Annotated in this window: 54 protein-coding genes and 2 pseudogenes (2 of these 56 cut by a window edge); 26 read left to right on the forward strand and 30 right to left on the reverse strand. The window is 62.0% G+C overall.

The genetic code is table 11. The features are described from left to right. A protein-coding gene (locus A7317_RS14180; protein ID WP_024075478.1) for a sugar phosphate isomerase/epimerase family protein crosses the window boundary here: on the reverse strand, positions 1–4 show its 5' end (the start). It extends 848 nt beyond the left edge of the window; the window shows 4 of its 852 coding nt (coding positions 1–4); it begins with the start codon at positions 2–4; its stop codon lies beyond the left edge, outside the window. Between the two features lie 297 nt (positions 5–301). Between A7317_RS14180 and A7317_RS14185 the strand changes: the two genes are divergently transcribed. From A7317_RS14185 to flgG, 3 genes are all read left to right on the forward strand, one after another. After that, on the forward strand, positions 302–928 hold the full coding sequence (locus A7317_RS14185) for a dTMP kinase (protein WP_024075477.1): 627 nt from the start codon (positions 302–304) through the stop codon (positions 926–928). A gap of 169 nt (positions 929–1097) precedes the next feature. Further along, positions 1098–2414, forward strand: a complete 1317-nt coding sequence (gene flgE, locus A7317_RS14190) for a flagellar hook protein FlgE (protein ID WP_069076104.1) — start codon at positions 1098–1100, stop codon at positions 2412–2414. Between the two features lie 80 nt (positions 2415–2494). Continuing rightward, positions 2495–3280, forward strand: coding sequence for a flagellar basal-body rod protein FlgG (gene flgG, locus A7317_RS14195; RefSeq protein WP_024075475.1), 786 nt, complete (start codon positions 2495–2497; stop codon positions 3278–3280). A 112-nt stretch (positions 3281–3392) separates the two neighbouring features. Here the strand turns inward: flgG and A7317_RS14200 are convergent, their stop codons facing one another. From A7317_RS14200 to A7317_RS14255, 12 genes are all read right to left on the reverse strand, one after another. Further along, positions 3393–4217, reverse strand: coding sequence for a DUF4198 domain-containing protein (locus A7317_RS14200; protein WP_069077404.1), 825 nt, complete (start codon positions 4215–4217; stop codon positions 3393–3395). An 8-nt stretch (positions 4218–4225) separates the two neighbouring features. Continuing rightward, on the reverse strand, positions 4226–4549 hold the full coding sequence (locus A7317_RS14205) for a hypothetical protein (RefSeq protein ID WP_069076105.1): 324 nt from the start codon (positions 4547–4549) through the stop codon (positions 4226–4228). Between the two features lie 29 nt (positions 4550–4578). Then, a complete protein-coding gene (locus A7317_RS14210; protein WP_237141792.1) occupies positions 4579–5574 on the reverse strand; it encodes a metal ABC transporter solute-binding protein, Zn/Mn family in 996 nt (331 codons plus the stop codon). Further along, the gene (locus tag A7317_RS14215) at positions 5571–6476 is read right to left on the reverse strand and encodes a metal ABC transporter permease (protein WP_069076106.1); all 906 of its coding nucleotides are present in this window, start codon (positions 6474–6476) and stop codon (positions 5571–5573) included. Before A7317_RS14215 ends, A7317_RS14210 begins: the two co-directional genes overlap by 4 nt. Beyond that, the gene (locus tag A7317_RS14220) at positions 6473–7153 is read right to left on the reverse strand and encodes a metal ABC transporter ATP-binding protein (protein WP_223817865.1); all 681 of its coding nucleotides are present in this window, start codon (positions 7151–7153) and stop codon (positions 6473–6475) included. Before A7317_RS14220 ends, A7317_RS14215 begins: the two co-directional genes overlap by 4 nt. 23 nt (positions 7154–7176) lie before the next feature. Further along, positions 7177–8109: a metal ABC transporter solute-binding protein, Zn/Mn family gene (locus A7317_RS14225; protein WP_069076108.1), complete on the reverse strand. Its 933-nt coding sequence runs from the start codon at positions 8107–8109 to the stop codon at positions 7177–7179. Beyond that, positions 8106–8810: a DUF6162 family protein gene (locus A7317_RS14230; RefSeq protein WP_069076109.1), complete on the reverse strand. Its 705-nt coding sequence runs from the start codon at positions 8808–8810 to the stop codon at positions 8106–8108. The genes A7317_RS14225 and A7317_RS14230 overlap by 4 nt, the downstream gene beginning before the upstream one ends. After that, a complete protein-coding gene (locus tag A7317_RS14235) occupies positions 8810–9298 on the reverse strand; it encodes a DUF6644 family protein (RefSeq protein ID WP_069076110.1) in 489 nt (162 codons plus the stop codon). The genes A7317_RS14230 and A7317_RS14235 overlap by 1 nt, the downstream gene beginning before the upstream one ends. 32 nt (positions 9299–9330) lie before the next feature. Further along, a complete protein-coding gene (locus A7317_RS14240) occupies positions 9331–9822 on the reverse strand; it encodes a DUF6644 family protein (RefSeq protein WP_069076111.1) in 492 nt (163 codons plus the stop codon). 21 nt (positions 9823–9843) lie between these two features. Then, positions 9844–11334, reverse strand: a complete 1491-nt coding sequence (locus A7317_RS14245) for an alpha/beta hydrolase domain-containing protein (RefSeq protein WP_081329199.1) — start codon at positions 11332–11334, stop codon at positions 9844–9846. 35 nt (positions 11335–11369) lie between these two features. After that, on the reverse strand, positions 11370–12152 hold the full coding sequence (locus A7317_RS14250) for a hypothetical protein (RefSeq protein WP_069076112.1): 783 nt from the start codon (positions 12150–12152) through the stop codon (positions 11370–11372). A gap of 64 nt (positions 12153–12216) precedes the next feature. Continuing rightward, positions 12217–12609, reverse strand: coding sequence for a DUF6152 family protein (locus A7317_RS14255; RefSeq protein WP_069076113.1), 393 nt, complete (start codon positions 12607–12609; stop codon positions 12217–12219). Positions 12610–12846: 237 nt separating this feature from the next. Here A7317_RS14255 and A7317_RS14260 point away from each other — a divergent pair, with 237 nt between their 5' ends. After that, entirely contained in the window at positions 12847–14184 is a 1338-nt protein-coding gene (locus A7317_RS14260; protein WP_069076114.1) for a hypothetical protein, read from the forward strand. A 65-nt stretch (positions 14185–14249) separates the two neighbouring features. On the opposite strand, the gene A7317_RS14265 is transcribed toward A7317_RS14260, so the two are convergent. From A7317_RS14265 to A7317_RS14275, 3 genes are all read right to left on the reverse strand, one after another. Next, positions 14250–14813: a cytochrome b gene (locus A7317_RS14265; RefSeq protein ID WP_024075471.1), complete on the reverse strand. Its 564-nt coding sequence runs from the start codon at positions 14811–14813 to the stop codon at positions 14250–14252. Positions 14814–14895: 82 nt separating this feature from the next. Next, on the reverse strand, positions 14896–16350 hold the full coding sequence (locus tag A7317_RS14270; protein WP_069076115.1) for an aldehyde dehydrogenase family protein: 1455 nt from the start codon (positions 16348–16350) through the stop codon (positions 14896–14898). Between the two features lie 27 nt (positions 16351–16377). Then, on the reverse strand, positions 16378–17754 hold the full coding sequence (locus A7317_RS14275) for an aspartate aminotransferase family protein (protein WP_069076116.1): 1377 nt from the start codon (positions 17752–17754) through the stop codon (positions 16378–16380). 192 nt (positions 17755–17946) lie between these two features. On the opposite strand from A7317_RS14275, the gene A7317_RS14280 reads away from it, so the two are divergent. Both A7317_RS14280 and A7317_RS14285 read left to right on the forward strand, forming a co-directional pair. Next, the gene (locus A7317_RS14280; RefSeq protein WP_024075468.1) at positions 17947–18921 is read left to right on the forward strand and encodes a helix-turn-helix domain-containing protein; all 975 of its coding nucleotides are present in this window, start codon (positions 17947–17949) and stop codon (positions 18919–18921) included. A 450-nt stretch (positions 18922–19371) separates the two neighbouring features. Further along, positions 19372–21270: pseudogene (locus A7317_RS14285) on the forward strand (peptidase U32 family protein); the annotation flags it as partial. On the opposite strand, the gene A7317_RS14290 reads toward A7317_RS14285, so the two are convergent. Next, positions 21248–22150 carry a DMT family transporter gene (locus A7317_RS14290; RefSeq protein ID WP_024075538.1) on the reverse strand — a complete coding sequence of 301 codons (903 nt, stop codon included), beginning with the start codon at positions 22148–22150 and terminating at the stop codon, positions 21248–21250. The pseudogene A7317_RS14285 and the gene A7317_RS14290 sit on opposite strands and share 23 nt — an antisense overlap. A gap of 109 nt (positions 22151–22259) precedes the next feature. Here A7317_RS14290 and A7317_RS14295 point away from each other — a divergent pair, with 109 nt between their 5' ends. Further along, positions 22260–22703 (forward strand): Lrp/AsnC family transcriptional regulator, encoded by a 444-nt coding sequence (locus tag A7317_RS14295; RefSeq protein WP_069076117.1) that lies wholly within the window; start codon positions 22260–22262, stop codon positions 22701–22703. 254 nt (positions 22704–22957) lie between these two features. Beyond that, positions 22958–23956 carry a succinylglutamate desuccinylase/aspartoacylase domain-containing protein gene (locus A7317_RS14300; RefSeq protein WP_024075560.1) on the forward strand — a complete coding sequence of 333 codons (999 nt, stop codon included), beginning with the start codon at positions 22958–22960 and terminating at the stop codon, positions 23954–23956. A 71-nt stretch (positions 23957–24027) separates the two neighbouring features. Here A7317_RS14300 and A7317_RS14305 read toward each other — a convergent pair whose 3' ends face one another. The 3 genes from A7317_RS14305 to A7317_RS14315 form a co-directional block, all read right to left on the reverse strand. Next, entirely contained in the window at positions 24028–24594 is a 567-nt protein-coding gene (locus A7317_RS14305) for a GNAT family N-acetyltransferase (RefSeq protein ID WP_069077408.1), read from the reverse strand. 99 nt (positions 24595–24693) lie between these two features. Beyond that, positions 24694–25443 carry a fumarate/nitrate reduction transcriptional regulator Fnr gene (gene fnr, locus A7317_RS14310; protein WP_069076118.1) on the reverse strand — a complete coding sequence of 250 codons (750 nt, stop codon included), beginning with the start codon at positions 25441–25443 and terminating at the stop codon, positions 24694–24696. Between the two features lie 205 nt (positions 25444–25648). Next, positions 25649–26572: a universal stress protein gene (locus tag A7317_RS14315; RefSeq protein ID WP_069076119.1), complete on the reverse strand. Its 924-nt coding sequence runs from the start codon at positions 26570–26572 to the stop codon at positions 25649–25651. 242 nt (positions 26573–26814) lie between these two features. On the opposite strand from A7317_RS14315, the gene A7317_RS14320 reads away from it, so the two are divergent. From A7317_RS14320 to A7317_RS14330, 3 genes are read left to right on the forward strand one after another with little or no spacing between them, the layout of a single operon-like run. Beyond that, positions 26815–27888 carry an NAD(P)-dependent alcohol dehydrogenase gene (locus A7317_RS14320; RefSeq protein ID WP_024075556.1) on the forward strand — a complete coding sequence of 358 codons (1074 nt, stop codon included), beginning with the start codon at positions 26815–26817 and terminating at the stop codon, positions 27886–27888. 31 nt (positions 27889–27919) lie between these two features. Next, positions 27920–28135 (forward strand): hypothetical protein, encoded by a 216-nt coding sequence (locus A7317_RS14325; RefSeq protein ID WP_069076120.1) that lies wholly within the window; start codon positions 27920–27922, stop codon positions 28133–28135. After that, the gene (locus tag A7317_RS14330) at positions 28132–29370 is read left to right on the forward strand and encodes an MgtC/SapB family protein (RefSeq protein WP_024075554.1); all 1239 of its coding nucleotides are present in this window, start codon (positions 28132–28134) and stop codon (positions 29368–29370) included. Before A7317_RS14325 ends, A7317_RS14330 begins: the two co-directional genes overlap by 4 nt. On the opposite strand, the gene A7317_RS14335 is transcribed toward A7317_RS14330, so the two are convergent. Genes A7317_RS14335 through A7317_RS14365 form a run of 7 tightly spaced genes read right to left on the reverse strand, consistent with a single transcriptional unit; the run spans position 29363 to position 35666 of the window. Beyond that, entirely contained in the window at positions 29363–30742 is a 1380-nt protein-coding gene (locus A7317_RS14335; protein ID WP_069076121.1) for an ATP-binding protein, read from the reverse strand. The two genes, A7317_RS14330 and A7317_RS14335, sit on opposite strands and share 8 nt — an antisense overlap. Next, positions 30739–31401 (reverse strand): response regulator, encoded by a 663-nt coding sequence (locus A7317_RS14340; protein ID WP_024075552.1) that lies wholly within the window; start codon positions 31399–31401, stop codon positions 30739–30741. Before A7317_RS14340 ends, A7317_RS14335 begins: the two co-directional genes overlap by 4 nt. 11 nt (positions 31402–31412) lie before the next feature. Next, complete coding sequence (locus tag A7317_RS14345; RefSeq protein WP_069076122.1) at positions 31413–32057, reverse strand: tetratricopeptide repeat protein; 645 nt, start codon at positions 32055–32057, stop codon at positions 31413–31415. Beyond that, positions 32054–32863, reverse strand: a complete 810-nt coding sequence (locus tag A7317_RS14350; RefSeq protein WP_069076123.1) for an SDR family oxidoreductase — start codon at positions 32861–32863, stop codon at positions 32054–32056. The genes A7317_RS14345 and A7317_RS14350 overlap by 4 nt, the downstream gene beginning before the upstream one ends. Next, entirely contained in the window at positions 32850–33524 is a 675-nt protein-coding gene (locus A7317_RS14355; RefSeq protein WP_024075549.1) for a TenA family transcriptional regulator, read from the reverse strand. The genes A7317_RS14350 and A7317_RS14355 overlap by 14 nt, the downstream gene beginning before the upstream one ends. Continuing rightward, positions 33521–34999, reverse strand: coding sequence for an AMP-binding protein (locus A7317_RS14360; protein WP_069076124.1), 1479 nt, complete (start codon positions 34997–34999; stop codon positions 33521–33523). The genes A7317_RS14355 and A7317_RS14360 overlap by 4 nt, the downstream gene beginning before the upstream one ends. Continuing rightward, on the reverse strand, positions 34989–35666 hold the full coding sequence (locus A7317_RS14365) for a thermostable hemolysin (RefSeq protein WP_069076125.1): 678 nt from the start codon (positions 35664–35666) through the stop codon (positions 34989–34991). Before A7317_RS14365 ends, A7317_RS14360 begins: the two co-directional genes overlap by 11 nt. A gap of 181 nt (positions 35667–35847) precedes the next feature. Here A7317_RS14365 and A7317_RS14370 point away from each other — a divergent pair, with 181 nt between their 5' ends. From A7317_RS14370 to A7317_RS14425, 13 genes are all read left to right on the forward strand, one after another. Next, complete coding sequence (locus A7317_RS14370) at positions 35848–36399, forward strand: cytochrome b (protein ID WP_069076126.1); 552 nt, start codon at positions 35848–35850, stop codon at positions 36397–36399. A gap of 154 nt (positions 36400–36553) precedes the next feature. After that, a complete protein-coding gene (locus A7317_RS14375) occupies positions 36554–38086 on the forward strand; it encodes a sugar ABC transporter ATP-binding protein (RefSeq protein WP_069076127.1) in 1533 nt (510 codons plus the stop codon). Positions 38087–38099: 13 nt separating this feature from the next. Further along, a complete protein-coding gene (locus tag A7317_RS14380; protein ID WP_093235470.1) occupies positions 38100–39068 on the forward strand; it encodes an ABC transporter permease subunit in 969 nt (322 codons plus the stop codon). 34 nt (positions 39069–39102) lie between these two features. Continuing rightward, on the forward strand, positions 39103–40035 hold the full coding sequence (locus A7317_RS14385; protein WP_024075543.1) for an ABC transporter substrate-binding protein: 933 nt from the start codon (positions 39103–39105) through the stop codon (positions 40033–40035). 21 nt (positions 40036–40056) lie between these two features. Continuing rightward, entirely contained in the window at positions 40057–41049 is a 993-nt protein-coding gene (locus A7317_RS14390; RefSeq protein ID WP_069076128.1) for a LacI family DNA-binding transcriptional regulator, read from the forward strand. 16 nt (positions 41050–41065) lie between these two features. Continuing rightward, positions 41066–42526 (forward strand): xylulokinase, encoded by a 1461-nt coding sequence (gene xylB, locus A7317_RS14395; RefSeq protein ID WP_069076129.1) that lies wholly within the window; start codon positions 41066–41068, stop codon positions 42524–42526. A 315-nt stretch (positions 42527–42841) separates the two neighbouring features. After that, positions 42842–43387, forward strand: a complete 546-nt coding sequence (locus tag A7317_RS14400; protein ID WP_069076130.1) for a hypothetical protein — start codon at positions 42842–42844, stop codon at positions 43385–43387. A gap of 134 nt (positions 43388–43521) precedes the next feature. Continuing rightward, entirely contained in the window at positions 43522–43662 is a 141-nt protein-coding gene (locus A7317_RS30870) for a hypothetical protein (RefSeq protein ID WP_024075567.1), read from the forward strand. Between the two features lie 268 nt (positions 43663–43930). Then, on the forward strand, positions 43931–45925 hold the full coding sequence (locus A7317_RS31320; RefSeq protein WP_069076131.1) for an aminotransferase class I/II-fold pyridoxal phosphate-dependent enzyme: 1995 nt from the start codon (positions 43931–43933) through the stop codon (positions 45923–45925). Positions 45926–45962: 37 nt separating this feature from the next. Next, positions 45963–46802, forward strand: a complete 840-nt coding sequence (locus A7317_RS14410; protein ID WP_081329285.1) for a transporter substrate-binding domain-containing protein — start codon at positions 45963–45965, stop codon at positions 46800–46802. Continuing rightward, the gene (locus A7317_RS14415; protein ID WP_024075564.1) at positions 46802–47506 is read left to right on the forward strand and encodes an ABC transporter permease; all 705 of its coding nucleotides are present in this window, start codon (positions 46802–46804) and stop codon (positions 47504–47506) included. The genes A7317_RS14410 and A7317_RS14415 overlap by 1 nt, the downstream gene beginning before the upstream one ends. Positions 47507–47513: 7 nt before the next feature. Then, a complete protein-coding gene (locus tag A7317_RS14420) occupies positions 47514–48212 on the forward strand; it encodes an ABC transporter permease (protein ID WP_024075563.1) in 699 nt (232 codons plus the stop codon). Then, the gene (locus tag A7317_RS14425) at positions 48209–49207 is read left to right on the forward strand and encodes a DMT family transporter (protein WP_069076132.1); all 999 of its coding nucleotides are present in this window, start codon (positions 48209–48211) and stop codon (positions 49205–49207) included. The genes A7317_RS14420 and A7317_RS14425 overlap by 4 nt, the downstream gene beginning before the upstream one ends. On the opposite strand, the pseudogene A7317_RS31095 reads toward A7317_RS14425, so the two are convergent. Continuing rightward, a pseudogene (locus tag A7317_RS31095) lies at positions 49163–49702 on the reverse strand (TetR/AcrR family transcriptional regulator); the annotation flags it as partial. The gene A7317_RS14425 and the pseudogene A7317_RS31095 overlap by 45 nt on opposite strands. 521 nt (positions 49703–50223) lie before the next feature. After that, on the reverse strand, positions 50224–50448 hold the full coding sequence (locus tag A7317_RS14435) for a YgdI/YgdR family lipoprotein (protein WP_024075578.1): 225 nt from the start codon (positions 50446–50448) through the stop codon (positions 50224–50226). Between the two features lie 187 nt (positions 50449–50635). Here A7317_RS14435 and A7317_RS14440 point away from each other — a divergent pair, with 187 nt between their 5' ends. Then, positions 50636–52285: a VRR-NUC domain-containing protein gene (locus A7317_RS14440; protein ID WP_069076133.1), complete on the forward strand. Its 1650-nt coding sequence runs from the start codon at positions 50636–50638 to the stop codon at positions 52283–52285. Further along, entirely contained in the window at positions 52282–54534 is a 2253-nt protein-coding gene (locus A7317_RS14445; protein WP_069076134.1) for an ATP-dependent DNA helicase, read from the forward strand. The genes A7317_RS14440 and A7317_RS14445 overlap by 4 nt, the downstream gene beginning before the upstream one ends. Before the next feature lie 139 nt (positions 54535–54673). On the opposite strand, the gene A7317_RS14450 is transcribed toward A7317_RS14445, so the two are convergent. Then, on the reverse strand, positions 54674–56059 hold the 3' portion of the coding sequence (locus tag A7317_RS14450; RefSeq protein ID WP_069076135.1) for a hypothetical protein. The gene runs 126 nt beyond the window's last position; the window shows 1386 of its 1512 coding nt (coding positions 127–1512); the start codon falls outside the window, past its right edge — the gene reads right to left on this strand; the stop codon is at positions 54674–54676.

The following is a 56059-nucleotide window of genomic DNA, read 5'->3' on the forward strand; positions in this document are numbered from 1 at the left end:
TCATCGATGTGCCCCAAAGAATCCTTCGTGTGATTGACACAGCGGCGTTGCGGCGCAAACCGAAACGCACGACAAACGGCAGTGACTATCAGAAAAGGCAAACTTCGGGCCGCATCTCTAGGGGAGGGCTCCTTTATTGGCGTCGATGATAGGGAAGGGCGAGGAGCGAAAAGAATAGGGCAGCGCAAAAAGATAGTTCAGAGATTTCTAAACTATTGCGCGCAGCTCCAGCTTGATTTGAGACCCCTTCGCCGGAAACAAGGTTAGAGTGGTCATCCATGCCGCTATCGATATGTGAAGAATGAATCGTCCGCTGTTTGTTTCTCTCGATGGCCCCAAGGGCGCCGGCAAAACCACGTTGCTGGAGGCCGTGACGAAAGTACTGAGGGCAGACAACCAAAAGGTCATCCGCCTGTGCGAGAAAAAAAGCGATCCCTCCAGGGGTGAAACAATGGCCCTCGTCAACCAACTCGTCAGGGACCCCAACCGGGATCTGGAATGGGAGGTGTGTGAGCGCTTTGCTGATAGCCGTGCCTGGATCTCCCGGCACGTGCTGGATAAACAGCCGCCAGGCAGCATCATTTTGATAGACCGCTGGTACCCCTCCGATGCCGCGTTTCGCCGGATAATCCCGTTTGCACATATCCTGCAATTGAACATCGATCGAAACGTGCGAGTGCCAGACCTGCATGTCGGCGTTGTCACCGCCCCCGAGATTTCATGGGGCAGGGCAGCCGCGCGACGGCGTGGGCTGGGCAGTACAGTGACCCAGACACTGGAAGAACATAGTGCCTGTACCCAGGCGTTTGAACGCGCGATGGCCGATAACGACTGGGTTTTATGCCGCAATGAAGGAACGATCGAAGAGGCCACGAGGCGGGTGATTTCCAGGATTTACCCTTTGATAGGGCTGGGGCCAGGCGGATAACGGCGTGCAGACCTACACCGCACACCTGCACATCGTGCCTTGGGCAAAGGCGGTCGCTGGCTTCTGGATGATCTGGCTCGGCGTCTGATCTCCACCGTTCCTCCACACGCACTCAGCTGAGTCTCCACACCCCATCCGTACAATCGCTCCTTACACAGAGGAGTGGCTCATGTCTTTCACTAACGGTCTTAGCGGTATTAACGCAGCCAATAAGCAACTGGACGTGGCTGGCAACAACATCGCGAACGTGGCAACCACGGGGTTCAAATCGTCCCGTGCTGAATTCGCCGATGTCTATTCAACAACACTGCTGGGGACGGTCAGCAGTGCGATAGGCCGGGGCGTGCGCCTGGCGAATGTCTCCCAGCAGTTCAACCAAGGCGACCTCAAAAATACCGGTAACGCCCTTGATCTCAGCATTCGAGGGAGCGGCTTTTTTGTGCTGGGCGACAATGGATCACTGAGTTACTCACGGGCGGGTGCGTTCAAAGTCAATGCCGAGAACGTTGTGGTCGACAACACCGGCCACCGTCTTCAAGGCTATGGCGCGGATCTCAACGGCAATATCGCCAAGGGTGCGCTGGCTGATCTGAAGATCGACAAGTCCCACCTTGCACCTCACGCCACCACGCGTATCGAACAGACCGTGAATCTGAACTCAGCGCAACGCCTCCCCAGCGTGGCGACATTTAATCCCGCAGATCCCAACAGTTACAACCACATGGTCGCCACGCCTGTCTATGACTCACAAGGCAACAGGCACGCCATGGAACAGTATTACGTCAAACTTCCGCTCGCCAACTCATGGACGGTACACACCTTCATCGACGGGCGCAGCCCGGCAGATCCTGTTCAGCAACCCCCCGTGGGCCTCAAAGCCGACCTCACGTTCAACGCCAATGGCACCCTTAGCTCGCTGACGGCGGGAACAGGCTGGAGCAAAACCGGAAACACGCTGACGTTGACGGGGTGGCGACCCGGCGTGATGAACAACGCCAGCGGTCATCCACCGAGCTGGAGCCTTAACGGCGCTCGCGGGGCCGTGCCGGGCATAGCGCTTGATTTTGGCAAGACCACTTCGTTCGCGGCCGCGTCTACTCATACGGCGCCGGCGCAGGACGGTTATCCCAGCGGGCAGATCAGCGGCCTGACGATCGACGCCACCGGCATCATGAATGCGAATTTCAGCAACGGGCAAACCAAGACGATTGGCCAAGTGGCACTGGCCAGTTTCACCAATGAGCAGGGCTTGCAACCTGCGGGTGGAACGCGATGGAAGGAGACATTCGCTTCGGGCCTTCCCGGAATCGACGCGCCTGGGGCGGGCTCTGCGGGGGTAATCGTGTCCAACTCGCTGGAGGCGTCCAACGTCGATTTGACCAATGAATTGGTCAACCTGATCCAAGCGCAACGCAATTATCAGGCGAATGCAAAGACCCTGACGACCCAGAACAAATTGCTCCAGACCGTTATCCAGATGAAGTAACTCGCTCACCCGTCGTGCCGTTCTCAATCCCCATCAATCAGCCAGGTAGTGTGCGCTGAGTCGCGCGCTCAGGAGTCAACATGCTTCCAGCCCTTTACGTAGCCAAGACGGGTCTGTCCGCCCAAGACACCAACCTCACTACAATTTCCAATAACCTTGCGAATGTCTCGACAACAGGCTTCAAGCGTGACCGCGCTGAGTTTCAGGACCTGCTGTACCAGACTCATCGACAGCCCGGTGCAGCGTCCACACAAAACAGCGAATTGCCCTCCGGCCTGCAAACGGGCACCGGCGTACGCATTGTGGGCACGCAGAAAAACTTCTCGGCGGGCGGTCTGCAGGCCACCGGGCAACCCTTGGATATGGCGATCAACGGTCGCGGTTTTTTCCAGATCCAGCAACCGGATGGCACGACTTCCTATACGCGCGACGGCACGTTTCACCTGGACGCCAATGGCCGCATCGTGAATGCGAACGGCTTTGCGCTTGAGCCTGCCATTGTGGTTCCAGCCAACGCCCAGACCTTCACGGTTGGCCGCGATGGCACGGTCTCCATCAGTGTGGCCGGGAACCCGGCGACCCAGGTCATCGGCAATATTCAAACGGCTGACTTCATCAATCCGGCGGGGCTGCAGGCGATCGGCGGCAATCTGTTTCTCGAAACAGCGGCCAGCTCGGCCCCGCAGGTCGGTACGCCTGGCCTGGCGGGGTTGGGCACCCTTTTGCAAAACAGCCTGGAAACGTCCAACGTCAGCACGGTTGAAGAAATGGTCAACATGATCACGACGCAGCGTGCATACGAAATGAACGCCAAGGTGATCAAGGCGGCTGACGGGATGCTGAGCAACCTTACCCAGAAGCTCTGATGGTGGTTGGATTTGAATACGGTTGCAGCGCAATACGAGGGGCGATGCTGGAGGTGCATCACGGGCGGCAGGCAGGACAGGGCGCCGTCAAGGAGCCCCGCCCTGGAGCAGGTTATTTCATATCCTTGGCCTGCACCCACAGCACCGCGTCCTGGGAGAGGTGCTTGCCTTTATAGGTTTTAGTCTTACCAATGTTCAGCGCTGCAATTCCCCACCAGCCGGCACGGGGAAGGCCGATGGTGACGACGCCCTGGGCATCCGAATAGGTACTCAGGGATTTGAACGAGGCTTGGGGGGCCGTGACATAGTCCTGCTGGCCGAAGGCGTTGCCTTTGATATCGACCGCATGGTTGAGGTATTCGATTTCGATCTCGGCGAACGGCACGGGCTCGCCGTCGGCCAGCACCAAGGCGCGGAACACGCCGCCGGTCCAGTTGGCATAGGGCTTGTTCAAGGGTTGGATTTCAACCGGCAGGCCTTGCGGTTCCGACCAGTTGCCGGGTACGCCACCGACGTTCACGATCAGCTTGGTGAACTGCTGGATATACACGTCTTCGGCGGTTTCCAGGTAGGGCTCGGGTTCAAGTACAAAGACATGGTCCCCCAGGGAGCGCACCAATTCCCGTGGAATCGATGCACGATAGGCGTTCGCCTGATTATCGCGGCTCTGCCACTGCACGGGTCGCAGGTATTTACGCAGGTCGATTTTCTCCCCGCCGTGAGCGCTGACCTGGCTGAAGACGAGGGGCTGCCCCATGTTCATCGTCGGCCCGGCAGAGAACGGGTGGGTGAATACGATGGCGAATTCCAGGTTGTCCGCGCGCGGCAGCGCCGTTTCGTCCACGTACAGCATCTGGAAATGGGCTTGTGCGGCACCGGCCATGCAACCGAGGGTCGCGGCGGCGAGGGTGTGAAGCAGGAGTCGTTTGATGGGCATGGTGGTTTTCACTTGGTTATGTCAGAGGATTGGATCGTGGCGCCATGGTTCTCCCCCCCGAGAAACTCCACGGAGTAGACGCCGGTGGGGGCCTGGAACGTAAAGCTGTTGTCGTTACCGACAGTGCCTTCTATCAACACCTTGTTGCTGGTGTCCTGGACATGGATTTTGCGGCCCACGGCGGAACTGCCGTCGGTGTAGCCGGCTTCACACTTCACCCAGTCGTCGTGCTCGATATAGCAGTCGAAAACGGGGCCGTGGGCCAAGGCGGCCTGGCAGAACAGCAGGGCACCTGCCAGCAGTAGCGGGTGGGCCAGATCTCGGGTTTTCATCAGGCTTGAGTCTCCAGGGTCGACGTTGATCACTGCGGCGTCGCGGCTTGAACGCCAGCCGCGGGAGCGCCGGCCGGCGCGAAGGCCGCCAGCAAGGCATCCAGGTTGGAACTCAGCAGCGCTTCGTAGCCGTTGGCTGCGTTGGCAAGCATGCCCGGGTTGCCGATATCCAGGATCAGCAGGCGTGCGCCGCCGTCCTTGATGGCCTGGGCAATCCTGGCGTCAGGCGCCCACTTATGGACCACCACGTGGATATCCCGCTCGCGCAGGTAGCGGGTCAGGGCCGCAAGGTCGGCGTCGGTCCAGTCGATGTCCTGGCGCACGAACCAGCCGTCCACATACACGCCAAACTCGCCGAACAGGTAGACCGGCTCGCTGGCCAGCGACAGCACGCGCAGGTCCGGCACCTTCAACAGGCGGTCACCGTAGTCGGCCTTCAGCTGGCGCAAGCGGTCGTCGAGTGCGGCGAGGTTGCGCTCGATCTGCGGCGCATCAGGGGGGGAAAGGCGCGCCAGGTCGGCCGCAATCAACGCCGACATGCGCATGGCATTGACCGGGCCCAGCCAGGCGTAGGGTGACGGGCCGCCGTCGCCATCGCGGGCTCCCGCCCAGGGCACATCGTTCGAAGGCATGCGGGTCACGGCCACGCCGGGCTTGAAGCTGTCCCATGAGTGCGACGCATCGATCTCGACGATGCGCAGGTTGTGGCGCCGGGCCGTCGCATACAGCGGATCAGCACGCCACAGGCTGCTCAGGGTGACCACGGCGACGGCCTTCTCGAAGACGGCCGGCTCCAGGCGTGACAGCGCGTTGGCCTGGCTTTCCATGGGCACGGCGGCGTCCATCGGCACACGCACGACCTCGATGTGTGTGCCTTGACCGAGTGCAGCGGTGAGCGCATACACCGCCGGCAGGGCGACCAGCACTTGTTGCTGGCCGACCTGCGCAAACGCCGACGGCGCGCCGCCCAACAGCAATGCCAGCAGCGCCAGCCCACGGCGCATGGATGAGTTGAACCGTGTCATACGCTGGCCCCTTTGAACTGCGGCGCGGTGCCTCGGATGAGGGTGGTGAACGCAAACACCAAGGCCGCGACGATCACAATGGCGCCGCCCGTGGGTACGGGGATATGGAACTGCATCGGTGCCAGAATGCCGACCACACAGGAAAAGGTCGCAATGACCACGGTCCAGCTGACCAGGCCTGGCAGTGAGTGGCTGATGTTGCGGGCCGCTGCTGCCGGTATCAGCAGCAAGGCCTCTACCAGTACGGCGCCGATGATCTTCAAGCAGGCGACCGTTACCAGGGTGACCAGCACCACGAACAGGTATTCGACGCTGCGCACCTTTACGCCGCGTGCGTGGGCCAGGCTCGGATTCAGGCTGGAGAGCAACATGCCGTTGTACAGCGGCAGGCCGATCAGCGTGCAAATCACTGTCACGCCCAGCAGTACGTTCATGTCGGTGTGGTCGACGGCCAGGATCGAGCCGAACAGCACACCTTCCATGACGTGTGTGTTGATTTTTGCCGACACGAACAGCAGCAATGAAGCGCCGACCGCCAGGGAGATGGAGAGGAACACACCGATCAGCGTGTCATTCGCCAGGGTGGTGCGGTGTTGGGTGTACTTGAGGGTCAGCGCGAACAGCAGGCAGAAGCCGAACATCGAGAAGTAGGGCGAGGTATAGGACTCACCGATCAGCACGCCAATGGCCACGCCGGTCATCGCCGCATTGCCCACGGACTGACTGAAGAACGCCATCCGCTTGATCATCACCATCGAGCCCAGCACACCCAGCAACGGTCCGATCAGCACTGAGCACATCAACGCATTGATCACGAACTCGTATTCGAACGGCTGCGGCAACACGTGAGTCGCGGCGAGCGCCTGGAGATGGTCGCGAATGAAATCGTAAAAGGCATTCATCGAATGGCCTCCAGTCGGCTGTCGATCTGATCGGCGGGGCCGTGAAACAGCACCCGCTGGTTGATAAGGGTGACGGACTGCGCGATACGCTTGACCTGTTCGAGGTCGTGGTTGATCCACAGGATGGTCACCCCACGGCTGTTCAGCTCCGCTACCAGTGTCTCCACCAGGCGCACGCCGGCCTCGTCGATCCCGGCGGTGGGTTCATCGAGGATCAACAGCCAGGGCATCGGGCTTATGGCCTGGGCCAGCAGCACGCGCTGACGCTGGCCGCCGGACAGGCTGCCAAACGGCTTTTTCCCCATCCCCGCCATACCGGTACGCGCCAGGGCCTCGACATGGGCCGCCTTGGCGGCGCGGCTTGCGCCGAAGAAGGCGGGCCGACGTTGGCCCAACAGGGCCATGAGATCGTTGACCGTCATCGGCACGTTGCGGTCGAAGTCCGGCAGTTGCGGGACATACCCTAGGGGCGTGACGCATTCACCCTCGAAGCGGATCGTCCCCGAATGCGGCATCTGGCCCAGCAGCGCACGCACCAGTGAGGTCTTGCCTCCGCCGTTGGGGCCTACCAGGCAATGCAAGGCGCCGGCTTCTATGCGCAAGCTCACCTGATCGAGCACCTGTGTACCTCCCAGTTGCAGGGAGACGTTGTCGAACACAATGGCGGGGCCGCGCATCGCGTATTCCTCCTTTAGCGTATTCATTGCTTCGTAAACTCGACGGCTTGCGCCAGGGTTTCGAGGTTTTCGCGCATCGCCACCTCAAACTCGTCCGCGCTGTAGGTATCGCCGGTGATGTGGGACAGGGCGAACACCTTCACGCCGGTGGCGGCTTCGATGGGTTTGGCCAAGTCGAGGGAGAAGTTTTTCTCGGCGAACAGCACTTTGACGTTGGCCTTCTTGATCGCCTCGATGGTGTTGGCCAACTGGCGTGCCGTCGGCGCGACGCCGTGGCGCGGCTCGATCACGGCGCTTACGAACAGGCCGAACTCCTGCATCATGTAGTCGTAGCCCGCATGGGTCGTCGCACAGCGGAACGAAGACAGGTCCAGCGCGGCGAAGCGCGTCATGAAGCCTGCGCGTAGCTCGCGGATACGGCCCGCATACGCCAGGGCATTTTTTCGATACACCGCAGCGTTGTCCGGGTCCAGCTCTCCCAGCCGGCGAGCGATCTCGAACACCTGCTGTATCGCTGCCGTGGTGGACACGAAGGTGTGCGGGTTGACCACCTTGACCCCTTCCTGGTCGCCACCGATGGGAATCAGCGCCACCGTGGCATTCGCCTGGATAATCGGCAGCGTTTGCGTGCGGCCGGCAGCCTTGATGATCTGGAAGGCCCATTCATCGTGACCGATGCCGTTGACCACCAGCACATCGATATTCATCGCGCGGGTAATGTCGTCGGGCTGCGGCTGGTAGTTGTGCGGGTTAGCCTCTGCGGGGATCAGCGCAACGACCTCGGCCCGATCACCGACGATATTGCTCACGAAGCTGTAGTAGGGATGCAGGGTGATGCCGATCTTGAGCTTCTTTGCCGAGGCGAAGGCAGGGCCGGCAAGCGCGATGGCGGGTATCAACACCAGCAGCGCGATACAACGGCGCCACAAGGCGCGGTGTTTCGTAGAAACAGTCATGGCTGGGTTCCTTTTACGCGTTCGATTTCACTGGCACCGTCGTACGGGATGACTTGGCGCCAATCCTCGCCGACCAGGGATTCGGGCTTGACGATGGCGGGGTAGGGCGCGTTCGGGTCACGGTGGACCCAGATCGTCGCTTGGTTGGCCCACATCACCCCCGCATGGGCGTGACCGATGACCAGCAGGTAGGCGCTCTGGCCCGGTGCATGGCCGCCAGAGCCGTAGTACACCGTTGCACCTTGCCCCAGGGTGGCCTGGGACACAGCGTTGACGGGCGGGTTCGCCTCAGCGGCATCATCGTCATGGCCACCTGTATGGGCCAGGTGGGAGCCAGGCAGGATCAATTGCCAGTGCACCTCGCCATTGGTTTTCCAGAAGGCATCCCGGTAGAAGGGCGGCAGCAACAGCGTCTGCGCCTGCTCCAGGGTGACCCAGCCGCCGGTATCGTTGTTGTTCCAGATGATTTCTTCACCGGCCGGTAACAACGCGCTGTGTATGGCCTGATCGACCGCGCCCAAGCCATCGAAGGAGCGCACCTGCCAGCTCAACGGGGTGGGCGGGCCAACTCTTTCGGGGCGCAGCAGCACATAGCCTGCCACGCCGGCGATGACGGCCAGGGTCGCCAGCACCAACGCCAGCGACTCCCATCCGCTGGAGCGTGGGCGCACCTGCGTGATTGCAGCGTCGCGGCGCGCCATCAGAGGAACGCGATCCAGCGGCCCAGGAAGACCACGCCCGCCCACAACAGCAACGAGCTGAAGCCGGCCACGCGCGCCTGGCGGGGAGGCGGCAGTGTCGTGTCCCATTCGGCAATTCGGCGAAAGGCCCCGAGATGGAAGACTGCCATGTTGATCCCCGCCAGTATCAACAGGCCCATTTTGAAAAGGAACGCGGTGTTCTGCACATAGGTCGTGCCATTGGCGCAGAACATCAGCAGGCCAGTGATCACACAGGTCATGAACGCGACCCAGGTGTACGGCAGCAGATCCTGGATCAGTTTCAGCGCGCCGCGCCGGTGGGCGGTCACGCCAAGCAGGCGTAAGTCCACGACAGCGATGGTGCCGTAGACGATGGCGATGCCGATCACATGCACCGATTCCAGCATCGGGAACACCGAGCCTGACTCGCGAATGAACGTCGCGAGCTGAGTGTCCTGGACGGCTTGCAGCAGAGGTTGAATATCCATGGAGAATACCTGAGAACTTTGGTTGAAAACGCTTAGATCGTGTAGGCGATCCAGCGGCCGCAGATGATCACGACGCACCACAAACCGATCGACAGCCACGCACAGGCCTTGACGGAACCCGGCGCGTCGTCACTGTCTACGTTGCCGGCGGGGCGCCGCAGCAGCGGGCGACGAAGCAGCCAGGTCAAGCTGAACGCGGCCACCACGAGGACCATCTTCAGCCAGAACGTCGAGTTGACGAGCACCCGATCAGGCTCGGCGATGATCATCACCAGCCCGGTGCACAACAGGACGATCAGTGCATTGCGCATCCAGGGGTAGTAACGGCGGACGATGCCGCGCAAGGGCTCATCGCTGGCGAACACGCCCGCCAGGCGCAGATCGGAAATCAGCGCCGAGCCGAAGAGCACGGTGATGGCGATGATATGAATGCTCTGCACCGTGGGGATGACCCACAGGATGTCGCGGATGGCGGTGCTTAAGGGAGACCCGTAGATCCAGGCAATGATGAGTGAAGAGGACATCGGCTTTTCTCCTGCAATGGGTTAGAAGTCTTGAGGGTTTGCGATCGGATGCAGACCCGCCGCATCCTCCGGTAGCAAGTACCCTTGCTGGATCGAAACGGCTTTGGCGTCTTCGAACTTCTGTGCATAGCGGCTGAAGTTTCCATAACGCCGGCCGAGCACTTCCTTCGAGTAAGGCACCTTGGTGTCGTAGATCAGCCCGCAGCCGGTCTCTTGGTCGGTGAGGTAGGTGGCGCTTGGCACTTGGATCCACGGCGGGCGCACGCCGCCTTGCAGGTTGCCGGTGGCGGGCGCACGGGCAGCGGCCTTGCCGTCGCGTATCACCCGCGGGGCGTTGGGCATCGGCTTGCCGTCGCGTACCCACTGGTCCATGCCATCCAGCAGCGCCGAGACCACCAGTTCCACCGGTTCGTCATACAGCGTCTGGCAGCGCGGGTCGTCGCCCTTGCCGACATCGGCCGCGAGCTTCTCGGTGTGCTCCGTGCCGAGGTCGGCCAGACGCAGGTGGGGCATGCCGGTGACTTCGTAGTAGCGCACCTGCGGGGAGTCGGTGTCCGGGGGCAGGGGGATGCCTTCGATCACGTCATGCATCAATTCGGACTGGCTGTAGACGGTGACGAACGGCACGCCTTCGGGCATCTGCCGGGGCACGCGGATCACGTCGCCACCCACTTCCCCGTAGGCCATGCGGCCGGTCATGTAGGCGTCGATCAGCGGTGTTTCGTCGGGCATGCGCCATTGCTGGTGACGGCCCTGGTCGAGATAGTCCATCCAGACTTGCGCGGTGACGGCCCAGCTATTCACATAGACGCGCTGCACATCCAGGCCCGCCAAAGGGCTCTGTGCCCCTTTGGTTTTAAGCAGCAGCGCCAGTTGCGCACCGATGCCCTGGGACTGGGGCGCAAACGGATCGGGCGCGGCGCCCCGCGTGAAGTGTGCCGGGTCGTAATAGGTGCCCAGCGGCGCGTAGCGGGCAAAGTCGAAGCGGCGCATGAACTCAAAGTTCACGATCGGTCCGTACTGGGCGATCTGTTCGGCTTCGGCCTCTGGGGTGTCGGAGATGAACTTGGGGTCCACCGCCGGCTTGTTCACATTCAGCGTGTACCCGACGTATGCGTAGCCGCGGCGCAGCAGATAGTCGCGGGTCAGGATCCAACCGGCGGCACGTTCGCCGAACCAACTGAATGGTTCGATCACTACCGTGCCATTGAAACGTGCCGGGTCCGCCGGTTTGCGCACCAGAATGCGCGTGGTGTAAGGCGCTTCCAACAGGGTTTTGCCAGCGGCGGTGATGGCCGGGGCGACGCCTTGCAGGTAGTACTCTTGCTCGATGTAGCCGTAGTGGTTGAGGTCGCTGTATTCGGTGCCAGGGCGCGTCGCCGACGACAGCGGCGCCTTGTCGGAAGGCGGCACCGCGATCGCCGTGGGCATGCGGGGCACCTCAGCGAACGTGTTCGCCGCGATGCACAGCCATAGCACGACGCTGATGCTGATAGGGGTCAGGCGTTCCATTCGTAAAGCTCCAGCAGGGGGTTGGATAGGCGTCATCACTCAAGGCTCAGAGATGCTTTGCCCTCGCTGTCGATCACGATCTGGTTGTTCTCGCACACGTACTCTTGAATGGCGTAGTTGGAGCGCTTGTACTCAAACGTAAAGCGATACGGGGTGTTGAGTACTTGCGGGTCTTCGATCAGGACCTGGTTTTCCAAGCGATCCGGCCCGCGCAGCCGGATGCGTTCGGTGATCTTCATGGCCGGCCCGTGGGGCACGTCATAGAAGCGCACGTCGGTGCGTACGCTTTGTGTCTCGACCACCAGCGTGTCGCCCTCCCAGTGGCCGCGCGAATGGCCTTGGTACAGGGGGTCGAGCTTGTCTGTTGGCGGCATGGCCTGGTTCAAGAGAATCCGTCGCACTTGCTGGAGGTACTCGCCGAGGATGATCACTTGCTTGTCATCGCGAATGATCTGGATCGGGAAGAGCGCCGCCATCATGGTCGGCATACCCTCGGGCAGGCACCTTGAACTGGTGGTGGCGATCGGCTTCCCGGCTGCGTTGGCCACGGCTTGTTTCTTCTTGAGCTCGACGTACTCGGCGTCATAGGGTGCCTTGAGGTCCATCGGACCGCCGGGGTGTACCGGATCGTCCGGGTTTTCGCCGAACCAGTCGTCCGGGGTTCTTTCCCAAGTACCGCTGATGTCAGGCCGGGCGGCCGAGCTGTGCTTGTCGGCTTGGGTTTTCGAGGCTGTCGCGGCGCTGCTCATCCCGGAGAGCGTCATGAGGACCACCCCCAGAACGATCATGGCTGTGTTGGAAGAACGTGCTCGTTTCATTGAAATGTCTCCGCGTTGCTGGTTTGCCCAGTTCTGGTGTTGCCGCATTCGCAAAGGGCTGCGTTCAGCCGCCGCCCGAGAGCACCACGTCACCCATCTTGATCTCCACCAGCAACCCGCCCGGCTCGCCGCTTTTCAACGGCTTGAACGACACCTCGGCGCTTTCGCCAGCCTTGACCGAGCTGGACGTCCAGCCCGTGCGTTGCAGCGCGTTGACGCTGCCCGTCTCGATCTTGTAGCGCTGTGCCGGCGGGCCGGGAACGTCGAGGTAAATCGTGATGTGGGGGTTGGTCCAGGCGAAGCGCTCGACGACACCCTTAATCGTGATCGTCTGGGTCTGGTCGAACAGCGCAAATGAATGGTGGGCACTGGCAACAGGCGGTAAGGCACTGCAGCCGATCAGGGTTAGAAGACAAAGCCCCTGACGGAGCAACGGGAAGCGTGACAAAGGGGACATGGCGGGGGGCCTCGTTTTTTATGGTTCTTATGAACCGAGCATAGGGAGCTCGCGTTCAGAGGCGTATCCCAAAACGGCAACCGTTGAAGGTTTTCAGGCGCTTGGCGCGGATGAGGTATCCCGTAACGACAGATCGGCGCGCAGGCCCTTGCAGATGCTGATTTGGGTTACCGCGTTGGCGGCCCAAGCCGAAACACTTGGGCTTTACCTCAGAACTATAAAAACAGGAGAGACGTTATGCGCATTCCCCCCTACGCACCCTTATTGTCGATGGTTGCACTCTGTGCGGTCGGCGTGCAGGCACATGCCTACACGCTCTACACCGAAGATGATGGTGCAACCGTCTTGAACGCCGACCTGGGCGCCGCATTTGGTTGGTTTGGTAGTACTCGTAACTACATCGGTGACCCGGAGAAAGAGCCCGGCAGCATGCGCTGGCAGGAGGGCTACGCCAAATATGGTCTCAACGGCACGACCGACAAGATCATCGCGGGCTCCGTCTATGGCGGTTTCAGCCTGCTCAGCAGCGGCACCTGGGGCGACGGGGACGCAGGGGCGATCACCGCGGGCAATGAGCGCCGTACCGACGTGGAAGATGCTTTCCTCGGCTGGAGATCAGGCGACCTGCTGCCCGCCCTGGGCAAGGACGGTGTGGATTTCTCTTTCGGTCGCCAGTTGGTGACGGTGGACGGTTTCCTGATCACCGATGATGGCTACAACCCAGGCAAGGCGTTCAACCCCATCGAGGGCGTGCGCGATGGCCGATTCGACAGGGGGGGCGCCTTTTACCTTGGCCAACGCCTGGCGTTTGGCAACACGGCGGTGCTGAAGCTGGGCGGCAAGGAAGGGCTGCACGGCAGCTTGATATGGTTGAAATCCGATAACCCTGGGCAGTCCAAGACCGAACTGGCAGTGGGCACTATCGACTACACCACGGCCATCGGTTCGATCGGTTCGACCTACATACACGGCCTGGATGTGGATGAGAAATATGCCTTCGCAGATCGGCTTGAACGCAAGGGCATGAATGTCTACAGCATTCGCGGGCAGGGCAACGCCGGGATTGAGAACGCCGACTTCGCATTCGAGGTGGCGCGCCAGGAAAAACGTTCCGGTTCACAGCGGGCGATGTTCTTCGACGCGGGCTACACCTTCACCGATGTGCGATGGCAGCCGACGGTCAGTTATCGCTATTCGCGCTATTCCGAAGGGTGGGACTTCCTGTTCCAGGGCGGCTTTCGCAAACGCTACCAGGGTGAAGTCGCGTCCAACTACGCCGGTTCAGTGACGTCGAATATGCAGATCAACGACGTGCTGCTCTCTGTCCGGCCCACCGAGAAATTGACCCTGAACGCGATGGCCTTCGACTACCACCAACTGTCCCGTCGCAATGAACGGGACTTCGCGGCGCGGGAGGTCGACCTGTTTCTGGATTGGATGGTCACGGATAACATCACGCTTTCGCCGTTGATCGGCCTCTATAAGCCTGAGAAGTGGTTAGGCAACGGGGGCGGGCAGAGCGGCAGCGCGTCGACCAACACGTACATGCAGTTCATTGTGTGGGCGACGTTCTGAGTTGTCATTGAGGGCTGTTGCGGGGCCAGGCAGGCGTTGACGTTTTGCGTCAACGCCTCATCCATTCAGAGCATGCGGCGCAGCACGTCGTTGCGCGGGTCGCGGTCGTAGAAGCGATGCTTGAGGGCGCCCGCCACATGCAGCACGATCAGGACAAGCAAGCTATAGGCGAGGACTTTGTGCAGCCATTGGAACACGACGAACCAATCGTCATTCTTTGGCAACAGCTCGGGCAGGTTAACCCCAAAAAAGAACACGCCGTCGCTCATGGTGAACGTGCTCGACATGGAGTACCCCATCAACGGCACGATCACCAACAGCACATACATGGCGCGCTGAATCAGGCGTGACAGGAACCGTTCATACCCCGCCAGGGTTTCCAGCGGCTGCGGCAAATTGGGGGTGCGAAAGCGCACGGCGAGCTGAGTCAGGACCACCAGGAACGTCAACACCCCGAAGGACTTGTGCCAGGGGTAATACAGCTCGAATTTGCTCGCCACCTCATCATTCATTCCGGTCATATGCCAGCCGGCCCAGAGCAGGCCCAGCACGAGCACGGCACGCACCCAGTGCAACACGCGCAGGGAGGTCGGGTACCGATCGATTGTCGGTTGATCTATTGGGTTCATGTCAGGTTCTCCACGGATCGATGCACGGTTGAATGGCCACCCTCAACGTTGGAGGGTGGCTCGGTCAGGACAACGAATAGGCTCAGGCGGGCAGGAGGACGGTGATGACTTTCTCCTCGGTGTAGGCCAGCGCGCCGCTGAACCCACCTTCACGTCCGATACCGCTGGTCTTGACGCCGCCCCAAGGCAGGTTGGCGTCCAATGGGCTCCAGCAGTTGATGCCCACGGCGCCAGCTTTCACTGCCGCAGCAACGCGGTGCGCTCGTACCAGGTCGCTGGTCCAGACCGTGGCCGCCAGGCCGTAGCTGCTGTCGTTGGCCAGGGCGACCGCTTCGTCTTCGCTGTCGAACGTAATCAGCGTGCCGACGGGGCCGAAGATCTCATCCCGGGCGATTTCCATGTCGTTGCGGGCGTTGGCGAAGATCGTCGGACGCACGAACCAGCCCTGCTTGGGTGCCGAGACGCCGCCGGCCAGCAGCGTGGCGCCTTGGTCGATGCCCAGTTGGATGTAGCGGTTGACGCGATCGAATTGAGCCTTCTTGGCCACCGGCCCCATCTGTACGCCGGGCTCGCGAGGGTCGCCCACGCTCACTGCCTGTGCGGCTTCGGCCAGCGCTGCACCAAAACGGTCGGCGAGGCTGCGTTGCACCAGGATCCGCGAACCGGCCGCACACACCTGGCCCTGGTTGGCGAACAGACCGAGGGTACAGCCGCGCAGGGCGTCGTCGAAGGACGCATCATCGAACACAATCTGCGGGCTCTTGCCGCCCAATTCCAAGGCCACGCGCTTGAACAACACACCGGCGGTGCGCTGGATTTCACGCCCAGCCTCGGGGCTGCCGGTGAAGCTGATCTTGGCAATATCCGGGTGTTCGCACAGGGCGCGCCCCACTTCATTGCCGTAGCCGGTGACCACGTTGATCACGCCGTCCGGAAAGCCCGCTTCCTGCGCCAGCCGTGCCAGGTGCAGGGCCGATTGCGGGGTTTCTTCCGATGGCTTGACCACGACGGTACAGCCCGCCGCCAGCAACGCAGCGAGTTTCCACACCGTGATCATCAGCGGCGAGTTCCAGGGCACGATGGCACCCACCACGCCGACCGGCTCGCGCACCGTGTACGACAGGGTTTTGGTGCCGAAGTAACCCCCGGTGGGAATGGTGCGACCTTCAAGCTGGTTGGCCCAGCCCGCGGCGGCGCGCAGGTTGGCGATCGCGTTGGGCAGGTCCATCCGGCGCGGCTCGATGGGGGAGCGGCCGATAGCGTTGGCGTCCAGATCGGCCAGCAGTTCAGTGTCGCGCTCAACCAGGTCGGCCAGTTTCGACAACAGTCGGCCACGCGCGGCGCCGTCGAGTTGGCTCCACTCGCCGCGTTCCAGTTGCTGGCGTGCAGCGGCCACCGCACGGTCGACATCCTCGCGGGTGCCTCGCGCGGAGCTGCCGTACACCTGTTCATTCACGGGGTTGACCAGGTTGATACGACGACGGTCGAAGGCTTCGCAGGACACACCTTCGATGAAATGATTCAAGTGCTCAGTCATATTGCGGTCCTCGAGTAATGGGCAAGGTCATGCTTTGAGAGAAGCCAGGGCGTCGCCGAAGATATCCAGGGCCTTGAAGAACAGCTCGCGAGATATGGTCAGCGAAGGCATGACGCGCATGACGTTGCTGTAGCGGCCACACGGAATCATCAGCACACCGTGGTTGAGCAGGTAGCCCATCAGTTGGCCGATCTTCTCGCCCGCCAGGGGCGCCTTGGTGAGTGGGTCTTCGATCAGTTCGATACCGATCATCAGGCCGCGCCCGCGCACTTCGCCGACCAACGGGCTGTTGAAGGCGCGAATATGCGCCTGTGCCTCCAGGCCCAGGGTGTGGGCGCGGTTGAGGAGGTCAAGGTCCGGGTCCTGGAGGATGCTGATGTTGGTCAGTGCCACCGCGGCCGACAACGAGTTGGCGGCGAACGTGTTGGGCATGGAACCGTCGGGAATCTGCGCCGCCAGGTCCGAGCGCATGATCAGGCCGGCCATGGGCAGGTCGCTGCCGATGCCTTTGCCAAAGGTGAGCATGTCGGGCTTCACGCCGGAATGTTCGACCGCCCACATCTTGCCGGTGCGACCGGCACCCGATTGCACTTCATCGACAATCAGTAATGTGCCGCTGCGGTCGCAGGCCTTGCGCAGCAGTTGCAGGAACTCCGGAGAGGGTGGCACGTAGCCGCCTTCGCCCTGTACCGGCTCCACGATCACGGCAGCCACGTCATCGGCCGCGGTGTAGGGGGTGTTCAGTAGATAGTCGATGTACTCACCGGCGATCTGCTCGGCGCTCTTGTGGGTGGTGTCGAAAGGGAAGCGGTAGGCGTAAGGGTAGGGCGCGTGAATCACCCCACCCATCTGGGCACCAAAGCCCTTGCGGTAGGCCGTGCCGGTGGTCAGCGAACCGGAAGCGTGCCACACGCCGTGGTAGCCGCCGTGGAAGGCGATGATCTGGTGCCGCCCGGTGACGCGCTTGGCGAACTTGATCGCCGCCTCCAACGCATCACTGCCGCTTTGCGTGAAGAAGGTAACGCAGTCGCCACGCAAACCCTCGGGCGCGATTTCGGAAAGCTTGGCAGCCAACTCGGTACGCCGGGTGCTGTTGATTTCCAGGGCATGCATCAGCACTTCGGACTGTTCGCGAATCGCCTGCACCACTTTGGGGTGGCAGCGGCCCACGCTGCTGACACCGACGCCTGCGGACAGGTCGATGTAGGTGTTGCCGTCGGGGTCTTTGAAGGTCGCACCGAAGGCACGGTCCATGGCCACCGGCATACGTCCGCCGCCGCGCGCCATCGACTCGGTGCGCGCCGACAGCGCCAGGGCTTCGCGGGTCTTGGGGCCGGGCAGTTCGCCGGAAATAATCTGCGGGGCATCTGCAAAGTGCAGGGATTGAAATTTGGCTTCACTCATGACGGTCTCTCTGGAATGTCTATTTAAGTGTGCCGATCATCTCCGGCGCGCGTTCCAGGCCGGTATCCCGAATCGGCACATGGTTTGCTTGCATTCCAGCACATAAACAATTTGCAGGACTTTTGCGATGTGCGACTATCAATTGGATCGCCGATCTAAAAAAAACAAAAATATTGGTAGAGGCATGCCCCAATGAAAAACCAAACGATCAGCCATTTTCGCGATATCCATGTCCATGCAGCCACCATCCAGCAGTGGAACCAGGACTACAGCCAGTTAACCTCGGGCTGCGCCGAGAGCACGCTCATGCAACTGACAACCTCGGGTTGCCACCTGTTTCTCGAACAGATCAACCAGCGCGTGGTACAGAACGGCGTGGCGCCTAAAGGCAAGATGTGCTTTGCCGTGCCGATCAACGTCCCGGGATCGATTCGCATGCAGGGGCGCGAGGTAGATGACAGCAGCCTGTTCTTTCTCCATGGCGGCGAGGAATTCATGTTCCATATGCCGATGGGCATGGAGCTGCTTTCCATCACCTTCGAGCGTGAATTATTCGATGAGGCGTTGGAGCAGACCGCTTCGGCCAAGGAACTCAACCGGTTGCTGCGCCAGCCGGTGATCAGGGTTTCTCCCCAGCGATTTGCACAGGCCCGGCGCCGATTGCTGGCGCTTTTCTCCCAGGCACTGGTGTACGAAGATCTCGATAGCACGCTGGATCAAGAGCGCGAGGCGGCGTTGGAGCAGGCGATGCTCAGCGAGTTGTTGCAACTGATGATCGACCCAGCCTGCGACAAGCAACAGCGCAGTCCCAGCTCCACTCGCAGTTTTATCGTAGAGAAATGCCACCGCCTGGCAACCGGCGAAATGATCAATGTGCCCAGCGTGATCGATTTATGCCAACGCCTTCAGGTGAGCCGACGCACGGTGCAGAACAGCTTCCGCTCGGTCGCCGAGACCACTCCACTGAATTACTTGCGCTCCGTGAGGCTTAACGGTGTCCGTCGAGCCTTGATGTCTACCCGCGCCTGCGAGCTGTCGATTGGCGATGCCGCGGCCCAGTGGGGCTTTTATCACCTGAGCCATTTTGCCGCGGAATACCAAGAGCTGTTCGCGGAATTGCCATCCCAGACTGCCCGAGCCGCCATCACGAGTTGTGTGCGGGCCTGACAAACAACGCTAGAAAGACCTGAAATAGCCTGCGTCATCAGCTCTGAATGCGCAGGAGCTTCGCTGTGGGTGCTTGAGTTACCGATTTGGGATATCGGGGCGTTGCAGCGCAGGCATAGGATCAGTGCCAGCGTGCAATAAGAACGACAAGCTGTTTGGTGACGCTGCGTAGCCGGCTGCACCGATCCTAAAGCGACTGCCTCATACAATAAGGTCAACAACATGAGTGTATTTAACCCGGTCAACAGCTCCACGGAGCTCAAGCGTGGTGCCCTGGGTGTGGGCTTCATTATCTTCTTCGTGGTGTCGGCGGCAAGCCCGCTGAGCGTGATCGCCGGCGGCTTCCCCATTGGCATCATGCTGGGCAATGGCGCCGGTACCCCGGCCTTGCTGATCCTCGCCTTGCTGGTGCTGCTGGCGTTCTCGGTGGGTTACACCACCATGTCGCGCGCCGATGTAGATGGCGTCGGCGGGCCCAGCTTCGGCGCCCGCCACAATGCCTGTAACGACGTGAGCGATATCGCTCACTTGGTCGAATTCGCCCGGCGCTACCACGCCCGTGTCTTCACCACCCTCAACACCATCCTGCATGACAACGAACTGGAACCCGCGCGCAAGCTGATCCATCAGCTCTACGACGCCGGCGTCGATGCGTTGATCGTGCAAGACCTGGGCGTGATGGAGCTGGATATTCCGCCCATCGAGCTGCACGCCAGTACCCAGACCGATATCCGTACCCTCGGGCGCGCCAGGTTTCTTGACCAGGCGGGTTTCTCGCAGCTGGTCCTGGCCCGTGAGCTGAACCTGCAGGAAATCCGCGCCATCGCCGATGAAACCGATGCCGCCATCGAGTTCTTTATCCACGGCGCGCTGTGCGTGGCGTTCTCCGGGCAGTGCAATATTTCCCACGCGCAGAATGGCCGCAGTGCCAACCGTGGCGACTGCTCCCAGGCCTGCCGCCTGCCATACACCTTGAAAGACGACCAGGGCCGCGTCGTGGCCTTTGAAAAGCATCTGCTGTCGATGAAAGACAACAACCAGAGCGCCAACCTGCGCGCCTTGGTGGAAGCCGGTGTGCGTTCGTTCAAGATCGAAGGCCGCTACAAGGACATGGGCTACGTGAGGAACATCACGGCCTATTACCGCCAGCGTCTCGACGAGATCCTCGAAGACCGTCCGGACCTGGCCCGCGCGTCCAGCGGCCGTACCGCACACTTCTTTCTGCCCGACCCGGAAAAAACCTTCCACCGTGGCAGCACCGACTACTTTGTCAGCGACCGCAAGATCGACATTGGCGCCTTCGACACCCCGACCTTCACCGGCCTGCCGGTGGGTGTGGTGGAAAAAGCCGGCAAGCGCGACTTGCAAGTGGTCACCCATGAGCCGCTGTCCAACGGCGATGGCCTCAATGTGCTGGTCAAGCGTGAGGTGGTCGGGTTCCGCGCCAATATCGCCGAGCCCAAGGGTGAATTCGAGGAAGACGGCGAGAAGCGCTACCGCTACCGCGTCGAGCCGAATGAAATGCCGGCCGGCCTGCATCAGTTGCGCCCGAACCACCCGTTGAACCGCAACCTGGACCATAACTGGCAGCAGGCGTTGCTCAAGACCTCGGCCGAACGCCGTATCGGCCTGTCATGGGTCGCACGTTTGCGCGAAGAACAGCTGGAAGTCACCGCCACCAGCGAAGAAGGTATCCGTGCCAGCGTCACCCTGCCCGGCCCGTTTGGCGTGGCCAACAAACCGGAACAGGCGCTGGATACCCTGCGCGACCTGCTTGGCCAACTGGGTACCACCGAGTATCACGCCACCCGTATTGAGCTGGATGCACCCCAGGCGTTCTTCATTCCCAACTCGCAGCTCAAGGCATTGCGCCGCGAAGTGATCGAAGCGCTGACCGCCGCCCGTGTTGCCGCACACCCGCGTGGCGGGCGCAAGGCCGAGGTCACGCCGCCGCCGGTGTACCCGGAAGCGCACCTGTCGTTCCTGGCCAACGTGTACAACCAGAAGGCTCGCGACTTCTACCACCGTCACGGCGTGAAGCTGATCGATGCGGCCTTCGAAGCCCATGAAGAGACCGGCGAAGTGCCGGTGATGATCACCAAGCACTGCCTGCGTTTCTCGTTCAACCTGTGCCCTAAACAGGCCAAGGGTGTCACGGGCGTGAAGACCAAGGTTGCGCCGATGCAGTTGATTCATGGCGACGAAGTGCTGACCCTGAAGTTCGACTGCAAACCCTGCGAGATGCACGTGGTGGGCAAAATCAAGGGGCACATCCTTGGGCTGCCGCAACCGGGCAGCGTGGTGGAGCATTTCAACCCGGAAAACCTCATCTATCAGGGCACACACTGACCCTGTGCGAGCGGGGCCACCACCAGCCCCGCTGCAACCCCGCCGCTGCCAGCAGAATGGCCGCTACCCCGAGCCATTGCAGCCAGCCCAGGCGATGCCCGAAGGCAATCCAATCGACGAAGATCGCCGCAATCGGGTAGATAAACGACAGTGCGCCGGTGATGGCGGTGGGCAGTTTCTGGATCGCGCCATACAGCAACACATACATCAACCCGGTGTGCACCACGCCGAGCGTCGCCAGTGCCGCCCAGGCGTTGGTGGTGACCGGCAAGCTATGCCAAGGCACCAGCGGCGCCAGCAGCAGTGCGCCCGTCGTCACCTGGATCAACGCCATCAAATGCGGCGGTACGTCCTTCAAACGCTTGATGATCAGCGCGGCAATCGCGTACAGCAATGCCGCGCCCAGCGCCAAGGCGATGCCTGCCAGGTAATCGTCGCCGGTTGGCTGGTCGCCATGGGCGGTGACAATCGCCAGCATTCCCAGGAACGCCACGCTCAGCCACGCCAGTTTCTGCACGGTGATTTTTTCACCTAGAAACACGGCCGCCAGCATCACCAGCATGAACGGCTGCACGTTGTACACCGCCGTGCTGATGGCGATCGATGCGCGGGAATAGGATTCGAACAACAGCAACCAGTTGCCGACGATGGCCACGCCACTGAGCATCGCCAAGCCCAGCTTGGCCCAACTGAGCAGGTCCAGCCGCAGGTAGCCCAGCAGCGCGCACACCAGCAGCAGCGTCAGCCCGCCGATCAAACAGCGCCAGAACACCACTTCGATGACCGACACGCCCGACACCAGCACAAACCAGCCGATGGTCCCCGAGATCAGCATGGCGGCGACCATTTCCCACGACCCGCGACGGATGGATGTATCCATGATTGAAGCTCCTCAAGTGAGGCTCAATTATGGCAATCTGCTCGTGATCGGCTCCAGCGACTAAAAAAGGCAAAAAACCGAAATTACCTTTTCTTATTAGGCGAACTCCATGATCGACACCATCGACCAGCAACTCATCGCCGCCTTGATGGATGACTCGCGGTTGTCCCTCAAAGCCCTGGCGGGCATCACCGGCCTGTCGTCGCCCAGCGTCGGCGAACGCCTGCGTCGCCTCGAAGAGCGTGGCGTACTGACCCACTACACGGTCGATATCGACCCCAGGCATTTTGGCTACCTGCTGCAAGCCATCGTGCGCATCCGCCCCCTGCCCGGCAAATTGCAGGAGGTGGAGCGCCAGATCCAGGCGATCCCGGAATTCACCGAATGCGATAAGGTCACGGGCGAAGATTGTTTTATTGCCCGCTTGCATGTGCGCACCATGGACCATCTCGACAACCTGCTGGACCGGATCAACGCCTACGCGGAAACCAATACCGCCATCGTCAAGAAAACCCCGGTGAAACGGCGCCTGCCGCCGCTGAGCAACGACTGAACCGTAACAAGCCGATTCCTGCACCTGGGGGGCTGTGGCAAGCGGGCCTGTTGTGGCAAGTGAGCCTGTTATGGCGAGCGGGCTTGTTGTGGCAAGTGAGTCTGTTATGGCGAGCGGGCTTGTTGTGGCGCCACAACAAGCCTGCTGGCCACAGACAAGCCCACTGGCCACAGACAAGCCCACAGGCCACAGACAAGCCCACAGGCCATAAAAATACGGTCGTTTATTTGTGTTGGATAAGAGGAGGGCAAGGCATGGCAATCGATCTTTCGTGGCAGGTGCCCGGCGACGCTGGCAACCTGCTGTCTATCAACGCCTGGCGCTTCGAAGGCGACGGCAGCGGGCCCCGGGTCCACTTGCAAGCCGGCGTCCACGCCGATGAAATCGCCGGGATGCTGGTGCTGCACCACCTGCTGCCGCGCTTGCAACGCTGTCAGCAGCAAGGCCGCCTGAAGGGCTGCGTGACGCTGGTACCGCAGGCCAACCCGTTCGGCATCGGCCAGTTTCGCCAGGGCAAATTATTGGGGCGTTTTCACGAAGCCAGTGGGCAGAATTTCAACCGCGCATTTGACCACTCCCTGGCCATGGAGCGCCCGGCGAGCAACCTGGCGCAATGGCAAAAGAGCCTGGTGCAACTGGCCGCCGATGCCGACCTGGTGCTGGACCTGCACACCGATGACGAAGCACTGCCCTACCTCTACATCCACCGCAGCTTCTGGCCCGAGCAAGGCCTGGCACTGGCGGCCGCGTTGCAGGTGGACGTGGTGATCGTCTGGGAGGACGGCGGTGATGGTTCCTTTGAAGAAACCCTCATCAACCACGCCGCGCCGCAGTTGGCCGCGACCGTCGAGTTGCGTGGGCAAGCGGATGTCAGCGATGCCCTGGCACAACAGGATGCCGATGGGCTGTGGGCCTGGCTGTGCATCAATGGCGTGGTCGACGAGGTGGCGGCGATCAGCGAATGGCAGGGCGACGCAGTGGACATGGGCTGCATGGAAACCGTCCTCGCCCCTCGCGCCGGTGTGCTGGTGTTCGAAAAAAGCCTGGGTGATCAGGTCGAGGAGGGGGAGCGTTTTGCCAGGATCATCGGGCGCCCTGGTGACCCGGATACGGAGGTAACGCTGCATGCCGCACAAACCGGGCGCCTGGTCACCCGGCATCGCGAACGCCTGGTGGCCCAGGGTGCGGTGGTGGCCAAATTCACCGGCACACGCTTATCCGACAGCTACAGCGGCGGCGTGCTGGACCCTTAGACAACGAATGCCCTCCAACGAGCGTATTGGCAGACGGGGCGGCAAACCGCCCCGTCAGCGGGCCATGCGGTTCAGAGTTCGATGCTGCTGATCACCTGGGTACTGTCATTCGGATCGATCACGCTATGGAATCCCAAGTCATGGATCAGGTCACGCAGCCGGGAGTTGGTGGCCCCGTCGATCGTGTACATGCGTTTGAACCCGTTGGCGCGCGCCGCCTTTATCAGGTGCTGCATCAGGATGTACCCCAGGCCCTGTTGTTGCCAGTTATCGGCCACGGTCACCGCGCATTCGCATTCGTGCTCCTTGGCTTCGGCGTAGCGAGCCACGCCGATTTCGATCAGCTTGCCGTTGTCGTGCACCAGGGCGATAAAGGCCATACGGTGCTGATTATCGACATTCATCAACTGATCCATGAGGCGCTTGCCGGGCTCGTTGATTTCACCCAGGAAGCGCGCGTGCCGCGACTCGGGGGACAGGTTCTTGATGAAATCGTATTCGCGCTCTCGATCGGCGGCGGTCAACGGACGTATCAGCACGTGGCGGCCGTCTTTGAGTTCGTCGATCCAGTGTTCGTGGGGGGCTGCCTCCTTATAGGCGGCATCGGCTTGCCTGTTGTGTTCTGCGAGGGTGGGCATGGCATGACCTCCGAAGGTTGGACGGGATTGAAACAGCGTCTTTTCCATTGGTTTGTACGCCTTTACCGACCGTTAAAGCTGACCTGGATCAGATCAGCATCACTCCGGCCCATGCCGATGACAGCCGGCAATAAACCTCTTGAGTTGCGGCATATCGAGAATGTCGACATTGCGAGCGCTGATATGCACCAGGCCCAGTTTGCGCAGTTGCGCGATACTGCGGCATACCGTCTCCAGGCGCAGGCCCAAGTAAGAGCCGATTTCTTCGCGTCTCATCCGTAATACAAAAGAGCGGGATGAATAACCGCGCGTACTCATGCGCGCCGATAGATTCAATACAAACGCGGCCAGTCGCTCATCGGCATTCATATTGCCCATTTGTAATAACATACTGTGATCACGCACTATTTCGCGGCTCATGATCTTGTTCAAGTTATGTTGCAGCGATGGAATCTGGCTGGCCAGCCGTTCAAGTTGGTGGAAGTGAATCGGACACACTTCGCTGTCTTCCAGGGCCACGGCATGGCAGGCATGCTGCTCGGCGCTGATGGCGTCCAGGCCGAGCATTTCCCCGGCCATCTGGAAGCCGGTGACTTGTTCGCGACCGTCCAGGGAGACAATGCAGGTCTTGAAAAAGCCGGTTCGCACGGCGTAGAGCGAGCGCAGCGGGTCTGCGGTGCGATACAGCGAGGCGCCTTTTTTAACTTTGACCCGTTGGGGAATAAGTGTATCCAGGCGGCTCACTTCGCTATCGTTCAGACCGATGGGTAGACACAACTCTAGAACACTGCAATTGGCGCAAGCTGTCCTTAAATTTTGCGTTTGTACAAGTATTGGTGTCGACTTCATTTTAAAATAAGCCTCTTGCACACTTGCCGGTTGCCTAGATAACACTAAACAACACGTGATGAAAAAAGCTAGGTGCGGACTTATATATTTAGACGGCTGGAGGGTTCCGAATGCCTGGCGTCAGACTGAGGTATCCAAATGAATTGTTTTGGCGCGAAGTACCCCCGCGACGAATAGTGCCGCGGGGCGAGCAAAGTGCGTGTGATCAATCAACGATTTCGGGCTTCACCATCCAGACGCTGCACGGCATCTTGTACAACAGCGATTCGGCTGTACTACCCAGTAAGCGCGACAGCCCGTGATGGCCGACCCGCCCCATGACAATCACATCGACATTGTAGGCATCGGCGTAGCTGGACAGCACTTTCGCCGGGTTGCCCAGGATCATATGGCGCTGTGCTGGCGGGATCCCGTTGCGCGCGGCCAGGTCATTGAAGGCCTGCCCCTGTTCGTCGAACAAGCGCTTGGCGGCGACCGACGAGAAGAAGCCGGCGCCGCTGCCAAACCCGTACTCCTGGGCGCCCAGGTCGGACAGGTCATGGGCGTACACCACTTCCACCTCGGCATCGCAGGCGGTGGCCAACTTGACCGCTTCATGCAGGATGCGGTCGTTAAGGTCGTCATAGTGCTCATTGCGATGGAACGGGTCCACGGCGGCCACGATCTTGCGCGGCAAGGCATGTTGCGCACCGCTGACAAAATGCAGTGGCACCGGGCATTCGCGAATCAGGTGCACGTCCAGTGGCGTGAACATCAGCCGCGACAGCAGCGACTCATGCTCCAGCGCCTTGATCACCACGGCCATCGGCTCTTCCCGCAGGCGCACCAATATCTCCTGCAGCGGGCGTTCCACCCAGGCCACCTCGGTGGTGACCGTCAGCCCGAGATTGCGTAACGGCCGGGCCTGGTCCTCCAGCCATTGATGATGACGCTCGACGTAGCCCAGGCGCATCTGTTCCAGCGCCTGTTCATTGACCAGGCCGGCGGTGGCCAGGCCTTCCAGGTAATCAAAGGCCAGGATATGCAGCGCGGCGCCTTCGGCCTTGGCCAGGGCAGCGGCCCTGTCGAAGGCCGGACTGTGCTCCATCAATGGTGAAACCAGCAACAAGTAACGGGCTTGAGTGGACATGGGCAATCTCCCTTGGGTAAGCGGCGGATAGCAGCGGGCAATGGTGCCTGCCTGACATCATCGCGCCGGGCGCCGGTGGCGGTTTGACTTGCATCAAGTCGCCTTGAGCGGGAGCCAGGTCAACGATGCGCGGTCAGGGGCTATGATCAATCCGGGGATTGTTGATCATGATCAACTTGTGCCGTGCGTTCGCGGCGCAGTCTGGTCGCCAATCAGGCTTTTCCGGCCCAGGAGGTCACAGCATGGCAACCATGAGAGCAGCTGTCTTCGTTGAAAAAAACCGCATCGTCCTGGACGACAAACCCATTCCCGAAGTCGGTCCGTTGGACGCCTTGGTGCGCATTACCACCACCACCATCTGCGGTACCGACGTGCATATCCTGCGCGGCGAGTACCCGGTCGCCAAAGGCCTGACCGTGGGCCATGAACCGGTGGGCGTGATTGAGCGGCTGGGGTCCCAGGTTCGCGGGTTTGTCGAAGGCCAGCGGGTGATCGCCGGCGCCATCACCCCCAGCGGGCAAAGCTACGCCTGCCTGTGCGGGTGTGGCTCCCAGGACGGCCCCGATACACGGCATGGCTTTCGCGCTGCGGGGGGCTGGAAATTCGGCAATACCCTCGACGGCTGCCAGGCCGAATACGTGCTGGTCCCCGATGCGCTGGCCAACCTGTGCCCGATCCCCGACGGTTTAAGTGACGAACAGGTGCTGATGTGCCCGGACATCATGTCCACCGGGTTTTCCGGGGCCGAGCGCGGCGAGGTGAGCATTGGCGACACGGTGGTGGTATTCGCCCTGGGGCCGATCGGCTTGTGCGCGGTGGCGGGGGCACGCCTTAAAGGCGCCTCGATGATTATCGGGGTCGACGGGGTCAGTGAACGCATGAACGTCGCCCGCAGCCTCGGCGCTACCCATATCGTCGATTTCAAGAAAGGCAATGTGGTCGAGCAAATCATGGCGCTCACGGACGGCCGTGGGGTCGACGTGGCGATCGAAGCCCTGGGCACCCAGGGCACCTTCGAGTCGGCCTTGCGCGTGCTGCGCCCCGGTGGGCGCCTGTCCAGCCTGGGGGTGTATTCCAGTGACCTGCACATTCCCTATGACGCCTTCAGTGCGGGGCTGGGGGATTACAGCATCGTGTCGACCCTGTGCCCCGGCGGCAAGGAGCGCATGCGCCGCTTGATGGCCGTGGTTGCCAGCGGCGGGGTGGACCTGTCGCCCCTGGTGACCCACCGCTTCAAGCTCGACGATATCGAGGCGGCCTATGAGCTGTTTGCCCATCAACGCGATGGCGTCATGAAGGTCGCGATTACTCCCTGAAGGCGCCTGGGGGCGCCAGCCGAGGCCAAGGATGCTGATCACCATCACACAACAACAGGCGCCGCTGCGCTGGACAGTACATATGGACGCCTGGTTCGTGCATTTCACCAGCCTGGCCGCAGCCGAAGACTTCGTGCACCGCCTGCGGGCACGGCTGGACGCACCTCATCCCTGGCCAAGCGTCGCCGCGCCAAGGGGCACCACAGGTTCTGCACCGGCTTTGATTCGCACCGGCGGGTATGGATGACGCACACCCTCGACCTGGCCGGTGCCGCTGCGGCGCTGGGTATCGGCATGCTGATCGGGCTTGAGCGCGAACGTCGCAAGGGGCAGGGCGAACTGCGCGCTTTTGCCGGTTTGCGCACTTATTCCATCACCGCGTTATTAGGCTATGTGACGCAGCAAGTCGGTGGCGGCCTGTTGTTGGGGCTGATCGCCGGCTGCCTGGCGGTGATCGCCAGCACGGCGTACTGGAAGAGCCAGGATAAAGACCCGGGCATCACCAGCGAAGTCACCTTGCTCATGGTGCTGGTATTGGGCGCAGGGTGTGGGGACGCCCCCGAACGGGCTATCGCCATCGGCGTCGTCGTCGCCGGTTTGCTGGCCTACCGCGACAAACTGCATAACTTTGCCCGCATCCAATTGACCGACATCGAAATGCGTGACGGGCTGTTGCTGCTGATCGTGGCGCTGGTGGTGTTGCCGCTGGCGCCGGATCGCTTTATCGGCCCCTATGGTGCGCTTAACCCGCGCACTATCTGTACCTTGACGGTGTTGTTGATGGCGGTAGGGGCGGTGGGCCATGTGGCGGTGCGCGCGCTTGGGCCGCGGTATGGCTACGTCGTGGGCGCCATTGCTTCGGGGTTCGCTTCCAGCACGGTGACCGTGGCCGCCATGGGCCAGATCGTCGGCAAGGAGCCGCAGCACCTGCGCACCCTCGCGGCAGCGGCGATTTTTTCGAATATTGCCACCGTGACCCAAATGGCGCTGATCCTCGGCGCCGTGGAGCCGAGGCTGCTTTCGCAGATGGCCTGGCCGCTGCTCGCCGGGTTTGCCACCACCGCGTTGTATGGGGCAGCCCTGATGCTGCGCGCGCCGACGACAGCGGCCAGCCAAATCATCAAGGTCGGCGGTGCATTCGACCTCAAGCTGGCGCTGATCATGGTCTTGACCCTGACCGGCATTACCTTCCTGTCGTCAGTGATGCTCCATCACTTCGGCCAGGTGGGGGTGATGTTGACCGCGACCTTGAGTGGTTTCGCCGACGCTCACGCGTCCATCGCCTCGATTGCCGCCCTGGCCACCAGCGGCCAGTTGTCCCTGGAGGCTGCGTCCATTCCGATATTGCTGGTGGTCAGTTGCAACGCGCTGAGCAAGTGCCTGGTGGCCTGGGTCAGCGGCGGCCGCACATTCGCCGCCTACGTGATCGCCGGGCAAGTGCTGCTGACCGGCGCAATGTGGCTGGGCACACTGCTCAGGTAACGTGCGCGCGCACCGGGATCTCCAGGGTCGCTCGCAGGCCACCGGTTTCCCGGTTTTCGAGGCGCACTCGCCCGCCCAGGCGCTGGGCGATGGTTTGTACGATCGTCAGGCCCAGGCCCGCCCCCTTGGCATTGCCGCGGCTGTAAAAGCGCTCGAAGAGCCGGTCGCGCTGGGCCTCATCGATGCCGGGGCCCTGGTCGTCGATGGTCAGGGCGAAATACTCGGCGTTTTTGCACAAACCCACGGTGATCACCCCATGTTCCGGGGAGAAATTCGCCGCGTTGGTCACCAGGTTGGTCAAGGCGATATCGATCGCGCCGGCGTCGGTCGTCACCTGGTACGGCGCATCGTCGACCTCGAGCACCAGTTCCAAGTCCTTGCTCAGCAACCAGGGGGTCAACTGGATCAGGGTTTCACGCACCGTTGTCGCCAGGTCGATCGCCTGTACCGCTGGCTGCCCGGCGCTCGGTTCCAGGCGTGCCATGGTCAGCAACTGGTTGACCAGGCGGCTGGTGCGGTCGACACCGGCGATCAGGAAGGCCAGGGACTCGCGCCGCTCGGTTTCGGTGCCGGCTTCCAGCAGGTTTTGCGCATGCACCCGCAATACCGCCAGGGGCGTGCGCATTTCGTGGGCGGCGTCGGCAATAAAGCGTCGCTCGCGGCCCAGCATGTCCTGGATTTGCGCGAGCATACGGTTCAACGCCGCCTGCATCGGTTCCAGCTCCATGGGCAAGGGCGTCAGTTGCATCGGTTCCAGGGAACCGGAATGCCGTGCACGCAAGGTGGCCGCCATGTCGGCCAAGGGCTTGAGCCCCCAGCCAATCGCCAGCCAGACCATGGCGGCAAGGATCAGGCTGCCCAGCACATTCGGCCACAAGGTATGCCGCACGATGCGCTGGACCAGGTCGGAGCGCACATCGTCGCGCTCGCCCACCCAAATGCGCAGGCCATTGTCCTTGTCTTTGAGCACGAAGCCGCGCCATTGCCGGCCATTGAGGTCGTCGATATTGCTGTAGCCCGGTTGTTCCGGGGGCGTGGCGAATGACGGTGAGCTGGCGGTAAACACCAGCAGTTCGCCCTGGGGGTTCCACACCTGGAAGGCAATCTTGCTTTCGTAAGGGTGCCCATCCACCTTGGGCATGGCTTCGCCCAAGGCTTTGTTGAAGGCGCGATACAGCTCCGTCTGGTCTTTGCTCGCCAGCGGCATGCTCATGACGCCCTGGAGCAGGCGTGCGTTCTGCGCCAGTTGCGCATCGTAGACTTCGGCGATTTCGTGATTGCTGTCGTGCAGGTTCAGCACACTGATCACCAGCAATCCGGCGAGCATCAGGCCGATGATCAGGGTCAGGGTGCGCCGCCGAATCGAGGTCATCCGCGCTCCTCCACCAGGTAGCCGACGCCGCGAACGGTGCGGATCAGTTCGCTGGAGAACTTCTTGCGCAGGTGATGGATGTGCACCTCCAGGGTGTTGCTTTCGGCTTCTTCGTTCCAGCCGTAGAGCAGTTGCATCAGCTGGTCACGGGTCATCACGCGGCCTGGCGGCGACAGCAGTTCGTGCAGCAGTTGATATTCCTTGGGCGTGAGCAGCACCGGTTCGCCGTGGTAGCTGACTTGCTGTGTGCTCGGGTCCAGGCAAATGCCCGCGTGTTCGATCATCACCCGCGCACGTCCGGCGCTGCGGCGTAGCAGGGCACGCAGGCGCGCCTTGAGTTCGGCCAGGTCGAAGGGCTTGACCAGGTAATCGTCGGCGCCGGCATCCAACCCGGCGATGCGGTCTTCGGTGGCGTCCCGCGCGGTGAGGATCAGCACCGGCAGGTTCGAGCCGCTGTCACGCAGGCGTCGCAGCACCTCCAAGCCATCCATGCGCGGCAGGCCGAGATCGAGCACCACCACGTCAAAGGTTTCGCTGAGCAAGGCATGCAAGGCACTGCTGCCGTCTTGCAGCCAATCGACGGTGTAGCCCTCACGCACCAGCGCCTGGTGAATACCTTCACCCAATGCCACGTCATCCTCGATCAGTAATAGGCGCACGCAGACTCCTGTCAGTTGAGTTTTTTGTTGATGTCGGCCAGCACGCTTTCGATCTCTTTGCGCCGCCCGGCATCGGCGGTTTCCCGACCCGGCCGGGGGGCGGCCAGCAGGGCTTTTTGCAGGGCATCACGGGCTTCGCCATAGCGTTTTTGCCGGTACAGGTGGTCACCCCAGAAGTACAGACTATCAATGCCCGCCGGGTTCAGTTGCAAGGCCTGTTTGAGCAACTGTTCGGCCTTGTCGGCATCGCCGAAGCCGATGGGCCAACCGGGGACGCGATCATACAGGGCCGCCAGGCTGGTATAGGCCGAGCCTTGCAGGGCCTTGGGGTCCAGGGCCAGCGCTTTTTCCAGGTCGACCTTGGCCGCCTTGACCTTGCTCAACGCGCCCAGCCCGCCCTGGGCACCGGCCCAACTGCTGGTGACAATCCCCGACCAGATCCACGCCTCGGCAGCCTGGGGGCGGGCCTGGGTGAAGGCCGTTGCCTGGGTGGCCAATTGTTCGAACGCCTGGGTTCGCTGCTCTTCAGGCAGGTTGTATTGGATATGGGCCCAGCGCGTCTGGATGTCGTTCAGGCGTTGCTGGTCAGCGGCCTCCAGCGCCCAGGTCAAGGGGCTCAGGGCGGTGAGCAGCAGCGCAACGAAAAGTCGTTTCATGGTTTCAGGTCCTCATTCTCGGGTTTGTCGCTCAAGCGGCGTACCAACGGCAGTTGTTTGCGCAAGCCTCGGTCGACCAGGTTGGGCAGCAGGCTGTTAAGGCGCACAAAGAAACGCTCCGGCCAGCCCAGGTACAGATCGCGACGCTCGTTGGCAATCGCCTGGATCACGGCTGAAGCCACGGTGTGCGGGTCGTCGACGTTGGACTTGAGCGCATCGTTCAAGGCTTGCGCGGCGGGGCTGTTCATCTTGGTATGGGTGGCGCGCGGGGCGACGTACAGCACCCCGACGCGGGTATCGGCCAGTTCCCGGCGCAGCGCTTCAGAAAAGCCGCGCAAGGCGAACTTGGTGGCGCAGTAGGTGGCATAGCCGGGGTAGCCGATGGAGCCGTAGGTAGAGCCGACGTTCACCACCATGGCGCTTGGCGCCTGCTTGAGCATGGGTAACAGCAGCTTGGTCAGGCAGATGGGCGCCGTGATGTTCAGCGCCAGCATCCCGTTGATTTCGTTGTCGTCCAGTTGCTCCAGCATCGCGAAGTGATTGATCCCGGCGGCGTTGATCAGCAGGTTCACGCCGCCGATGGCTTCGGCGGCGGCCAGCACTTTGCGCCGGTCGGCGAGAAAGGTCAGGTCGGCGCTTACCCAGCACAATTGCTGCGGATAGCGTTCAAGCAAACCTTCCAACGGCCCACGATGACGGGCCACGGCCAGCACCCGCGCGCCACTGGCGCAGAGGGCGGACACAATCGCCAGGCCAATCCCACCGCTGGCGCCGGTCAGCACCACGCGGGCGTCAGACAGGCGCATGGGAAGCCTCCCCAAGGCGCGGCAGGCTGCGGAACATATCGGTGTAGAGCGCGTACACCACCTTGGATGCGCGGATCACGGCGGCCTGGTCTTCAGGATCATCCAGGCTGTTCATCAAGCGGCGGTAGGTTTCCATGTGGCCGATGTCCAGGGAACCGTGGGAGCTCAGGTAGCTGAACGCGGTGGCCGGCAGTTGCAAGCGATCGCGGATGCTATCGGCGGCATGGGTGGCCAGGGCGATACTGGTGCCTTCCAGCACATTGACCATGCCGAACAGGCCAACCGGGTTGTCACGGGCGATCAGGTCATAGAGGTAGCTGACCATCAATTCGATGGGCAACCCAGGGCGCCCATCGCGTACCGCCGCCTTGTCGCCGCCACAGGCGGCGATGTCATCCAGCACCCATTGCTCATGGCCATATTCATCTTCGATGTAGTCGCAAACGGCCTTGCGCAGCCATTCCAGGCGCGAGGGCAAGCGCGCGCCGCAAGCCATCATCAACGGCACGGTATGCCGTACGTGGTAGTAGGCCTGGGCCAGGAATGCGCGATAGCTTTCCAGGCTGACCTTGCCTTCCATGGCATCGCGGATGATCGGCAGGTTGAACAGTGCGTTGCGTTCCTGTTGGGTGGCTTCTTGCAGCGAGTCGAAAAAATTCACGATGAGGTTTCCTCGTTGAGTGCAGGGGCAAGCTGGGTTTGATAACGGGCGACGATGGCGTCGCGCCGTGGCCGGCCATTGGCGGTGAGCAAGCCATTGGCGGCGGTGAAGGGTTCTGCCAGGCGCGTCCAGCGATGCACCTGGGCGTAGTCCGGCAGGCTGCTATTGGCCTCGGCCACGGCGGCGGCCAGTTGGGCGTCGCTGCAGTCGGCGCGATGGGGCCACAGCAGGGCATGGTTCTGCGGCAGTGCTTCGCCGTACACGAACGCCTGGGCGATGACCCCGCCCTGGGTCAGTTCGGCCTCGACCCAGTCCGGGTTGACGTTGCGCCCGTAACTGGTGACGAACTGATGTTTCTTGCGGCCCTTGAGGTAGAGAAAACCGTCTTCGTCGAAGGCGCCCAGGTCGCCGCTGGGCCACCATTGTTCGGGCTGGCCGGGCTGGTCCAGGTAGCCGAGCAGGGTCGATCCCTTGATCAGCACTTCACCGTCTTCGGCCAGGCGGATTTCCACGTGGGGCAGGGGCCGGCCGACACTTCCCGGCCGGTTGGCCTCAGGGCGGTTCAGGCACACCACCGAAGCGCATTCCGAGAGCCCGTAGCCTTCGTACACCGGCATGCCCAAGTGGTGCGCCCGTTGCAACAAGGCCTTGGAGACGCGCGCACCGCCGACCGCGGCGAAGCGCAGCCCCAGGGGGCTGAATGCCTTTTGCTCGGCGGCGATGACCAACATCAACAGTAACTGCGGCACCAGGATCAGGCTGTGGGGCTGGCGTGCCGCCAGGCAACCGAGCAATTGCGCTGCGTCCACCGCGCTGGCGCCCTGGATACCCAGGCTCTTCTGGCTGGGCAGGCTCAAGGTGGCGCCGGCATACAACGCGGCGTAGCAACCGAGGTTCTCCAGCAAAATCGCAATGGGCAACAAGGCCAGGTGATGGCGTGGGTCGGTGACGTGGCTGGCCTGGTACAACTCACGGGCCACCCGCAACAGGCTGTCGGCGCTCAGGCACACGCCCTTGGGCGCCCCAGTGGTGCCGGAGGTGAAGGTCAGCTTGGCGGTAGCCGATGGCATCGAAGGGCGGCCTTCAAACGTACGGCACCAGAATTCGCCGGATTGACGGTAGCCACTGGCGAGCAGTTCAGCCTCCAGGTGGGGCTCGGCGAGCACCCGCTCAGCGTGGCTTTGTTGCAGGCAGTGGGCGCGCTGTGCCGGGCTGAAGAACGGCGGCAGGGTCAGGCAGGTCAGCCCCTCGAACAGCACCGCCAGGTCCCACAGCATGGCCTCGACGCCATTGTCCAAGGCCAGGGCGACCACTTTCACGCCTTCGTCGCGCAGGCGTTCGCGGCGGTACTCGACTTCGGCGAACAGTGAGGTGTAATCCATCTTCAAGGTGTCGCCCCACAAGGCGATAGCACCGTCATTGCGCTCGGCGTAACCGCGAAGCACGGCGTGGAAGCGGCGGGTTTCAGGCGACATGGCTGGCGTCCTCAATCGTGGTAGGCAACCCCAGGCGTGAGAACAGGCCCATGTTGCGCAAATGGATAAAGCCGGCGCGGATATTGCCGACATGCACCCAAGGTTGGCTTTCGTAGTAACTGCCCCAGTGATGGCGGTCATCGCCCAGGCGCTGCGGGTCGGCGGCGCACAGGGTGACCGGCTTCAAGCCGAGGCGGTGGAAGCTGTTGACCAGGCCGATATTGCCGGTGAACGCCACCCACTCCAGGCCGCCCATGGCCAGCAGCCAGGTGATGGCGATGATGCTCAGGCGGGCACTGCCGGTATCGCTGGCGGCCAGGTTGCCGACTTCGGCAATGGCCCGGCGCTCCACCGGTTGGTCGGCGGCGGCACTGATCAGTGGCTCGATCGGATGGTCCAGGTAACGTTCCAGGAACAACGGTTCGGTGCTCGCCAGGCGCACCCCGGCGACGCCACACAGTTCACCGTTGGCCTGGCTCACGCCAAACAACTGCGGCATGAAGTGGCGGATATCGGCGCCGTGGGCAATGCGAAAACGCTGTTGGATAAACGCCTCGAATTCCGCGCGCTGAGGGTCTTGGGGCAGGGCACGGGCGAGGCATAGCGGCGTACTGTCGGCCTGGCCAAACAGCAGCGGCAAGCGAACGCTCCAATCGATGTCGGGCATTGGCGATACGTCTCCCAAGTGAAGTTGGGTGGAGTATCGGAGGCATTTCTTAACGAAGTCTGAAGGTGGTGAAAATGATCGATCGGCCGATCTTCAGACTGCCTTAAGACTTCGCAGGCAGGGTGACGCCGACGCTTCGAGGCCGAGCCCGGCCACCCTTCCTGCATAAGGCTCCTTTCCCATGACCGAAAACCAGATGACAACGCGCTACGCAAGGCTGTCGATGAGCCTGCACTGGCTGATGCTCGCGCTGTTCGTTGGCGTGTACGCCTGTATCGAAATCAAAGGCCTGCTGCCCCGCGGGCATGCACTCAAGGGCGTGTTCCTCGGTGGCCATGCGCTGTTCGGGATTGGCATATTCGTGCTGGTCTGGCTGCGTCTGCTGGGACGCCTGGCGCCACGCCCGCCGATTGTGCCGCGACCGCCCGCCTGGCAAACGGCTGCATCGCACCTGATGCACCTGGCGTTGTACGGCCTGATGATCATCACGCCACTGCTGGCGTGGCTGATGCTCAATGCCGCAGGCAAGCCGGTGCCGTATTTCGAGTTCGGCTTACCCACGCTGGTCGCACCGGACCCGGACCTGGCCCGGCAGTTCAAGCACTGGCATGAGTGGCTGGGTAGCGCCGGCTATTGGTTGATCGGCCTGCACGCGGCGGCGGGGCTGTTCCACCATTACTGGGTGCGTGATAACACCCTGGTGCGCATGCTGCCGAAACGCTACAAAGGCTGAAATTGCGATTAAAGCGCTTGATGAAACGTTTCTTCTAGCGACAAACGGCGCACGCAAGCGCTTGCGTAAGTAAATGTATCTGATTAGAGTCGGTGGCAATCGGCTCTGATCCAAGGGGTCGATAGACAAAAATAATAAAACCAGGAGCTCAGTCATGAGCCTTGAACCCTTGCTTGAGATGCAGGGCATCAGCAAAACCTTCAACGGTTTGCGTGTGCTCAAGAATGTCGGCCTGAAGGTCTACCCCGGCGAAATCCACGCCTTGATGGGGGAGAACGGCGCCGGCAAATCGACCCTGATGAAAATCCTCTCCGGCGCCTACCAGGCCGATCCCGGCGGCGAAATCCGCATCACCGGCCAGCGTGTCGCCACCTTCACGCCCGCCACCGCCAAAGCCCTCGGCATCGCCGTGATCTATCAGGAACTGAGCCTGTGCCCGAACCTGAGCGTGGCCGAGAATATCTACCTGGGCCGGGAACTGCGTCGTGGCTGGACCATCGACCGCCAGGGCATGCAGGCCGGTTGCGTCGAGGTGCTGCAACGCCTGGGCGCCGAGTTCACCCCGGCAACCCAGGTCAGCAGCCTGTCGATCGCCGAGCGCCAATTGGTGGAAATCGCCCGCGCCTTGCATGCCCACGCCAAGTTGCTGGTGATGGACGAGCCGACCACGCCGCTGTCCTCCCGCGAGACCGACCGCCTGTTCGCGCTGATCAAGCAACTGCGTAGCCAGGGCCTGGCGATCATCTATATCAGCCACCGTATGGCCGAGATCTACGAGCTGTCGGACCGCGTCTCGGTGCTGCGCGACGGCCAATACATCGGCGAATTGACCCGCGACGCGCTGTCGGCCGAGGTGTTGGTGAAAATGATGGTGGGCCGCGACCTCTCCGGTTTCTACAAAAAGGAACACGCCGCCTATAACCCCGGCAACGTGGTGATGCGCGTGCGTGACATGGCCGATGGCAAGCGCGTGCGCAATTGCAGTTTCGACCTGCATGCCGGTGAAGTGCTGGGCATTGCCGGTTTGGTCGGGGCAGGGCGCACCGAACTGGCGCGACTGATTTTCGCCGCCGACCCGCGCACCTCCGGCACCCTGGAAGTGGTGGGCGAGCGCGTGACCCAACTGCGCAACCCGGCCGATGCGATTCGGGCCGGCGTGGTCTACCTCACCGAAGACCGCAAGGCCCAGGGCCTGTTCCTCGACATGAGCGTGGCCGACAACATCAATGTTTGTGCCTGTGTGCCCGACGCCCATGCCGGTGGCGTACTCGATCGCCGGCATGCCGCGCAACGCTCGAATGACGCGATCAAGTCACTGTCGATCCGCGTGGCCTCGGGCAAGGTCAATGTGGGGGCGTTGTCCGGTGGCAACCAGCAAAAGGTCTTGCTGGCGCGGCTGCTGGAGGTCAAGCCGCATGTGCTGATCCTCGACGAACCGACGCGGGGCGTGGACATCGGCTCCAAGTCCGAGATCTACCGCATCATCAACCAACTGGCCCAGGCGGGCGTCGGCATCGTGGTGATCTCCAGCGAATTGCCGGAAATCATCGGCACCTGCGACCGTGTGCTGATCATGCGCGAAGGCCAGTTGGTGGCCGAAGTCGGCGGGGCTTCCGGCCACGTCATTTCCCAGGAACGTATTATTGACCTCGCCACTGGTGGCGATCAGGTGGTTGCCCATGGCTGATTCACACAACACGATGACCCTCCCGGCTGTCGGCAAGGCCGAACGCGTCCGAGGGCTGATGCGCACGGTCGGCATGCTGCCGGTGCTGATCCTGCTGCTGGTGGGCTTTGCCCTGGCCAGTGAAAACTTCCTGACGATGCAGAACCTGTCGATCATCACCCAGCAGGCGTCGGTCAATGTGGTGCTGGCAGCGGGCATGACCTTTGTGATCCTCACGGCGGGCATCGACCTGTCGGTGGGGGCGATCCTGGCGGCGTCGGCCGTGGTGGCGTTGCAGGCGTCGATGTCGCCGCAGTTCGGCATGTTCGGTATCGCCGCCGGTATCGGCTTTGGCCTGTTGCTGGGCCTGGTCAACGGCGGGCTGATTGCCTTCATGCGCCTGCCGCCGTTTATCGTCACCCTCGGGGCCTTGACCGCCATGCGCGGCCTGGCGCGCTTGCTCGCCGATGACAAGACGGTGTTCAACCCCGACCTGCCTTTTGCCTTTATCGGCAATGACTCGATCCTCGGTGTGCCGTGGCTGGTGGTGATCGCCGTGGCGGTGGTGGCCCTGTCGTGGTTCATCCTGCGCCGCACCGTGATGGGCGTGCAGATCTATTCGGTGGGCGGCAACCCCGAAGCGGCGCGGCTCTCCGGAATCAAGGTGTGGAAAGTGCTGCTGTTTGTCTATGCCATGTCCGGTGCGCTGGCCGGGCTCGGTGCGGTGATGAGCGCCTCGCGCCTGTTCGCCGCCAACGGCCTGCAACTGGGGCAATCCTATGAACTGGACGCGATTGCCGCCGTGATCCTCGGCGGCACCAGCTTTACCGGCGGGGTCGGCACTATCGGCGGTACGTTGATCGGCGCCCTGATCATCGCGGTACTCACCAATGGCCTGGTGCTGCTGGGGGTGTCGGATATCTGGCAGTACATCATCAAGGGCATCGTGATCATCGGCGCAGTGGCGCTGGATCGTTATCGCCAATCCGGTGCGCGCACCTGAATTCACTCATACAACAATCACAAGAGAGACCCGCATGAACCTTAAACATCTGTTCCCCGTCATGGCCTTGGCCGCCCTGATGTCCCAAGCCGTTGAAGCCCGCGAGCTCAAAGCCCTCGGCATCAGCATGGGCTCGCTCGGCAACCCGTATTTCGTGACCCTGGCCGACGGCGCAACCGCAAGGGCCAAGGCCCTGAACCCCGACGTCAAGGTAACCTCGGTGTCGGCCGACTATGACCTGAGCAAGCAGTTCTCGCAGATCGACAACTTCATCTCGTCCAAGGTCGACCTGATCCTGATCAACGCCGTCGACCCTTCTGCCATGGCCTCGGCGATCAAGAAAGCGCGCGACGCCGGGATTGTCGTGGTGGCCGTGGATGTGGACGCCAAGGGCGTGAACGCCACCGTGCAGACCGACAACGTCGAAGCCGGCAAGCTGGCCTGCCAGTTCCTGGTGGACAAGCTCAAGGGCAAGGGCAACGTGATTATCCAGAACGGCCCGCAAGTCACGGCGGTGACCGATCGCGTCAAAGGCTGCAAGGCCGCCCTGGCCGCGGCACCCGACATCAAGGTGCTGTCCGACGACCAGGACGGCAAGGGCTCGCGCGAAGGCGGCCTGAACGCCATGCAGGGTTACCTGACCCGCTTCCCGAGCATCGACGGCCTGTTCGCGATCAACGACCCGCAAGCCATCGGCAGCGACCTGGCGGCCAAGCAGCTCAAGCGCAGCGGCATCATCATTACGTCGGTGGACGGCGCGCCGGATATCGAACATGCGCTCAAGACCGACACACAGATCCAGGCATCCGCCAGCCAGGACCCGTGGGCCATGGCGCAGACAGCGGTGAACATCGGCAATGACCTGCTCAATGACAAGGCCCCGGCCGAAGCGGTGACCCTGCTCACGCCCAAACTGATCACCCGTGACAACGTCGGCACCTACAGCGGCTGGTCGAGCAAACATTGATTCATTGAGAGGAACGGCGCCGTGTTCACCATGGATGACGTCGCAAGCAGGGCGGGGGTGTCGACATCGACCGTGTCACATGTGTTGAACGGCACCCGCAAAGTCAGCCCGGCCACGGTGCAGGCGGTACAGCGCGCGATCCAGGAGTTGGGGTACATCCCCAACACCCTGGCACGCTCGCTGGCACGCTCGAGCACCAGCACGATCGGCGTGGCGATCTCGGCGCTGTCCAACCATTACTTCAGCGAGACGGTGCACGCGATTGAAACCGAGTGCGCCAAACACGGCTACATGATGCTGTTCGTCGACACCCATGATGACCCCGAGCAGGAGCTGCGGGTGGTCACGGCGCTGCATCACCGACGCGTCGACGGCATTGTGCTGGCGCCGTCGAACGGCTCGTTGGCCCTGGAGTACCTGAAGGCCAACGAGATACCGGCGGTGCTGGTGGATCGGATGATGAGCGAGCACTTTGACCAGGTCGGGGTCGAGAATACCCAACCCACTCAGGCGCTGATTGAGCACTTGATCGCCCATGGGCATCGCCGGATTGGATTTATTGCCGGGCGTACGGGGTTCAGCACCACGGATGAACGGGTCGCCGGTTACCGCGCCGCCTTGCACGCGGCAGGGCTGGCGTTTGATCCGCAGCTGCTGGTCAATGGCGGTTCCAACAGCGAGCCGGCGCGCCAGGCCACCGTGCAGTTGCTGGGCCTGGCTGCGCCACCCACCGCGATCATGGCCGGCAATAACCTGATGACCCTCGGCGCGATGCACGCCTTGCGTGACGCGCAGCTCGAAGTGCCGAGGCAAATGGCCCTGGTGGGCTTTGATGATTTTGACTGGGCGGACTTTTTCGTGCCGCGCCTGAGCCTGATCGCGCAGCCGGTCAAGGCCCTCGGCGCCCGCGCGGTCGACCTGTTACTGCAACGTATGGCGTCGCCTGACGCTCCACCCCAGAGTGTGCGCCTGGCGCCGACCCTGCAGTTACGTAACTCCTGTGGCTGTCATTGATTGGAATAACACACGCATGAACCGTCCTGTTTCCCTCGGCATCGACCTGGGCACCTCGGAACTCAAAGCCATCCTGATGGACGCCAGTGGTGCGGTGCTGGCCCATGCCGGCGTGCGCTTGAACGTGTCGCGGCGGCACAGCGGCTGGTCTGAACAGGCGCCGGAAGACTGGTGGCAAGCCTGTTTGCAGGCGTTGGCGCAACTGCGCGGACACGAGGCGTTTACACGCGTGGCCTGTATCGGCCTGTCGGGGCAGATGCATGGCGCGGTGTTGCTGGGGGCGGACAACCGCGTGCTGTACCCGGCGATCCTGTGGGACGACTCCCGCGCCGTGGCCGAAGCCGCGCAACTCGGGAGCGGCTTTGCCGACGTCACCGGCAGCCTGCCGATGGCCGGGCTGACCGCGCCGAAACTGCTGTGGCTGCAACAGCATGAACCCGAGGTGTTCCAGGCGATTGATTGCGTGCTGTCGCCCAAGGATTACCTGCGCCTGCGCCTGAGTGGCGAGCGCATCAGCGAGATGTCCGATGCGGCGGGTACGTTATGGCTGGATGTGGCACGGCGGGAATGGTTTTCCCCGATGGTGCGGGCGACCGGCCTTACGCCTGAGCAACTGCCCAGGCTGGTGGAGGGGGGCGCGGCGAGCGCTTTGTTGACGGCCACGGGGCTGGGCTTATCCACTGACGTGGTGATTGCCGGGGGCGGTGGCGATAACCCTGTCGCAGCGGTCGGCATTGGCGCGATCAACGCCGGTGATGGCTTCATTACCCTGGGCACCAGCGCGGCGATTGTCGCCATCACCGACCATGCGGCCGGCAACCCGGCCAGCGCCGTGCATAGCTTCTGCCATGCGCTGCCCAATCGCTGGTACACCATGGGCGCGATGCTGGCTGGCGCCAGTTGCCTGCGCTGGGTGACGCGACTGACGGGGCATTCAGATGAACAAACACTATTGGACCAGGTGCAGGCGCAGTTGCCCATCGGGCAGCCGGTGCCTTTGGACACACCGTTGTTTTTGCCGTACCTCGCGGGTGAACGCACCCCCCATAACGATCCGCTGCTGCGTGGCGGCTTCATGAACCTGGGCCATGACTGCACCCCGGCGATGCTCGGCTACGCAGTGATGGAAGGGGTGGGTTTCGGCTTGCTGGACGCGTTGCACGCGGTGCAATCGACCGGCGCCGACGTGACCTCGTGCGCCCTGGTGGGCGGTGGTGCGCGCAGTGAGTACTGGGCGCAGTTGCTGGCCAATATCCTGCGGCGTGAAATCTACACCTTGCACGGCAGCGAATTGAGCGCTTGCGTGGGCGCGGCGAAGCTGGGGTTCCTGGCGATAGGGCAAGGCGCCGCGCTGTTGGAAGCGGGCATGCCGGTAAAAACGCGGTACGCGCCCGACCTGACACAGCAGCCGGTGCTGGAAGCCCGTTATCGCAAGTTCCAGGGGCTGCTGACCGCGGCAAAAGCCCTTCACGACTAATACGGCGCTTGTTGTGGCGAGGGGGCTTCCTGTGGCGAGCGGGCCTGTTGTGGCGAGCGGGCTTGCCCTAATGCCGTTCAGTTAAGGCTTTTTTGTAGGAGCGAGCTTGCTCGCGAAGAACTCACAATGAACGCGGCGCCTGTGAGTTTTTCGCGAGCAAGCTCGCTCCTACAAAAAAGCCTTAACTGAACGGCATTAGGGCTAGCCCGCTCGCCACAAGGGCATGCGGCGCCCTGGATTGGTGCATGAACAAACTTGAACTTCACCCCCACTGCCTTCTTCTAAGGGGGTTCAGCCCCGGCATGGAGCACCGATGTGACCAGAATCATTTCACCCGACACCCCCGAATCGAGCCTGATCGATCACAGCGAACACAACGCCAAGATCTTCGGCTCGCCCAAGGACCGCCTGGATTTCTACCGCCGCGAGATCCAGTACGAAACCAGCATCCTGGCCAACCGCACCGACGCCTACCTCACCGCGCAATCGTTCCTGGTCATTGCCTTCGTCTCCGGCATGGGCAACCTCAACCCGGAGTGGGGCAAGTTGTTCACCCTGGTGGTGCCGGTGTTCCTGGCTTTCCTCGGCATCCTCAGTTCCCTGAATGCCTGGCCGGGGATCCGTGCCGCGTACGAGATCATCGACCACTGGCACTACAAGCAGAGCGAATTGCTGCGCAGCGAACCGGTGATGGGCATGGCCTACGATGAATCGCCGCTGTTCTCGGAGATGGAGTCCTCCCACAAGGGCTATCGCAAGTCGCTGCTGTTCTCCATGCGCGCGCCATGGCTGTTCATGGTGTTCTGGGTGTTGCTCGGCGCCTACGCCTTTTATATCCAGATCGATAATCCCGTTTCTTAAGGCATTGGAACTTCGCCCGCCGTCGACCCCAAGGCCAAGGAAAACGACTACAGTCCAGACTTCAAGCCCGAGCGCGAGCCCAAGCCTGAAACCGATGCCGATATCGACACCCAAGGCGGTTAGAGGAGACGGTCATGTCCAAAGAACGCGAAGAAGCAGATGAAGAGGAAGAAGAACTCAATGACCCGGGCAATGAAGACCCAGGGTCGCTGATGGATGATGCCGAAGTGCCGCTGAGCGATGTCGATGAAGCGGAGAATAGGGGGGGACCGTGAGCCCCAAGACTGATCCTGCGCCCTGGCACGTCGTTCATACCACACCCGCCGACACCGTCAGGTTCACCGCCACTTCGCTGTGGGGGCCGACCAGCCCATGGCCAGGACGCCACTGGCCGCGGGTCATTCGCGACCCATTTGACCGATAAACGACATCGGCCCAATCCCATCCATTGAACGACTGTTCAGTTTCAACTATGTTGACCGTATCCACCCGTTTGCGGCTCCGCGGGTTTGCGCTGTTTCTTCTTGAACGAGAGGCTTTGGCATGCGGTTTTCCCCCTTCGTTGAGCGTATTGCAGGGCAAGGCGTCGCCGCCTGGGATATCCATCACGCCGCCTACCAGGCCGCCAGCCAGGGCGAAGACATCATCATCCTCAGCGTCGGCGACCCCGATTTCGCCACGCCGTCCTTCATCACCGACGCGGCTATCGACGCGCTGCGCCAAGGCGACACTCACTACACGGAAATTCCCGGTCGCCCGGCCCTGCGTGACGCAATCGCCGCACGCTACAGCAAGACCCTGGCGCGGCCCGTTAACGCCCACAACGTGATCAGCGTGGCCGGCGCGCAGAACGCCTTGTTCGTCACCTCGCTGTGCCTGTTGCAGGCGGGGGACGAAGTGCTGGTGCTCGACCCGATGTACGTCACCTACGAGGCCACGCTCAAGGCCAGCGGCGCGACATTGGTGCGGGTGGCGTGTTCACCCGAGTCAGGCTTTCGCCTCGACGCACAACAGCTCGCCGCCGCAGTTACCCCACGCACCCGGGCGTTGTTTTTTTCCAACCCGAACAACCCCACCGGCGTGGTGCTCAACCCGCAGGAACTGCAAGCCATCGCCGACCTGGCCATAGCCCATGACCTGTGGGTGGTGGTCGACGAGGTCTACGAAAGCCTGGTGTTCGAAGGCCAATACCACAGCCTGGCCGCGCTGCCGGGCATGGCCGAGCGTTGCGTGGTGATTGGCAGCTTGTCCAAGTCCCACGCAATGACCGGCTGGCGTATCGGCTGGATCGTCGCCGAACCCACGCTGATCGCCCACGCGCAAACCCTGGTGCTGAGCATGCTCTATGGTCTGCCCGGCTTCGTGATGGAGGCGGCGACCGCAGCGGTGTTGGCCTTTGATGAAGTCACCGTGGGCATGCGCGACATCTATCGCCGGCGCCGTGACCTGGTGGTGGCGGGCCTCGGCGCATGCACGGGGATCAAGGTCCTGACGCCGCAGGCCGGGATGTTCGTACTGGTCGATGTGCGCGGCACGGGCCTCAGTTCGCTGGACTTTGCCTGGCGGCTGTTCCGCGAGGCGGGTGTATCGGTGCTCGACGCCGCAGCATTCGGCGAGCCCGCCCAAGGGTTTGTGCGCCTGTCTTTCACCTTAAGTGAAGAGCGCCTGGCCGAAGCCTGCCGGCGCATCGTGCAGTTTGTCGACAAGCTGGCCGGTGAACCGCGTGTCGCGGCGGCGCCCAGGGTCGAAGTGGCGCAGCCTGCGCAGGCGAAAAAGATGATCGAAGTGATTGACCTGCATAAGCGCTTCGGCAATATCGAAGTGCTCAAGGGTATTTCCCTTACCGCTCGCGAAGGCGAGGTGATCTCGCTGATCGGCGCCAGCGGCTCGGGCAAGAGCACCTTGCTGCGCTGTATCAATATGCTTGAAGTCCCGGACCAGGGCAGCATTCACGTGGACGGTGAAAGCATCAAGCTCAACTATGGCCGCCCCGGTGCGCCGCTGGTGGCCGACGCCCGGCAACTGGTGCGCATCCGCTCGACCCTGGGCATGGTCTTCCAGAACTTCAACCTGTGGCCGCACCGCACGGTGTTGGAGAACCTGATCGAAGCCCCGACCCAGGTACTGCGTGAAAGCCGTGCCGAGGCCATCGAACGCGCCGAAGCCTTGCTCGACCGCGTCGGCCTGGCCGCCAAGCGCAACGAGTACCCGGCGTTTCTCTCCGGTGGCCAGCAGCAACGGGTGGCGATTGCCCGCGCACTGGCCATGCGCCCCAAAGTGATGTTGTTCGACGAACCCACCTCGGCCCTCGACCCGGAGCTGGTGGGCGAAGTGCTGCGCGTTATCCGCTCCCTGGCCGAAGAAGGCCGCACCATGATCCTGGTCACCCATGAAATGGCCTTCGCCCGGGATGTGTCGTCCAAAGTGGCTTTTCTGCATCAAGGCTTGATCGAAGAAGCCGGTTCGCCGGATTCGGTGTTCATCGACCCACGCAGTGAACGTTGCCGACAGTTCGTCAACGCACACCAAACGCGCTAACTCCAAAAAGACGGGGCAAATCATGACTTTCAAACCCATGGCAAGGTGGTTGAGCAGTGCAGTGTTGATGGTGGCCGCAGGTTTTACCCTGGCGGCAGAGAAACCCATCGTGTTTGCGGTCGCGGCCGAACCTTACCCGCCGTTCACCGTAAAAGGCGGCAATGGCCAATGGTCCGGTTTTGAAGTGGACCTGATCCACAAGCTTTGCCAAGGCATGAAAGCCGAGTGCCAGATCCAGGAGGTGGCGTGGGATGGCATCATTCCTTCGCTGTTGGCGAAGAAAATCGACGTGATCTTCTCCTCGATGTCAGTCACCGAGGAGCGCGAAAAGCAAATCGCCTTCAGCCGCGCCTACTACGATTCCCTGCTGGGCGTCGCCGGGCCCAAAGGCAGCGAAGTGGAGATCTCCCCGGCGGGCCTCAAGGGCAAGTTGATCGGTGTGCAGATCTCCACCGTCAGTGCCAACTACCTGAAGAAGTACTACGAAAATATCGCCGACCTGAAGTACTACGACACCCAGGAATCGGCGAATGCCGACCTGATTGCCGGGCGCATCGACTACATGATGGCCGACGACACGGCCATCGCGATGATGGTCAAGACCCCGGAAGCCAGTGGCCTGGCACATATCGCCAGCGTGCCGTACGACCCGATTATCGGGCGGGGTGTCGGCGCCGGGCTACGCAAGGAAGACACCGCGTTGAAAGCGCGCTTGGACAAGGCCATCGGCGAGCTGTTGGTCAGCCAGGACTATGACGACCTGTCCCAGCATTACTTTGGCCTGTCGGTGAGCCCGTGCAAGCGCGGCGATACCCCGGCGTTTGTCAGCAAGACCTGCGACAGCCCGTACCCATCCGTTGCCCAGAAGTCTGAATAATGTTCGACCTTCTCAGTTTCAGCGAACACGGGTGGGGCCAGGCGTTGCTCAAGGGGTTATGGATGACCCTGCAGATCTCCGCGGGGGCCTTTGCCGTGGGCGTGTTGATCGGCCTGCTGGTGGCCTGCGCCAAGCTCAGTGCACCCCGTCCGATTGCCCTGCTGATGCGCGGTTACACCACGGTATTTCGCGCGGTGCCGGAACTGCTGCTGATCCTGCTGTTGTATTACGCGGGGTCCATGGGCCTGAATGCGCTGATGCTGTGGCTGGGCGGCGCGCAGGTCAATATCAGCGGGCCGTTGGTGGCGATCCTGGTGCTGGGGCTGGTGCAGGGCGCCTATGCCTCGGAGATTTTCCGCGCCGCGATCCTGGCGATTCCCCACGGCCAGATCGAAGCGGCACGGGCCTTTGGCTTGAGCGGCCTGGGCCTGTTTCGCCGGGTGACGTTACCGATCATGGCCCCGTATGCCTTGGCGGGCATGTCCAACCTCTGGATCAACCTGATCAAGGACAGCGCCTTGATCAGCGTGGTCGGTACCAATGAGTTGCTGTACACCGCCAAGCAGGCGGCGGGCTCGACCCGGCAATACCTGCTGTTCTACCTCACGGCCGCCGCCTTGTATTACCTGGTGACGCTGGCTTCCAACCACCTGTCGGGGCGCCTGGAGCGACGTATTCGTCGCTGGATGCCGAGTGTCGAGTGAGGGCCACATGCCTGAGTGGATAAGTTATTACGCGGGGCTGATCGCCAAGGGCTTGCAGACCAGTTTGTCATTGTTGCTGATCAGCGCGGTGCTGGGGTTTGCCCTGGCGGTGCTGGTGGCGTTGGCACGGTTGTCGCGGCGCAAGTGGCTGGCGCGCAGTGCATTGGCCTACACCAGTGTGTTGCGCGGTACGCCGCTGCTGATCCAGATCTACATCTTCTACTATGGGCTGGGCAGCCTGTTCGCCCAGTTTCCGGTGATCCGGGGCAGTGTCCTCTGGCCGTTTTTGCGCGACGGCTACTGGTACATCGTGTTCGCCCTGGTGCTCTCGGTGGGCGCCTATGTGGGGGAAGTGATTCGCGGCGGCTTGCTGGCCGTGCCCAAGGGGGAGATGGAAGCGGCCTCGGCGTTTGGCATGACCCCGCGCCAGGCGCTGTGGCGCGTGCGTCTGCCCAGGGCGATGCGCCTGCTGTTGCCGACGTTGGCGGGGGAAACGGTGATGTTGCTCAAGTCCACCGCGCTGGCCTCGACCATTGCCGTGGTCGACCTGCTGGGCGCGGCCAACGTGGTGCGCGCGCAGACCTTGCAGATCTACCAGCCGTTGCTGCTGGTGGCCGGGGTCTACCTGTGCCTGACCTTTTTGATTGAAGCGCTGTACGCCATCGCCGAGCGACGCGGTACGCCGCTGCGCAGGGCTGCCGGATGAGCCAGGACCGCTCGCTGCAAGGGATTGCCCTGTGCGCCCTGGCCTACGCGTTCCTGGGGTTGCAGGACGCTGCGATCAAATGGCTGGTGGCTGATTATTCGGTATTCACTGTCCTGTTCTGGCGCAGCCTGGTGGTGGTCGCCGCGTGTGTGATCGCCGGGCGCATGGGGCTGTTGCGCCGCGCCTGGTGCTCGCTCAGCCGTAGGCTGTTGATCATTCGTGGGCTGTTGTCGCTGCTTGCCTGGTTGCTGTACTACACCGCCGCCAGGGACCTGACCCTGGCGGAAATGACCACCCTGTATTTCTCCGCGCCGATCATGGTGACCTTGCTCGCGGCGCTGATCCTCAAGGAACGCGCCAGCCGGGGCCAGTGGGTTTCGTTGATCATCGGCTTTATCGGCGTGGTCATTGCCTGCCGCCCGAGCCACAGGGTCGACCCGCTGCCGATCGCCCTGACCCTGGCGGCGGCCCTATGCTGGGCGTTCACCTATATCCAACTGCGCCAGGTCGACCTGACCACCTCGGTGCTGGAGCAGATGCTGATCACCAATGTGGTGTTCGTGATCTGTATGGCCGTGACGTTGCCCTGGACCCATACGCCGTCACCGACGCCGGCCTGGCTGGGGATGTTGGCGGCGGGGTGTGTGGGCGGTATCGGCCAGTTCCTGCTGTTTGCCAGTTTCCGTCGCGCCACCGCGACCTTGCTCGCGCCGTTCGAGTACACCGGGCTGGTTTGGGCGTTCCTGCTGTCGAGCCTGATCTGGGGCGCGTCGATGGACGTCTCGCTGATCATCGGCGCGGTACTGATCGCCGTCAGCGGCACCCTGGCCATGCTCAGCGCACGGCGCCCGGTGTCACAGGGCGTGGTTGGCGCCGAATGCGCCGTGACGCAACCCTTGTACCCAGCAGCGGCAGATGTGCAGCCCGTTGGCGGGGCTGAAGGTGCCGGGGTTGAGGCAGCCCTCGAGCCAGAGTCCGTCAAGCATCGCCGATAAACCAATAGCGGCCAGGTGGGTGTCGTGAATCTGCAGGTTTTCGCTGCGCGCCAGATCATCCAGCAGTCGCTGGATCAAGCTCAGGTAGGCGCGGTAGCTGTTTTCGTGGGACTGGTTTACGTGGGGTGAATGACGGATCAGGCTCCAGAACACCACCCACACCCCGAGCAGATCGGGGTCCATGACCCGTGGCGAAAACGATGCGCTGAGAAAGGCGTCCAAGCGTGCGGCGGCGCCTTCGACCGCTTCGACTTGCGCCCACAGCGCCGTGGTCAGCTCGTTGGCCAGCTTGTGGTAGGTCTCGGCGATCAGTGCATCGATGCTGCCGAAATGATGATTGAGCAAGCCCACGGAAACCCCGGCCTGCGCCGCGATACGCCGCACCGAAATCCCGGCATGGCCGTCGCGGGCGAGGCAGGTGAGGGTGGCGGCAACCAGCAGATCGCGGCGTTCATCGGGGTCGGCACGGCGCAGTTTGGGAGGGACGACGGTCATGGAAAGGCCTTTGATCAAACACCGGAGTGTCAAGGTTAGTTGAACGGCCGTTCAATCTCTACCGGTTAAATGATAAGAGGTCCCGCTAAAACTGGCTGTTGTGGTGAGCAGGCTTGTTCTGGCCAGCGGGCTTGCCCTAATGCCGTTCAGTTAAGGCTTTTTTGTAGGAGCGAGCTTGCTCGCGAAGAACTCACAGGCGCCGCGGCGAGCAAGCTCGCTCCTACAGAAGGCGATGTACGCTTAACTGAACGGCATTAGGGCTTGCCCCGCGTTGGGCTGCGAAGCAGCCCCCAACAAAGTCGCCAAGTTCTTTCTGAAAAACCGCGGTGCCTGGGGTTAGGGCCGCTTCGCGCCCCAACGCGGGGCAAGCCCGCTCGCCACAACAAGCCCGCTCAGCACAACAAACCTGCTTGCCACAACAAACCTGCTCAGCACAACAGGCCCACTCGCCACAGGGCGGCCAGTTTGCTGTGCGACAGCGCTAAGGACCTCCCATATTTGATCAGTGTTGGCGCTGGAAATCAGTCTTCCTTGCGCACCGTTGCCACATCGTCGGCCTTGACGCGGATGTGCTTGCCGGCAATATCGGTGAACTCATAAAACCCGTCGGCGGTCTTGGTTTTTGGAATGTCCTTGGTCAAATACTGCGTGCCATTTTGCAGCGTCACTACGGTTTGCGTCGCGCAACCGGCCAATACCAGAAAAGTGAGTGCAACCAGTGGCAGACTCAAATTCTTCATGTTCATAACCCTTACCTTAACCCTGAAAAAGTCCCGCGCCTGTGGCTGCGGGCAATAAATGGTACGCCATCAACTTCTCCATCTGATCACTTTTATGCAAAAAGTTGCGTGGGCCATTTATCTATTACCGATTGCAACAACGCGTTTGCGACGGCACTCTGTATGCATAACCAGTATTTGATCACTGCGCGCCATGGCCAATCCCCTCGACGATCCCCTGTATTACCTGCATAACTTCCGCCAAGTGCTGGATTGGCTGGGGCATCGCTACGCCGATTTACTCGATACGGATGAACAGCATTTCATTCAGCAATTTGACAGGTTGCCCCAGGCGTCCCAAGCGTTGTTGGTGCGCATGGTGATGCGCAAGGGTGTGCATTTTCGCGCGGGCAAGCTCACCTACCAGGAGATCGGCTGCCCCCATGCCGCTGTACGCCCCTTGCTGGAACTGGGTTGGGTCGACGACCAGTGCGCGCTGGCCTTCCACGAGTTGTTTGCGTTGCTGCAAAAAAGCGAAATGCTCGCGGTGTTCCAGGCGTGGATCGACCAGCCCAAAGGCAACAAGGCCGACTGGCTTGAACCCCTGGCGGCGCAATTCACCGAAAGCCGCAGCTTCGCCCACTGGTACCCCGAGTTGGCCGACAGGCTGTACAGCCTGACCGTGATGGACCTGTGTGACCGCCTGCGTCTGATGTTCTTCGGCAACCTGCACCAGGACTGGTCGGAATTCGTGCTGGCGGACCTGGGCATCTACACCTATGAGAAGGTCGAGTTCTGCGCCGAGTCCCGTGGTTTGCGCACGCGCGACGATGTGCTCGGTTTTCTGTTCCTGCACCAGTGCCAACAGGCATTTGAAGCCGGCGAGGCGCTGGACACGATACTGGCGCAGGTCGCCACGCTGCACACCGACAACCCTTGGCTGCAAAAGCGCCGGGCCAAATTGCTGTTCCAAGTCGGCCAGTATTGCGAACGCAATGCCGAGTTGGCCATGGCCGAGCAGATCTACCGCGCGTGTGTCTACCCCGGCGCACGCGCGCGACTGATCCGCGTGCTGGAGCGCCAGGAGGCTTATGCTCAAGCGCTGGCGCTGGCCTGCGCCGCCCAACAGGCGCCGGAAAGTGCCGCCGAACAGCAACACCTGTTGCGCGTCTTGCCGCGCCTGCAACGTAAGCTGGGGCAACCGCGATTGCCCAAGGCCAAGCCGCGCGACGTCCCGCGCCTGGACCTGGCACTGGCCCCGCCGGAGCCCTTGATGTCGGTGGAGTACTGCGTCCAGGCGCACCTGAGCGAACCCGATGCACCCGTGCATTACGTCGAGAACGGCCTGATCAATTCACTGTTCGGCCTGTTGTGCTGGGACGCGATCTTCGCACCGTTGCCGGGGGCGTTTTTCCACCCGTTCCAGCGCGGACCGGCGGACCTGCACAGCGAGGATTTCCATTCACGGCGTGCGCCGCTGTTTGCGGCTGCCTTCGCGCAATTGCAGGATGAGCGCTACAAGGCAACCATTCGCCAGCGCTACGTGGACAAGTGGGGGATCCAGTCGCCGTTCGTGTTCTGGAACCTGCTCAGCGAGGCATTGCTCGAACAGGCCCTGGCCTGCTTACCCGCCGAACACCTGCGGCACTGGTTCGAGCGGCTGCTGCTGGATATCCGCGCCAACCGTGCGGGGATGCCGGACCTGATCCAGTTCTGGCCCGCCGAAAAAACCTACCGCATGATCGAAGTCAAAGGCCCCGGCGACCGCTTGCAAGACAACCAGCTGCGTTGGCTGGAGTTCTGTGGCCAATACCAGATGCCAGTCACGGTTTGCTACGTGCGCTGGGCGGAGCCAACCCCTTGAGCTACAGCGTGGCCGTGCGGGCGCTGTGTGAGTTCACCGCCAAGGTCGGCGACCTGGACCTGCGTTTCACCCCCTCGCCCAGCGCCCAGGAAGGCATTGCCGGGCACCGCACCGTTGCCGCGCGGCGCAGTGCGCACTACCAGAGCGAAGTGGCGCTGGAGGGCGAATACCAGCAGCTCAAGGTGCGGGGCAGGGCGGACGGCTACGACCCGGACAACAACCGCCTGGAAGAGGTGAAGACCTATCGCGGCGACCTCGACGCCCAGCCCGCCAACCATCGGCAACTGCATTGGGCCCAGGCCAAAGTCTACGGCTGGTTGATGTGCCAGAAGCTCGGGTTGACGCAGATCGACCTGGCGCTGGTGTATTTCGACATCGTCGGCGAGGGTGAGACCCTGCTCAATCAACGCTTCCAGGCGGCGGACCTGGAAGCGTTCTTCAACCAGCAATGCGCGCGGTTCCTGGAGTGGGCCCATCAGGAAATGCAGCATCGCGAAGCGCGCAACCACGCCGCACACACCCTCGGGTTCCCCCATGCCGAGTTCCGCCCCGGCCAGCGAATCCTCGCAGAGTCGGTGTACAAGGCCGTCAGCACGGGCCGCTGCCTGATGGCCCAAGCGCCCACCGGTATCGGCAAGACGGTGGGCACGATCTTTCCGCTGCTCAAGGCCCTGGCGCCGCAGCAGTTGGACAAGGTGTTTTTCCTCACCGCCAAGACCCCCGGCCGCAAACTTGCCCTGGATGCGGCCAAGGTGCTGCACGCCAGCAGCGATTTGCCCCTGCGCGTCCTTGAACTGGTCGCGCGGGACAAAGCCTGCGAACACCTGGACAAAGCCTGCCACGGCGATTCGTGCCCGCTGGCCAAGGGGTTTTACGATCGCCTGCCCGCCGCCCGTGAGGCGGCGTCAAGCGTGCGTCTGCTGGACCAGCGCAACCTGCGCGAAGTCGCCCTGGCCCACCATGTGTGTCCGTATTACCTGAGCCAGGAAATGGCGCGCTGGGCCGACCTGGTCGTGGCCGACTACAACTACTATTTCGACTTCGGCGCCATGCTGTTCGGCCTCGCCCAGCTCAACCAATGGCGCGCGGCGGTGCTGGTGGATGAAGCCCACAACCTGGTGGAACGCGCCCGCTCGATGTACAGCGCAAGCCTCAGCCAGTTCAGCCTCCAGACCCTGCGCGACAGCGCCCCCGAGCCACTGAAGAAACCCTTGCAGCGCCTGAACCGTGAGTGGAATGCGTTGCACAAGGAACAGGTCGCACCGTACCAGGCCTATGCGACCCGGCCCGACAAACTGCTCCAGGCCCTGAGCCTGTGCATCAGCGCCATGGGCGACTACTTCAATGACCATCCCGAATCCCTGGCGGGCGAGCTGCAAGCCTTCTACTTCGAAGCGCTGCAATTTGCCAAAGTGGCAGAGCTGTTCAACGAGCACTTTATCTTCGACATCAGCAAGCACTCGCTCGGCGGCAAACGCAGCCGCTCGACCTTGTGCCTACGCAATGTGGTGCCCGCCGAATTCATTCGGCCGCGCTTGACGGCCGCACGCAGCAGCGTGCTGTTTTCCGCCACGCTCAGCCCACGCCACTACTACGCCGACCTGCTGGGCCTGCCGGCAGACACGGCGTGGGTCGATGTGGAATCACCGTTCAAGGCCGAGCAGTTGCGGGTGCGCATTGTCGATGAAATCTCCACTCGGTTCGTGCATCGCCAAGCCTCGCTGGAACCCATCGTCGATTTGATCGCGAGCCAGTTCGCGCAACAACCGGGGAACTACCTGGCGTTTTTTTCGAGCTTTGATTACCTGCAACAAGTGGCTCAGTTACTGGCGCAACGGCACCCGGCGATTGCCCTGTGGCTGCAGGCGCGAGGCATGGCCGAAGCTGAACGCCAGGCCTTTCTCGACCAGTTCACCCAACACAGCCAAGGCATCGGGTTTGCGGTGCTGGGGGGAGCGTTTGGCGAAGGCATCGACTTGCCCGGCAGCCGTTTGATCGGCGCCTTTATTGCCACCCTGGGGCTGCCGCAGCTGAACCCGGTCAACGAGCAGATGAAGCTCAGGATGGGCGCGATTTTCGGTGCGGGTTACGACTACACCTACCTGTACCCCGGCATTCAAAAAGTCGTGCAGGCGGCGGGCAGGGTGATCCGCAGCGAACACGACCGGGGCGTGGTGATGCTGATCGATGATCGGTTTGGCCAACCCCAGGTGCGCCAGTTATTGCCGCGCTGGTGGGCGTTCGTATAGGACGGCGGTCTCTACCCCGCTCAGAGGATAGAGACGCGCGCCCGCATAACTGACCGACGCGTCCGGGACAGGATCCTTGCCCCAGAGCCAGGGGAATGTACCGTCAGTTGAACCGCCGACCGCACCGATTGACCGTCATTCAACTGATGGTCAACACCCGCCGAAGGGATTCGTTCAGGTTCACCGCGCGTGCGCGGGTGAACCCCGTCGCCAATATCACGTAATAAAACTCAGGACGGTAGCCTTTGAATTGCTGCAACTGCTCGCGGTAAATCAGGCGTTTGACGGGAGCGCCCGCAGGCCAGGAGAGCCCGACCTCTTTTGTTTCGATATGCAGGATCACATCGTTCAATGACCGCACATAACGCAAGATCACGGCAATCTGGTCGGTCGCCTGGCGCCACGCATAATAGGGGATGGACACAATCACATGCGCCGGGTCATCCGCGATGTGATCGTTGGGGTAGCCCTCTACGGAGGGCGCTTCCAGCCGGGCAATGTACCCGCGGACTTCGGCGGTGTTTTTCTTGGAGTAGACCTCGAAAGGGGGGACGGACTTCCTCAAGACAAAACTGACTTCTATGTGGCCCTCGGCGGCGGCGCGCACGTCAACGTAATCGATGAAGGTCGAATGCACTCGTCCGGGCCTGGTGATAGGGACAAACTTGTGGATGACCTTCACCCCACCTTTGGGAGGATAGATACGAATCATGACATCGTATATTTCATCTTTCAGGCCGACATTGGCCGGGGTGTGCATTTGCAGCTCCACCGGTTTTTCATCCACCAGTTCCAAATCGATATAGCCAACTGGGCCAGCGTCTGAAAAAACCGGACCATCAGGTGCATTCGCGTCCAGGTCGACCGACACGCGAATGGTGGCTGACCCTGGTGTAGAAATGTTGCCCACCAGGTCAATGACCTCAAGCCACACAGCCATATTGGGACTGTCGCCGGCGTCGACAAGGTGCTGGTAGGTCACATCGATCACGGTCGGCTGGAGGGGGCCAGCCGCTGTCTGGCTGATGATGACGTTCCCCCAGTGGAGAATGACGGTGTCCTTCGGGTGGTGATTAGGGTAGGGCTGAAGAGTGACCACCACCCCTTTCGTGGCGTTCCCTGGCACGATCACTTTCTCGGACAGACTGACCTTCAGCTCTGAGTGCCCCGGTTCGACTTGATTGTTGTCATCGCCGGCCGGGAGGTCGGTCTTGACCAATGTCAGCAGCGGATAGGACATATCGTAGTCGGCGCCACCCTTATAGTGAACGAGGTAGACCAGGGCATATCGACCGTCCGGCAGGTCTTTTTGCTGGGCGGCAAAGAAGTAACTGTTACGGGTTTCCTCGCCGGGCTCCAGGATCTTTGTACCCAGGATCACCACATTCGTTTCGCCGATCAGATAGCCCACGGTGATGACATCCCCGGGACTCGCGATCCAATTGCGTTGCACCTCGAGGGTCAGGCCGGACTCAAACAACCATGCTGCGATGCCTGCGTCCTCGCCATCGACGTGATCGACCAT

The sequence above is a fragment of the Pseudomonas fluorescens genome (assembly GCF_001708445.1).
Classification (GTDB): domain Bacteria; phylum Pseudomonadota; class Gammaproteobacteria; order Pseudomonadales; family Pseudomonadaceae; genus Aquipseudomonas; species Aquipseudomonas gorinensis.

What these genes read in the sequence shown, in the direction of transcription:
- A7317_RS14185 (WP_024075477.1), top strand. Translation starts at nt 302, where the DNA reads ATGAATCGTCCGCTGTTTGTTTCTCTCGATGGCCCCAAGGGCGCCGGC.
- flgE (WP_069076104.1), top strand. Translation starts at nt 1,098, where the DNA reads ATGTCTTTCACTAACGGTCTTAGCGGTATTAACGCAGCCAATAAGCAA.
- flgG (WP_024075475.1), top strand. Translation starts at nt 2,495, where the DNA reads ATGCTTCCAGCCCTTTACGTAGCCAAGACGGGTCTGTCCGCCCAAGAC.
- A7317_RS14200 (WP_069077404.1), bottom strand. Translation starts at nt 4,217, where the DNA reads ATGCCCATCAAACGACTCCTGCTTCACACCCTCGCCGCCGCGACCCTC.
- A7317_RS14205 (WP_069076105.1), bottom strand. Translation starts at nt 4,549, where the DNA reads ATGAAAACCCGAGATCTGGCCCACCCGCTACTGCTGGCAGGTGCCCTG.
- A7317_RS14210 (WP_237141792.1), bottom strand. Translation starts at nt 5,574, where the DNA reads ATGACACGGTTCAACTCATCCATGCGCCGTGGGCTGGCGCTGCTGGCA.
- A7317_RS14215 (WP_069076106.1), bottom strand. Translation starts at nt 6,476, where the DNA reads ATGAATGCCTTTTACGATTTCATTCGCGACCATCTCCAGGCGCTCGCC.
- A7317_RS14220 (WP_223817865.1), bottom strand. Translation starts at nt 7,153, where the DNA reads ATGCGCGGCCCCGCCATTGTGTTCGACAACGTCTCCCTGCAACTGGGA.
- A7317_RS14225 (WP_069076108.1), bottom strand. Translation starts at nt 8,109, where the DNA reads ATGACTGTTTCTACGAAACACCGCGCCTTGTGGCGCCGTTGTATCGCG.
- A7317_RS14230 (WP_069076109.1), bottom strand. Translation starts at nt 8,810, where the DNA reads ATGGCGCGCCGCGACGCTGCAATCACGCAGGTGCGCCCACGCTCCAGC.
- A7317_RS14235 (WP_069076110.1), bottom strand. Translation starts at nt 9,298, where the DNA reads ATGGATATTCAACCTCTGCTGCAAGCCGTCCAGGACACTCAGCTCGCG.
- A7317_RS14240 (WP_069076111.1), bottom strand. Translation starts at nt 9,822, where the DNA reads ATGTCCTCTTCACTCATCATTGCCTGGATCTACGGGTCTCCCTTAAGC.
- A7317_RS14245 (WP_081329199.1), bottom strand. Translation starts at nt 11,334, where the DNA reads ATGGAACGCCTGACCCCTATCAGCATCAGCGTCGTGCTATGGCTGTGC.
- A7317_RS14250 (WP_069076112.1), bottom strand. Translation starts at nt 12,152, where the DNA reads ATGAAACGAGCACGTTCTTCCAACACAGCCATGATCGTTCTGGGGGTG.
- A7317_RS14255 (WP_069076113.1), bottom strand. Translation starts at nt 12,609, where the DNA reads ATGTCCCCTTTGTCACGCTTCCCGTTGCTCCGTCAGGGGCTTTGTCTT.
- A7317_RS14260 (WP_069076114.1), top strand. Translation starts at nt 12,847, where the DNA reads ATGCGCATTCCCCCCTACGCACCCTTATTGTCGATGGTTGCACTCTGT.
- A7317_RS14265 (WP_024075471.1), bottom strand. Translation starts at nt 14,813, where the DNA reads ATGAACCCAATAGATCAACCGACAATCGATCGGTACCCGACCTCCCTG.
- A7317_RS14270 (WP_069076115.1), bottom strand. Translation starts at nt 16,350, where the DNA reads ATGACTGAGCACTTGAATCATTTCATCGAAGGTGTGTCCTGCGAAGCC.
- A7317_RS14275 (WP_069076116.1), bottom strand. Translation starts at nt 17,754, where the DNA reads ATGAGTGAAGCCAAATTTCAATCCCTGCACTTTGCAGATGCCCCGCAG.
- A7317_RS14280 (WP_024075468.1), top strand. Translation starts at nt 17,947, where the DNA reads ATGAAAAACCAAACGATCAGCCATTTTCGCGATATCCATGTCCATGCA.
- A7317_RS14290 (WP_024075538.1), bottom strand. Translation starts at nt 22,150, where the DNA reads ATGGATACATCCATCCGTCGCGGGTCGTGGGAAATGGTCGCCGCCATG.
- A7317_RS14295 (WP_069076117.1), top strand. Translation starts at nt 22,260, where the DNA reads ATGATCGACACCATCGACCAGCAACTCATCGCCGCCTTGATGGATGAC.
- A7317_RS14300 (WP_024075560.1), top strand. Translation starts at nt 22,958, where the DNA reads ATGGCAATCGATCTTTCGTGGCAGGTGCCCGGCGACGCTGGCAACCTG.
- A7317_RS14305 (WP_069077408.1), bottom strand. Translation starts at nt 24,594, where the DNA reads ATGCCCACCCTCGCAGAACACAACAGGCAAGCCGATGCCGCCTATAAG.
- fnr (WP_069076118.1), bottom strand. Translation starts at nt 25,443, where the DNA reads ATGAAGTCGACACCAATACTTGTACAAACGCAAAATTTAAGGACAGCT.
- A7317_RS14315 (WP_069076119.1), bottom strand. Translation starts at nt 26,572, where the DNA reads ATGTCCACTCAAGCCCGTTACTTGTTGCTGGTTTCACCATTGATGGAG.
- A7317_RS14320 (WP_024075556.1), top strand. Translation starts at nt 26,815, where the DNA reads ATGGCAACCATGAGAGCAGCTGTCTTCGTTGAAAAAAACCGCATCGTC.
- A7317_RS14325 (WP_069076120.1), top strand. Translation starts at nt 27,920, where the DNA reads ATGCTGATCACCATCACACAACAACAGGCGCCGCTGCGCTGGACAGTA.
- A7317_RS14330 (WP_024075554.1), top strand. Translation starts at nt 28,132, where the DNA reads ATGACGCACACCCTCGACCTGGCCGGTGCCGCTGCGGCGCTGGGTATC.
- A7317_RS14335 (WP_069076121.1), bottom strand. Translation starts at nt 30,742, where the DNA reads ATGACCTCGATTCGGCGGCGCACCCTGACCCTGATCATCGGCCTGATG.
- A7317_RS14345 (WP_069076122.1), bottom strand. Translation starts at nt 32,057, where the DNA reads ATGAAACGACTTTTCGTTGCGCTGCTGCTCACCGCCCTGAGCCCCTTG.
- A7317_RS14350 (WP_069076123.1), bottom strand. Translation starts at nt 32,863, where the DNA reads ATGCGCCTGTCTGACGCCCGCGTGGTGCTGACCGGCGCCAGCGGTGGG.
- A7317_RS14360 (WP_069076124.1), bottom strand. Translation starts at nt 34,999, where the DNA reads ATGTCGCCTGAAACCCGCCGCTTCCACGCCGTGCTTCGCGGTTACGCC.
- A7317_RS14365 (WP_069076125.1), bottom strand. Translation starts at nt 35,666, where the DNA reads ATGCCCGACATCGATTGGAGCGTTCGCTTGCCGCTGCTGTTTGGCCAG.
- A7317_RS14370 (WP_069076126.1), top strand. Translation starts at nt 35,848, where the DNA reads ATGACCGAAAACCAGATGACAACGCGCTACGCAAGGCTGTCGATGAGC.
- A7317_RS14375 (WP_069076127.1), top strand. Translation starts at nt 36,554, where the DNA reads ATGAGCCTTGAACCCTTGCTTGAGATGCAGGGCATCAGCAAAACCTTC.
- A7317_RS14380 (WP_093235470.1), top strand. Translation starts at nt 38,100, where the DNA reads ATGACCCTCCCGGCTGTCGGCAAGGCCGAACGCGTCCGAGGGCTGATG.
- A7317_RS14385 (WP_024075543.1), top strand. Translation starts at nt 39,103, where the DNA reads ATGAACCTTAAACATCTGTTCCCCGTCATGGCCTTGGCCGCCCTGATG.
- xylB (WP_069076129.1), top strand. Translation starts at nt 41,066, where the DNA reads ATGAACCGTCCTGTTTCCCTCGGCATCGACCTGGGCACCTCGGAACTC.
- A7317_RS30870 (WP_024075567.1), top strand. Translation starts at nt 43,522, where the DNA reads ATGTCCAAAGAACGCGAAGAAGCAGATGAAGAGGAAGAAGAACTCAAT.
- A7317_RS31320 (WP_069076131.1), top strand. Translation starts at nt 43,931, where the DNA reads ATGCGGTTTTCCCCCTTCGTTGAGCGTATTGCAGGGCAAGGCGTCGCC.
- A7317_RS14410 (WP_081329285.1), top strand. Translation starts at nt 45,963, where the DNA reads ATGGCAAGGTGGTTGAGCAGTGCAGTGTTGATGGTGGCCGCAGGTTTT.
- A7317_RS14415 (WP_024075564.1), top strand. Translation starts at nt 46,802, where the DNA reads ATGTTCGACCTTCTCAGTTTCAGCGAACACGGGTGGGGCCAGGCGTTG.
- A7317_RS14420 (WP_024075563.1), top strand. Translation starts at nt 47,514, where the DNA reads ATGCCTGAGTGGATAAGTTATTACGCGGGGCTGATCGCCAAGGGCTTG.
- A7317_RS14425 (WP_069076132.1), top strand. Translation starts at nt 48,209, where the DNA reads ATGAGCCAGGACCGCTCGCTGCAAGGGATTGCCCTGTGCGCCCTGGCC.
- A7317_RS14435 (WP_024075578.1), bottom strand. Translation starts at nt 50,448, where the DNA reads ATGAACATGAAGAATTTGAGTCTGCCACTGGTTGCACTCACTTTTCTG.
- A7317_RS14440 (WP_069076133.1), top strand. Translation starts at nt 50,636, where the DNA reads ATGGCCAATCCCCTCGACGATCCCCTGTATTACCTGCATAACTTCCGC.